The 54365-nt window shown below is 57.6% G+C and carries 60 protein-coding genes (1 of these 60 running past the window's edge); 26 read left to right on the forward strand and 34 right to left on the reverse strand.

The window, feature by feature from the left end:
* Positions 1–464, forward strand: a 464-nt coding sequence (locus ACR0L4_RS17430; RefSeq protein WP_480514373.1) for an IS3 family transposase, incomplete at its 5' end; no start/stop codon positions are given.
* A 94-nt stretch (positions 465–558) separates the two neighbouring features.
* On the opposite strand, the gene ACR0L4_RS17435 is transcribed toward ACR0L4_RS17430, so the two are convergent.
* Complete coding sequence (locus ACR0L4_RS17435) at positions 559–1182, reverse strand: hypothetical protein (RefSeq protein WP_480514374.1); 624 nt, start codon at positions 1180–1182, stop codon at positions 559–561.
* 158 nt (positions 1183–1340) lie between these two features.
* Positions 1341–3173, reverse strand: coding sequence for a dihydroxy-acid dehydratase (ilvD, locus tag ACR0L4_RS17440; RefSeq protein ID WP_480514375.1), 1833 nt, complete (start codon positions 3171–3173; stop codon positions 1341–1343).
* Between the two features lie 107 nt (positions 3174–3280).
* Here ilvD and ACR0L4_RS17445 point away from each other — a divergent pair, with 107 nt between their 5' ends.
* The 4 genes from ACR0L4_RS17445 to ACR0L4_RS17460 are packed head-to-tail and all read left to right on the forward strand — an operon-like array spanning position 3281 to position 6227.
* Positions 3281–3841, forward strand: coding sequence for an XRE family transcriptional regulator (locus tag ACR0L4_RS17445; protein ID WP_170753962.1), 561 nt, complete (start codon positions 3281–3283; stop codon positions 3839–3841).
* A 7-nt stretch (positions 3842–3848) separates the two neighbouring features.
* Positions 3849–4130, forward strand: coding sequence for a CBU_0592 family membrane protein (locus tag ACR0L4_RS17450; RefSeq protein WP_480514376.1), 282 nt, complete (start codon positions 3849–3851; stop codon positions 4128–4130).
* Between the two features lie 58 nt (positions 4131–4188).
* On the forward strand, positions 4189–5043 hold the full coding sequence (sseA, locus tag ACR0L4_RS17455) for a 3-mercaptopyruvate sulfurtransferase (protein WP_480514377.1): 855 nt from the start codon (positions 4189–4191) through the stop codon (positions 5041–5043).
* The gene (locus ACR0L4_RS17460; RefSeq protein ID WP_480514378.1) at positions 5043–6227 is read left to right on the forward strand and encodes an amino acid aminotransferase; all 1185 of its coding nucleotides are present in this window, start codon (positions 5043–5045) and stop codon (positions 6225–6227) included. The genes sseA and ACR0L4_RS17460 overlap by 1 nt, the downstream gene beginning before the upstream one ends.
* Before the next feature lie 67 nt (positions 6228–6294).
* Here ACR0L4_RS17460 and ACR0L4_RS17465 read toward each other — a convergent pair whose 3' ends face one another.
* Together ACR0L4_RS17465 and ACR0L4_RS17470 are read right to left on the reverse strand one after the other, a co-directional pair.
* Positions 6295–7608 (reverse strand): ammonium transporter, encoded by a 1314-nt coding sequence (locus ACR0L4_RS17465; RefSeq protein ID WP_480514379.1) that lies wholly within the window; start codon positions 7606–7608, stop codon positions 6295–6297.
* 35 nt (positions 7609–7643) lie between these two features.
* Positions 7644–7982: a P-II family nitrogen regulator gene (locus tag ACR0L4_RS17470; RefSeq protein ID WP_170753937.1), complete on the reverse strand. Its 339-nt coding sequence runs from the start codon at positions 7980–7982 to the stop codon at positions 7644–7646.
* 258 nt (positions 7983–8240) lie between these two features.
* On the opposite strand from ACR0L4_RS17470, the gene ACR0L4_RS17475 reads away from it, so the two are divergent.
* Positions 8241–10427 carry a transglycosylase domain-containing protein gene (locus ACR0L4_RS17475; protein WP_480514380.1) on the forward strand — a complete coding sequence of 729 codons (2187 nt, stop codon included), beginning with the start codon at positions 8241–8243 and terminating at the stop codon, positions 10425–10427.
* A 56-nt stretch (positions 10428–10483) separates the two neighbouring features.
* On the opposite strand, the gene leuB is transcribed toward ACR0L4_RS17475, so the two are convergent.
* A complete protein-coding gene (gene leuB, locus ACR0L4_RS17480) occupies positions 10484–11587 on the reverse strand; it encodes a 3-isopropylmalate dehydrogenase (protein ID WP_480514381.1) in 1104 nt (367 codons plus the stop codon).
* Positions 11588–11678: 91 nt separating this feature from the next.
* Here leuB and ACR0L4_RS17485 point away from each other — a divergent pair, with 91 nt between their 5' ends.
* Positions 11679–12206 (forward strand): redoxin domain-containing protein, encoded by a 528-nt coding sequence (locus ACR0L4_RS17485; protein WP_480514382.1) that lies wholly within the window; start codon positions 11679–11681, stop codon positions 12204–12206.
* On the opposite strand, the gene ACR0L4_RS17490 is transcribed toward ACR0L4_RS17485, so the two are convergent.
* Positions 12188–13096 carry a LysR family transcriptional regulator gene (locus ACR0L4_RS17490; protein WP_480514383.1) on the reverse strand — a complete coding sequence of 303 codons (909 nt, stop codon included), beginning with the start codon at positions 13094–13096 and terminating at the stop codon, positions 12188–12190. The two genes, ACR0L4_RS17485 and ACR0L4_RS17490, sit on opposite strands and share 19 nt — an antisense overlap.
* A gap of 84 nt (positions 13097–13180) precedes the next feature.
* Between ACR0L4_RS17490 and ACR0L4_RS17495 the strand changes: the two genes are divergently transcribed.
* Entirely contained in the window at positions 13181–14104 is a 924-nt protein-coding gene (locus ACR0L4_RS17495) for a Rossmann-fold NAD(P)-binding domain-containing protein (protein WP_480514384.1), read from the forward strand.
* On the opposite strand, the gene ACR0L4_RS17500 is transcribed toward ACR0L4_RS17495, so the two are convergent.
* The 6 genes from ACR0L4_RS17500 to ACR0L4_RS17525 form a co-directional block, all read right to left on the reverse strand.
* The gene (locus ACR0L4_RS17500) at positions 14068–15096 is read right to left on the reverse strand and encodes an endonuclease/exonuclease/phosphatase family protein (protein WP_480514385.1); all 1029 of its coding nucleotides are present in this window, start codon (positions 15094–15096) and stop codon (positions 14068–14070) included. The genes ACR0L4_RS17495 and ACR0L4_RS17500 overlap by 37 nt on opposite strands.
* Entirely contained in the window at positions 15093–15923 is an 831-nt protein-coding gene (locus ACR0L4_RS17505; RefSeq protein ID WP_170753923.1) for a hypothetical protein, read from the reverse strand. The genes ACR0L4_RS17500 and ACR0L4_RS17505 overlap by 4 nt, the downstream gene beginning before the upstream one ends.
* A gap of 334 nt (positions 15924–16257) precedes the next feature.
* Positions 16258–16863, reverse strand: coding sequence for a 3-isopropylmalate dehydratase small subunit (leuD, locus tag ACR0L4_RS17510; protein ID WP_480514386.1), 606 nt, complete (start codon positions 16861–16863; stop codon positions 16258–16260).
* A gap of 42 nt (positions 16864–16905) precedes the next feature.
* Complete coding sequence (locus ACR0L4_RS17515; RefSeq protein ID WP_480514387.1) at positions 16906–17460, reverse strand: HdeD family acid-resistance protein; 555 nt, start codon at positions 17458–17460, stop codon at positions 16906–16908.
* Between the two features lie 37 nt (positions 17461–17497).
* Positions 17498–18901 (reverse strand): 3-isopropylmalate dehydratase large subunit, encoded by a 1404-nt coding sequence (gene leuC, locus ACR0L4_RS17520; protein ID WP_480514388.1) that lies wholly within the window; start codon positions 18899–18901, stop codon positions 17498–17500.
* A 44-nt stretch (positions 18902–18945) separates the two neighbouring features.
* The gene (locus ACR0L4_RS17525) at positions 18946–19053 is read right to left on the reverse strand and encodes an isopropylmalate isomerase (RefSeq protein ID WP_170753913.1); all 108 of its coding nucleotides are present in this window, start codon (positions 19051–19053) and stop codon (positions 18946–18948) included.
* Positions 19054–19281: 228 nt separating this feature from the next.
* Between ACR0L4_RS17525 and rsfS the strand changes: the two genes are divergently transcribed.
* Genes rsfS through ACR0L4_RS17540 form a run of 3 tightly spaced genes read left to right on the forward strand, consistent with a single transcriptional unit; the run spans position 19282 to position 20646 of the window.
* Complete coding sequence (rsfS, locus tag ACR0L4_RS17530; protein WP_170753960.1) at positions 19282–19644, forward strand: ribosome silencing factor; 363 nt, start codon at positions 19282–19284, stop codon at positions 19642–19644.
* A gap of 44 nt (positions 19645–19688) precedes the next feature.
* Entirely contained in the window at positions 19689–20159 is a 471-nt protein-coding gene (gene rlmH, locus ACR0L4_RS17535; RefSeq protein ID WP_170753911.1) for a 23S rRNA (pseudouridine(1915)-N(3))-methyltransferase RlmH, read from the forward strand.
* Between the two features lies 1 nt (position 20160).
* Positions 20161–20646, forward strand: coding sequence for a flavodoxin family protein (locus tag ACR0L4_RS17540; RefSeq protein ID WP_480514389.1), 486 nt, complete (start codon positions 20161–20163; stop codon positions 20644–20646).
* A 3-nt stretch (positions 20647–20649) separates the two neighbouring features.
* Here ACR0L4_RS17540 and ACR0L4_RS17545 read toward each other — a convergent pair whose 3' ends face one another.
* A complete protein-coding gene (locus ACR0L4_RS17545) occupies positions 20650–20997 on the reverse strand; it encodes a hypothetical protein (protein ID WP_480514390.1) in 348 nt (115 codons plus the stop codon).
* A gap of 35 nt (positions 20998–21032) precedes the next feature.
* A complete protein-coding gene (locus ACR0L4_RS17550; RefSeq protein ID WP_170753903.1) occupies positions 21033–21743 on the reverse strand; it encodes a DUF599 domain-containing protein in 711 nt (236 codons plus the stop codon).
* 81 nt (positions 21744–21824) lie between these two features.
* Between ACR0L4_RS17550 and ACR0L4_RS17555 the strand changes: the two genes are divergently transcribed.
* The 8 genes from ACR0L4_RS17555 to ACR0L4_RS17590 all read left to right on the forward strand — a co-directional run bounded on the left by ACR0L4_RS17555 (position 21825) and on the right by ACR0L4_RS17590 (position 31573).
* Complete coding sequence (locus ACR0L4_RS17555; protein WP_480514391.1) at positions 21825–23273, forward strand: FAD-linked oxidase C-terminal domain-containing protein; 1449 nt, start codon at positions 21825–21827, stop codon at positions 23271–23273.
* 61 nt (positions 23274–23334) lie between these two features.
* Positions 23335–24435 carry an FAD-binding protein gene (locus ACR0L4_RS17560; protein ID WP_480514392.1) on the forward strand — a complete coding sequence of 367 codons (1101 nt, stop codon included), beginning with the start codon at positions 23335–23337 and terminating at the stop codon, positions 24433–24435.
* Positions 24436–24439: 4 nt separating this feature from the next.
* Complete coding sequence (glcF, locus tag ACR0L4_RS17565) at positions 24440–25762, forward strand: glycolate oxidase subunit GlcF (RefSeq protein ID WP_480514393.1); 1323 nt, start codon at positions 24440–24442, stop codon at positions 25760–25762.
* Between the two features lie 118 nt (positions 25763–25880).
* Positions 25881–26672 carry a trypsin-like serine peptidase gene (locus tag ACR0L4_RS17570; protein ID WP_480514394.1) on the forward strand — a complete coding sequence of 264 codons (792 nt, stop codon included), beginning with the start codon at positions 25881–25883 and terminating at the stop codon, positions 26670–26672.
* Positions 26669–27484: a trypsin-like serine peptidase gene (locus ACR0L4_RS17575; protein WP_480514395.1), complete on the forward strand. Its 816-nt coding sequence runs from the start codon at positions 26669–26671 to the stop codon at positions 27482–27484. The genes ACR0L4_RS17570 and ACR0L4_RS17575 overlap by 4 nt, the downstream gene beginning before the upstream one ends.
* Before the next feature lie 126 nt (positions 27485–27610).
* The gene (locus ACR0L4_RS17580) at positions 27611–28078 is read left to right on the forward strand and encodes an Hsp20 family protein (protein WP_480514396.1); all 468 of its coding nucleotides are present in this window, start codon (positions 27611–27613) and stop codon (positions 28076–28078) included.
* A 205-nt stretch (positions 28079–28283) separates the two neighbouring features.
* Entirely contained in the window at positions 28284–29327 is a 1044-nt protein-coding gene (locus ACR0L4_RS17585) for a glycosyltransferase family 2 protein (protein WP_480514397.1), read from the forward strand.
* On the forward strand, positions 29327–31573 hold the full coding sequence (locus ACR0L4_RS17590; protein ID WP_480514398.1) for a glycosyltransferase family 2 protein: 2247 nt from the start codon (positions 29327–29329) through the stop codon (positions 31571–31573). The genes ACR0L4_RS17585 and ACR0L4_RS17590 overlap by 1 nt, the downstream gene beginning before the upstream one ends.
* A gap of 90 nt (positions 31574–31663) precedes the next feature.
* Here ACR0L4_RS17590 and dxs read toward each other — a convergent pair whose 3' ends face one another.
* From dxs to ACR0L4_RS17620, 6 genes are all read right to left on the reverse strand, one after another.
* The gene (dxs, locus tag ACR0L4_RS17595; RefSeq protein ID WP_480514399.1) at positions 31664–33592 is read right to left on the reverse strand and encodes a 1-deoxy-D-xylulose-5-phosphate synthase; all 1929 of its coding nucleotides are present in this window, start codon (positions 33590–33592) and stop codon (positions 31664–31666) included.
* 16 nt (positions 33593–33608) lie between these two features.
* Complete coding sequence (locus tag ACR0L4_RS17600; protein WP_480514400.1) at positions 33609–34475, reverse strand: polyprenyl synthetase family protein; 867 nt, start codon at positions 34473–34475, stop codon at positions 33609–33611.
* Positions 34475–34717: an exodeoxyribonuclease VII small subunit gene (locus ACR0L4_RS17605; RefSeq protein ID WP_170753879.1), complete on the reverse strand. Its 243-nt coding sequence runs from the start codon at positions 34715–34717 to the stop codon at positions 34475–34477. The genes ACR0L4_RS17600 and ACR0L4_RS17605 overlap by 1 nt, the downstream gene beginning before the upstream one ends.
* The gene (locus tag ACR0L4_RS17610) at positions 34714–35640 is read right to left on the reverse strand and encodes a histone deacetylase family protein (RefSeq protein ID WP_480514401.1); all 927 of its coding nucleotides are present in this window, start codon (positions 35638–35640) and stop codon (positions 34714–34716) included. The genes ACR0L4_RS17605 and ACR0L4_RS17610 overlap by 4 nt, the downstream gene beginning before the upstream one ends.
* Before the next feature lie 70 nt (positions 35641–35710).
* Entirely contained in the window at positions 35711–36412 is a 702-nt protein-coding gene (locus tag ACR0L4_RS17615; RefSeq protein WP_170753875.1) for a response regulator, read from the reverse strand.
* Entirely contained in the window at positions 36409–36921 is a 513-nt protein-coding gene (locus ACR0L4_RS17620) for a MarR family transcriptional regulator (RefSeq protein WP_170753873.1), read from the reverse strand. Before ACR0L4_RS17620 ends, ACR0L4_RS17615 begins: the two co-directional genes overlap by 4 nt.
* Before the next feature lie 159 nt (positions 36922–37080).
* Between ACR0L4_RS17620 and ACR0L4_RS17625 the strand changes: the two genes are divergently transcribed.
* The gene (locus ACR0L4_RS17625) at positions 37081–37947 is read left to right on the forward strand and encodes a branched-chain amino acid aminotransferase (RefSeq protein ID WP_480514402.1); all 867 of its coding nucleotides are present in this window, start codon (positions 37081–37083) and stop codon (positions 37945–37947) included.
* 465 nt (positions 37948–38412) lie between these two features.
* On the opposite strand, the gene ACR0L4_RS17630 is transcribed toward ACR0L4_RS17625, so the two are convergent.
* The 4 genes from ACR0L4_RS17630 to ACR0L4_RS17645 all read right to left on the reverse strand — a co-directional run bounded on the left by ACR0L4_RS17630 (position 38413) and on the right by ACR0L4_RS17645 (position 42271).
* Positions 38413–38793: a hypothetical protein gene (locus ACR0L4_RS17630; RefSeq protein ID WP_170337130.1), complete on the reverse strand. Its 381-nt coding sequence runs from the start codon at positions 38791–38793 to the stop codon at positions 38413–38415.
* A 114-nt stretch (positions 38794–38907) separates the two neighbouring features.
* Positions 38908–40086, reverse strand: a complete 1179-nt coding sequence (locus tag ACR0L4_RS17635; RefSeq protein WP_170709672.1) for a carbohydrate porin — start codon at positions 40084–40086, stop codon at positions 38908–38910.
* Positions 40083–40847, reverse strand: coding sequence for a DUF3299 domain-containing protein (locus tag ACR0L4_RS17640; RefSeq protein WP_170798132.1), 765 nt, complete (start codon positions 40845–40847; stop codon positions 40083–40085). Before ACR0L4_RS17640 ends, ACR0L4_RS17635 begins: the two co-directional genes overlap by 4 nt.
* Before the next feature lie 26 nt (positions 40848–40873).
* Positions 40874–42271 (reverse strand): amidohydrolase family protein, encoded by a 1398-nt coding sequence (locus tag ACR0L4_RS17645; RefSeq protein ID WP_170337131.1) that lies wholly within the window; start codon positions 42269–42271, stop codon positions 40874–40876.
* Between the two features lie 132 nt (positions 42272–42403).
* Between ACR0L4_RS17645 and ACR0L4_RS17650 the strand changes: the two genes are divergently transcribed.
* Both ACR0L4_RS17650 and ACR0L4_RS17655 read left to right on the forward strand, forming a co-directional pair.
* Positions 42404–43411, forward strand: a complete 1008-nt coding sequence (locus tag ACR0L4_RS17650; RefSeq protein WP_170357373.1) for a helix-turn-helix domain-containing protein — start codon at positions 42404–42406, stop codon at positions 43409–43411.
* A 642-nt stretch (positions 43412–44053) separates the two neighbouring features.
* Positions 44054–44815 carry an SDR family NAD(P)-dependent oxidoreductase gene (locus ACR0L4_RS17655; protein WP_480514403.1) on the forward strand — a complete coding sequence of 254 codons (762 nt, stop codon included), beginning with the start codon at positions 44054–44056 and terminating at the stop codon, positions 44813–44815.
* Positions 44816–44833: 18 nt separating this feature from the next.
* Here the strand turns inward: ACR0L4_RS17655 and ACR0L4_RS17660 are convergent, their stop codons facing one another.
* Complete coding sequence (locus ACR0L4_RS17660; RefSeq protein WP_393933220.1) at positions 44834–45184, reverse strand: winged helix-turn-helix transcriptional regulator; 351 nt, start codon at positions 45182–45184, stop codon at positions 44834–44836.
* A gap of 99 nt (positions 45185–45283) precedes the next feature.
* Between ACR0L4_RS17660 and ACR0L4_RS17665 the strand changes: the two genes are divergently transcribed.
* Positions 45284–45748, forward strand: coding sequence for a hypothetical protein (locus ACR0L4_RS17665; protein WP_480514404.1), 465 nt, complete (start codon positions 45284–45286; stop codon positions 45746–45748).
* A 49-nt stretch (positions 45749–45797) separates the two neighbouring features.
* On the opposite strand, the gene ACR0L4_RS17670 is transcribed toward ACR0L4_RS17665, so the two are convergent.
* Positions 45798–46301, reverse strand: coding sequence for an Lrp/AsnC family transcriptional regulator (locus tag ACR0L4_RS17670; RefSeq protein ID WP_480514405.1), 504 nt, complete (start codon positions 46299–46301; stop codon positions 45798–45800).
* 119 nt (positions 46302–46420) lie between these two features.
* Here ACR0L4_RS17670 and ACR0L4_RS17675 point away from each other — a divergent pair, with 119 nt between their 5' ends.
* Complete coding sequence (locus ACR0L4_RS17675) at positions 46421–47299, forward strand: EamA family transporter (RefSeq protein ID WP_480514406.1); 879 nt, start codon at positions 46421–46423, stop codon at positions 47297–47299.
* Positions 47300–47444: 145 nt separating this feature from the next.
* On the opposite strand, the gene ACR0L4_RS17680 is transcribed toward ACR0L4_RS17675, so the two are convergent.
* From ACR0L4_RS17680 to ACR0L4_RS17700, 5 genes are all read right to left on the reverse strand, one after another.
* The gene (locus ACR0L4_RS17680; protein ID WP_480514407.1) at positions 47445–48161 is read right to left on the reverse strand and encodes an N-acyl homoserine lactonase family protein; all 717 of its coding nucleotides are present in this window, start codon (positions 48159–48161) and stop codon (positions 47445–47447) included.
* Positions 48162–48340: 179 nt separating this feature from the next.
* Entirely contained in the window at positions 48341–48781 is a 441-nt protein-coding gene (locus tag ACR0L4_RS17685; protein ID WP_480514408.1) for a DUF1330 domain-containing protein, read from the reverse strand.
* 131 nt (positions 48782–48912) lie between these two features.
* Positions 48913–49365, reverse strand: a complete 453-nt coding sequence (locus tag ACR0L4_RS17690) for an SRPBCC family protein (RefSeq protein WP_480514409.1) — start codon at positions 49363–49365, stop codon at positions 48913–48915.
* Between the two features lie 12 nt (positions 49366–49377).
* Complete coding sequence (locus ACR0L4_RS17695) at positions 49378–50082, reverse strand: glutathione S-transferase family protein (protein WP_480514410.1); 705 nt, start codon at positions 50080–50082, stop codon at positions 49378–49380.
* The gene (locus ACR0L4_RS17700; protein ID WP_480514411.1) at positions 50079–50828 is read right to left on the reverse strand and encodes an SDR family oxidoreductase; all 750 of its coding nucleotides are present in this window, start codon (positions 50826–50828) and stop codon (positions 50079–50081) included. Before ACR0L4_RS17700 ends, ACR0L4_RS17695 begins: the two co-directional genes overlap by 4 nt.
* A 217-nt stretch (positions 50829–51045) precedes the next feature.
* Here ACR0L4_RS17700 and ACR0L4_RS17705 point away from each other — a divergent pair, with 217 nt between their 5' ends.
* Both ACR0L4_RS17705 and ACR0L4_RS17710 read left to right on the forward strand, forming a co-directional pair.
* On the forward strand, positions 51046–51723 hold the full coding sequence (locus ACR0L4_RS17705) for a glutathione S-transferase family protein (RefSeq protein WP_480514412.1): 678 nt from the start codon (positions 51046–51048) through the stop codon (positions 51721–51723).
* Positions 51724–51745: 22 nt separating this feature from the next.
* Positions 51746–52378 carry a VOC family protein gene (locus ACR0L4_RS17710; RefSeq protein ID WP_480514413.1) on the forward strand — a complete coding sequence of 211 codons (633 nt, stop codon included), beginning with the start codon at positions 51746–51748 and terminating at the stop codon, positions 52376–52378.
* A 75-nt stretch (positions 52379–52453) separates the two neighbouring features.
* On the opposite strand, the gene ACR0L4_RS17715 is transcribed toward ACR0L4_RS17710, so the two are convergent.
* The 3 genes from ACR0L4_RS17715 to ACR0L4_RS17725 form a co-directional block, all read right to left on the reverse strand.
* The gene (locus tag ACR0L4_RS17715) at positions 52454–53200 is read right to left on the reverse strand and encodes an SDR family NAD(P)-dependent oxidoreductase (RefSeq protein WP_480514414.1); all 747 of its coding nucleotides are present in this window, start codon (positions 53198–53200) and stop codon (positions 52454–52456) included.
* A 33-nt stretch (positions 53201–53233) separates the two neighbouring features.
* Positions 53234–53767, reverse strand: coding sequence for a carboxymuconolactone decarboxylase family protein (locus ACR0L4_RS17720; RefSeq protein ID WP_480514415.1), 534 nt, complete (start codon positions 53765–53767; stop codon positions 53234–53236).
* 130 nt (positions 53768–53897) lie between these two features.
* A protein-coding gene (locus ACR0L4_RS17725) for a sugar O-acetyltransferase (RefSeq protein ID WP_480514416.1) crosses the window boundary here: on the reverse strand, positions 53898–54365 show its 3' portion. 96 nt of this gene lie beyond the right edge of the window; only the last 468 of its 564 coding nucleotides appear in the window; its start codon lies off the right edge, out of view; the stop codon is at positions 53898–53900.

The raw sequence follows: 54365 nt of genomic DNA on the forward strand, positions 1-54365 counted from the left end.
CAAAGCAGGGCTGGCTCTACCTCGCGGTTGTAATGGATCTTTTCTCTCGCCGGATTGTGGGCTGGTCAATGAGCCAGCGGATGGGCCGGCATCTGGTGATTGGCGCCTTGCGCACGGCCATCGAGGCGCGCCGACCGGACGGACATCTCATTCATCACTCCGATCGCGGCGCCCAGTACACCAGTGACGATTTCCGAGAGGAACTCGTCCGGCATGGCATCGAATGCAGCATGAGTGCGGCTGCGAATTGCTATGACAACGCTGTCGTCGAAAGCTTCTTCGGCGTTCTCAAACGCGAACGCGTGAACCGTGTACGCTACCGTACCAGAGACGAGGCACGCGCCGATCTGTTCGAGTACATTGAGGTGTTCTACAATCGAAAACGTCGCCATGGGTATCTTGGCAACGTAAGCCCGGCTGACTTCGAGGAGCGGTCAGCCGGATCTTTTGAAACCGTCCACTGAAACGGGGCAAGACGACTTAGCTACCAATCTAGAGCACTTGGGTCTTTCACTAGTTGGTAAGGTATCCGGGCTGAAAGTATGCTTTTGCTGCGCTTCACCCATTCACCCAATCCAATGGCAAGTTTTCCATCACGCGGTTGTGAAAGTCCTTTCGAACAACAAACATCTCAGGGCTCGTTGTCCACATCTCTCCGAATACATGTGTCCCAACGTCCGCAGTTCGGCTACCATTTTTTATTCGAGTTACGGTAGACCATAGCGGACCATGTTCTAAATTGGTGAGAAATTCGTAACGAAAAAACTGGTGATTACCGATTGTTCCAGATTCAGTTGAAAGTAGTCTAACTCGGTCGGTTGGAACTTTGTATGCTGAAGACAAGTCACTAGCAAAACCTCTTGCAATTTCAATAAGGTTGCTCGAATTTCCGCCCCAAGTTCGCCCAGCAAAGACACCGGAATCCGCAAATGAATGTCCTCTTAGGTCAACGTCTATTGGTGCGAGTTCTTCTCTTTCCGTAAACAGATTTGCTTGCTCAATACAAACGTAGATATGAGGCATATCTCCGCATTCAACTTCACTCTCTTCAACTACGCCCCAGCGGCCATCGAAGAGCAGCGAGATTTGCATTCCGTCTTTTTCGAAGGAACCCACCACTGATTGCGCCGAAGCTGATGAAGCGTAAAACATCATCAAGAATAAATAGAGTAACTTGTACATTGCGGATTCCCACTATCTCGCTGCCTGCGCTGAACTGCATTGTATTGATACAGAACATTCCGCCAGAATTGTGTTAACCTTGAACGCTTTTGTCCGCACAACAGAAAAAAAACAGCCCACCGGATGGGTGGACCGTTTTTTGTTGAGCGGTTTCTAACTCAAACCTGACGCACGGCCCCTTTGGCTGCGCTGGTGGTCAGCTTGGCATAGGCCTTCAAAGCAGTAGAAACCTTGCGCTTGCGTGGCTTCGCCGGTTCCCACCCTTTTTCGTCCTGCTCTGCCCGCCGTACAGCAAGTTCCTCATCCGACACGGCCAGATGGATCGAGCGGTTGGGGATGTCGATCTCAATCGTGTCGCCCTGACGCACCAGGCCGATGACACCGCCCTCGGCCGCCTCGGGTGAGACGTGGCCGATGGACAGGCCGGACGTACCGCCCGAGAACCGCCCATCGGTCAGCAGCGCACAGGCTTTGCCAAGACCTTTGGATTTCAGATACGAGGTCGGATACAGCATCTCCTGCATCCCCGGCCCACCACGCGGGCCCTCGTAGCGGATGACCACAACGTCGCCTTCCTTTACCTTGCCGGTCAGGATGTCGCTGACGGCTTGATCCTGGCTTTCGCAGACATAGGCCGAGCCGGTGAAGGTCAGGCTACTGGCATCCACGCCCGCCGTTTTCACGATGCACCCGTCGCGCGCGATATTGCCGAACAGAACCGCCAGACCACCATCCTGACTGAACGCATGTTCCTTGGACCGGATCACACCGCCTTTGCGGTCGGTGTCCAGTTCCTTGTACCGGTTCGACTGGCTGAAGGCCTGTGTGGTGCGCACGCCACCGGGGGCTGCCTTGAACAGCTCTTGTGCCGAAGGGTTGTTGGCAACCTTGATGTCCCAATTGGCAATCGCTTCACCCATGGTTGGCGTATGAACGGTGCTGCAATGTTCGTGGAACAGACCGGCGCGGCTGAGTTCACCCAGAATCGAGAAGATACCACCGGCGCGGTGCACGTCTTCCATATGCACATTCTCGGTATTGGGCGCGACTTTGCAAAGGCAGGGCACCTTGCGGCTAAGCCGATCCATATCGGACATGGTGAAATCGACCCCACCCTCACTGGCAATCGCCAGCAAATGCAGAACCGTGTTTGTCGACCCGCCCATGGCGATATCCAGGCTCATCGCGTTTTCAAACGCATCAAAGGTTGCGATCTCACGCGGCAGGAAACCTGTCTCGTCCAGCTCATAGTGGCGCTTGGTGATTTCGACAATCCGGCGACCGGCCTCAAGGAACAGGTTCTTGCGATCCGCATGCGTGGCCAGGGTCGAGCCATTGCCCGGCAGCGCCAGACCCAGCGCCTCGGCCAGGCAGTTCATCGAGTTTGCGGTGAACATGCCCGAGCATGACCCGCAGGTCGGGCAGGCGTTTTCCTCGATATGCTGAACCTGTTCATCGGTGAAGCGGTCATCCGCGGCGGCGACCATTGCGTCCACCAGATCGATCTTTTTGGCGTCCAGATCGGCGATGTCGATCTTGCCCGCCTCCATCGGTCCGCCCGAGACAAAGATCGCCGGGACGTTCAGCCGCATCGCGGCCATCAGCATACCCGGTGTGATCTTGTCGCAGTTCGAGATACACACCATCGCATCGGCGCAATGGGCGTTGACCATGTATTCGACCGAATCCGCGATCACCTCGCGCGAGGGCAGCGAATACAGCATCCCGTCATGGCCCATGGCGATACCGTCATCCACCGCGATGGTGTTGAATTCCTTGGCGACGCCGCCTGCGGCCTCAACTTCACGCGCGACCATCTGGCCCAGATCCTTCAGGTGGACATGGCCCGGCACGAATTGCGTGAACGAGTTGACGATGGCGATGATCGGCTTGCCGAAATCGTCATCCTGCATCCCGGTCGCGCGCCACAGGCCACGGGCACCGGCCATATTGCGGCCATGGGTAGAGGTTCTGGATCGGTACAATGGCATGATGCTGTTTCCCTTTTGTCTCGGGTTGTATAACGTCGAGATTGTGCGTTATAGCGCACGTACCACATGTGCGCTATAACGCACAAGAGGATTCGAAAGACGGGATTATGGCACCGGACGAGATCACGCTGAAACTACGCGAAGTCAGGACAGCCTCGGGGCTGAGCCTGTCCAAAGCGGCCGAGTTGACCGGTGTCAGCAAAGCCATGCTTGGTCAGATTGAGCGCGGCGAATCGAGCCCGACCATTGCCACACTTTGGAAAATCGCCAAAGGGTTTCGCCTGCCGCTCAGCGCTTTGATTGGCTCGGCGGCGCTGCGTGACCCGGCAAATTCAGGGGTGTTTCAGACAGTTACCTTTCCTGGCAGCATCGAGGTCAAAATCGTCTTTCCCTTTGATCCCGCACTGGGCGCCGAGACGTTTCATGTCCAGCTTGCCCCGAACCAGAGCCATGAATCGCCGCCTCACGCGGTTGGCGTCACGGAAGAGGTGTTTGTTCTCAGCGGCGCGCTTGAGATCCTGCGCAATGGGGACTGGGTGCCGCTGCACGCCGGTCAGGGTCTGCGCTTTGCGGCGGATCATCCACATGGATATCGCGCAGGGTCCGATGGCGCGCAGTTCCTGAATATGCACCACTACGCGCACATGGCCGCGCCTACGGAGATTTGAGCGTCGCATGTCCGAACTGATTGATACCCTGACCTGGGCAGATGCCATCGGCTCCTTGGGTGCGCTGGCCGTGGTTGCCGCCTATTTTGCCACCCAGATGCGATTGATGAATTCAGACGATCTGGCCTTTCCGGTTGTCAACCTGATCGGCTCGATCCTAATCGTCTATTCCCTGCTGCAGAATTTCAATCTGGCCTCGATGTTGATCGAAAGCTTCTGGATCTTCATCAGTCTGATCGGCATTGGGCAGTTTTTCCGCTTGCGCAACCGGTCCAAGGGGTCGGAATAGCTTGAACCCCCACTCTGCCGCGTATAGGGAAATCCGTGCGCGCATAGGAGAGGCATTGATGCTGGACGACCCTAAAACCCTCGTCTCAACCGAATGGCTGGCCGATCACCTCAAGGACCCGGATCTGCGGATTCTGGATGGCTCATGGTACCTGCCGCAACACGGGCGGGACGCAAAGGCCGAGTATGATGCGGCGCATATTCCCGGCGCCCGTTTCTTTGATATTGATGAGATATCCGATCACCGATCTGACCTGCCGCACATGGCTCCGCCGGCGGAAAAGTTCATGTCGCGCATGCGGGCAATGGGCGTGGGAGATGGGCATCAGGTTGTTGTCTATGACGGATCGGGCCTGTCCTCGGCTGCGCGTGTCTGGTGGCTGTTCCGTCTGATGGGGCAGGAAAGTATTGCCGTTTTGGATGGCGGATTGCCGAAATGGCAGGCCGAAGGGCGCGAGATCGAGGATCTGCCCCCCGTGATCCGCGACCGTCACATGACCGTGCGGGTTCAGAACCACCTTGTGCGCGATGTCACGCAGGTCTCTGCCGCCGCCAAGCTGGGCGATCACGAGGTCATCGACGCACGCGCGGCGGGTCGGTTTGTGGGCACGGACCCTGAGCCGCGTGAGGGCCTGCGGTCCGGTCACATCCCCGGATCGCGCAGCGTGCCCTTTGGCAGCTTGCTGAACAAGAACCACACCATGAAATCGCCCGATGAGTGCCGTGCTGTGTTCGAAGCTGCCGGAGTCGATCTGTCCAAGCCCGCCATCACCTCATGCGGGTCGGGCGTGACCGCTGCGATTCTCAGCCTTGCGCTTGAACGCATGGGCAAGAAAGACCACGCGCTTTATGACGGCTCCTGGGCTGAATGGGGTGCCTTCCCGACCCTGCCCGTCGCAACCGGAGAGACCTGATGTTCGAAAACCTCAAACCGCAGCCCGCCGACAAGATTCTGGCGCTGATGCAGATGTACCGCGAAGACCCGCGCGATCAAAAGATCGACCTGGGTGTTGGCGTCTACAAGAATGCCGAAGGTGTTACCCCGGTGATGTGCGCGGTCAAGGCCGCCGAAAAGCGCATTCTGGAAGAGCAGGAGAGCAAGGCCTATACCGGTCTGGCCGGTGATCCCGCCTATGCCGATGCGATGATCGACCTGATCCTGGGCACTTCGGTTCCGCGCGCCAACATTGCCGCCGTTGCGACCCCGGGTGGCACCGGTGCTTGCCGTCAGGCGTTCGAGATGATCCGCATGGCCAACCCGTCGGCCCGCGTGTTCGTGTCGAACCCGACATGGCCGAACCACCTGTCGATCCTGAACTATCTGGGAATGGAAACGGTCGCCTATCGCTATTTCGACGGCGAGACCCGTGGCGTCGATTTCGACGGCATGATCGAAGACCTGAAAACCGCCAAGGCAGGCGACGTGGTTCTGCTGCATGGCTGCTGCCACAACCCCACCGGCGCAAACCTGAACATGGTGCAATGGCAGGAGGTCGTGAACCTGATCAACGAGCTTGGCCTCGTGGCGATGATCGACATTGCCTATCAGGGTTTTGGCGACGGTCTTGAGGAAGACGCACAAGCGACCCGTCTGGTGGCCTCTTCCGTCAAGCGCTGCCTGATCGCGGCGTCCTGCTCGAAGAACTTCGGCGTCTATCGTGAGCGCACCGGCCTGCTGATGGCGATCAGCGATGATGCTGGCCAAACCGCGCTGAACCAGAGCACGCTGGCCTTCCTGAACCGCCAGAACTATTCCTTCCCGCCGGATCACGGGGCAAGGGTCGTGACGACGATCCTGACCGACCCGGAACTTCGCGCGGACTGGCAAGCCGAGTTGGAAGAGGTTCGCCTGTCGATGTTGGACCTGCGTCAGCAACTGGCCGACGAGTTGCAGCGCCACAGCGGCTCAGATCGTTTCGGGTTTATCGCCCAGCACCGCGGTATGTTCTCGCGCCTCGGCGCCGCCCCGGACCTGGTCGAGCAACTGCGCAACGATCACGGCATCTACATGGTCGGCGACAGCCGTCTGAATATCGCTGGTTTGAATGCCACAACGGTTCCAATTCTGGCCAAGGCGATTGTCGACGTCGGCGTCTAACAAGCACAATCCAAAACAAGAAAACCCGGGCGCGGACGCCCGGGTTTTTTGTTGGCAAGATCAAAGTTTAGCCTTTGGAAAACTCAGGGTAAGCTTCCATACCCAGTTCCGCCATGTCCAGACCGTTGATCTCGTCTTCTTCGCTGACGCGGATGCCGAGGGTCGCTTTCAGGATGGACCACAGGATCAGCGCTCCGACGAAAGTGAAGACACCGTAGGCAATGATACCGGTCAGCTGGGTGACCAGGCTGGCCTCACCGTAGAAGATCACGGCGATGGTGCCCCAGATGCCTGCGAACAGGTGAACCGGGATGGCACCGACGACGTCGTCGATCTTGAACTTGTCCAGCATGGGAACCGCGAAGACCACGATGATACCGCCAACAGCACCAATCCACAGGGCGCCGAACAGGGTCGGGGCCAGAGGCTCGGCAGTGATCGAGACCAGACCGGCCAGCGCACCGTTCAGAACCATGGTCAGGTCAGGCTTTTTGTACAGAACCTGTGTCATGATCAGGGCAGCAACAGCGCCCGCCGCAGCGGCCATGTTGGTGTTGGCGAAGATGCGCGACACGTCGGTGACGTCACCCACGGTGCCCATTGCCAGTTGCGAGCCGCCATTGAAGCCGAACCAACCCAGCCACAGGATGAAGGTACCCAGTGTTGCCAGCGCCAGGTTCGAACCGGGCATCGGGTGAACTTTACCGTCCTTGTACTTGCCGATCCTCGGGCCCAGGATCAGACAGCCCGCCAGAGCCGCCCAGCCACCGACCGAATGCACAACAGTCGAGCCAGCGAAATCCGAGAAACCAGCCTCGGACAACCAGCCGCCGCCCCACTGCCAGGAGCCCGAGATCGGGTACAGGATTCCGGTCAGCACGACGACGAAGATCAGGAAGGGCCACAGCTTGATCCGCTCGGCCACGGCACCCGACACGATGGACGCAGTTGCAGCCACAAAGACCAACTGGAAGAAGAAGTCCGAACCGATCGAGGCATAGTCCAAAGCAGCCTCGGCAGGGTCAACACCAACAGGATCAAGCACGGTCGGACCGCCAATGGCAAAGAAACCATTGAAGTCGCCCGGATACATCGTGTTGAAGCCAACCAGCCAGTACATGATCGCGGCAATGGAAAACAGCGCGATGTTCTTGGTCATCTGCATGGCCACGTTCTTGGACCGCACCAGACCGCCTTCCAGCATGGCAAAGCCTGCCGCCATGAAGAAGACCAGGAAGCCTGCCATCAGGAACAGCAGGGTGGTAAAGATGTACTGGGTGTGCAGCGCGGCTTCGCCTTCGGCGGCGGCCTCTTGCGCCAGACCCATCTGCGGCAGCACGACAAGCGCAGCAGCAGGGATGAGAGATTTCATCAGGTTCATTGTCAGTCCTCGGATTGAGTGTGAGTGTCGGCGCCTTACAGCGCGTCCTCGTTGGTTTCCCCGGTCCGCACGCGCATGGCCTGCTCGACATCGAGGACGAAAATCTTGCCGTCGCCGATCTTGCCGGTTTTGGCTGTGGTGGTGATGGTCTCAACGATCTGGTCGGCCATCGTGGCAGGTACCACGATTTCCAGTTTGATCTTGGGCACGAAGTTCACGGCGTATTCCGCGCCGCGGTAAATTTCCGTGTGACCGGATTGCGAGCCGAAGCCCTTGATTTCGGTCACCATCATGCCGCGCACGCCAGCCTGGGTCAGTGCTTCGCGCACTTCCTCGAGCTTGAACGGCTTGATTGTCGCAATGATCAGTTTCACGTCTTTCCCCTCTGCTTCCCCGGTCGGACCGGTTTGTTTGCACCCGCAGAAAAAAGCGTGATCAGGGGCGGTAAGAAACGGTTTCGGGGCGGAAAACTGTCTGAAAATGTCGCAAAGTTGCACATTTTTTGCACACAACACACCATTCGTCTAAAATTTAGGCGGTTGTGAGAGGGAAAATTCCGGAAAATCGGACCTCTACATAGTCAGGCCGCCGGGGTATGGTGGGCCAAAAGTATAACCGGGCAGAGTTTGAGCATGACTGAGTCCAAGCGCCGCAAACCGACTTTGGTCGCGGATAAACGGTATTCGTCGAAGGGACGTAAACCTTCGGCGACCAAGCGGGCTGCGAAACCGGCGGGCCGGAAATCCACCGCTCGAAAAACGACCACACGCAAGACGGCGCGCAAGAAGACCCGCAAACGCGCGGGCGGCAGTGGCGGGGGAATATTCCGCCGTCTGTTCCGCTGGATCTGGCGGCTGGTCTGGGGCGTGACCTGGCGTGTCGGGGCCGTTGTGGCAATGCTGATCGCGCTGGCGGTTGGCGTGGTCTATACCTCTCTGCCTGATGTCGATGCTTTGCTGGATGGTCGCGCGCGCGGGTCGGTAACGATGCTGGACCGCGATGGCAAGGTCTATGCTTGGCGCGGGGATCAGTTCGGCGGGGTGATCACCGCCGATACCGTCTCGCCCCACCTCAAGAACGCGGTGGTCGCAACCGAGGACAAGCGATTCTATCGCCATTTCGGCGTCAGCCCACGCGGCGTGGCCAGCGCGGTGCGGATCAACCTGAGCGAGGGTCGCGGTCCCTTGTCGGGCCATGGGGGCTCGACCATCACGCAGCAGACGGCCAAGCTGCTGTGTCTGGGCGTACCTTACGATCCCAGCGAATGGGAATCCGAGGCCGCCTATGAGGCGGATTGCCGTCAGGGCTCGCTGTGGCGCAAGGGCAAAGAGGCGGTCTATGCGCTGGCGATGGAGGTCAAATACTCCAAGAACGAAATCCTGACGATCTACCTGAACCGTGCCTTCCTGGGTGCCGGTGCGCGCGGGTTCGAGGCCGCAAGCCAGCGCTATTTCGGCAAATCAGCGGCCGAGGTGTCGCCGGCCGAGGCGGCGATGCTGGCCGGTCTTCTGGTAGCTCCGACGCGCTATGCGCCAACCAACAACCTTCAGCGGTCGCAAGATCGTGCGCGACTTGTGGTTGGGCTGATGGAGGCGCAAGGGTACTTGAGCTCGGCGCAGGCCAGTGAAGCCCGCAGCCGTCCCGCCAAACTGTCCGAGGCCGCCGCAGCACGGGCGGGCGGATACTTTGCCGATTGGGTCATGGCCAGCGGGCCGGAGTTCTTCACACGCAACACCACCGAGGATGTGGTGATCCGTACCACGCTGGATCAGCGCATTCAGAAATCGGCAGAAGAGGCCCTGCAATTCATCTTTCAGGAAAAAGTGCGGGAAGGATCCAAGGCACAGGCAGCGATTGTTGTCATGTCTGCCGACGGGGCGGTCCGCGCTATGGTCGGCGGGCGCAAAACCCGCGTGTCGGGCGCGTTCAACCGTGCCACGCAGGCGCTGCGGCAGACCGGGTCCTCGTTCAAACCCTTCGTCTATGCCACCGCCCTGGAACTTGGCTATTCCCCCTATGACACGGTGATGGATGAACCTTACTGTATAAACATCCCCGGTTCGGGCCAGTGGTGCCCCAAGAACTACACCAACAAATACTACGGACGCGTCTCGCTGGCAGATGCGCTGAAAGATTCGCTGAACATTCCCGCCGTCAAGGTGGCCGAGGTGGCTGGGCTTGAGAATGTCCGGACCGTCGCCACCGGGTTCGGGATCGCCAGCGATCTGGCGCAAGGCCCGGCGCTGGCACTGGGCGCTTCGGAAAGCACCCTGATCGAGATGACCGGGGCCTATGCGGGCATCCTGAACGGAGGGTCGTCCGTGGAACCCTATGGCCTGACCGAGTTGAAACTGCTGGGCGATGAGACACCGGTCATGGTGACGACCACAGGGATCGGCGAACGGGTGATCAATGACAATGCCGCCAGACAACTGACGTGGATGATGGAGCGTGTGGTCTCACAAGGAACAGGGGGTCGCGCCAAGCTGCCCGGGTGGCAGGTGGCGGGAAAGACCGGGACGACACAGGCGGCGCGGGACGCGTGGTTTATCGGATTTACGGCAGACTACGTGGCTGGTGTGTGGATGGGCTATGACGACAACACGCCACTGTCGGGCGTAACAGGAGGCGGACTGCCCGCAGAGATTTGGAAAGAAACCATGGTGCGCGTCACGGAAGGCATGACGCCGACCCCGCTACCGATGGTTGTTCCCGATCCGCCGGTTCAGGTTGCCCAGCCGCAACCCCGCCGCAAGCAAGGTGGTGGCTTTGAACGCGCGATCAACAACCTGATCCGCGACATTTTCGGCGGCAATTGAGGTCAAGAAAAAGGCGGCGCACTGGGCACCGCCTTTTTGCAATTCAGCAAGATGACTCAGACGCTGGCGTCCAGAGCCGCGACAATTGCATCGCCCATTTCCGAGGTCGACACCGGCTGCACGCCTTCATCCGCCAGCAGATCGCCCGTACGGACGCCATCGGCCAGAACCTTTTCGATTGCGGCTTCCAGGCGGTCTGCTTCATCGCCCTGATCAAAGCTGTAGCGCAACGCCATGGCGAAACTGAGGATACAGGCAATCGGGTTGGCCTTGCCTTCACCGGCAATGTCCGGGGCCGAGCCATGCACGGGCTCGTACATGGCCTTTGGGCGACCATTCGCCATCGGTGCCCCCAGAGAGGCCGAGGGCAACATGCCCAGCGAGCCGGTCAGCATGGCCGCGCAATCCGACAGGATGTCACCGAACAGGTTGTCGGTGATGATCACGTCGAACTGTTTGGGTGCGCGCACCAGCTGCATTGCGCCGTTGTCGGCATACATATGCGACAGCTCGACTTCGGGATAGTCCTTGGCCACGCGTTCCACAACTTCGCGCCACAGGATACCCGATTCCATCACATTGGCCTTCTCCATCGAGCAGACCTTCTTGTTGCGGCGCATCGCCAGTTCAAAAGCCGAACGCGCGGCGCGTTCGATCTCGGATTCGGTGTAGCGCTGGGTGTTGATGCCAACGCGCTCGTTGCCTTCCCCGAAGATACCGCGCGGCTCACCGAAATAGACGCCCGAGGTCAGCTCGCGCACGATCATGATGTCGAGACCGGCAACGATGTCTTTCTTCAGCGACGAGAAATCGGCCAGCGCATCAAAACACTGCGCGGGGCGCAGATTCGAATACAGGTCCATTTCCTTGCGCAGACGCAGCAGGCCGCGTTCGGGTTTCAGGCTGAAATCCAGATCGTCATATTTGGGGCCGCCCACCGCGCCCAGCAGAACCGCGTCCGCCTCTTGCGCCTTGGCCATTGTTTCGTCCGACAGCGGCTTACCATGGGCGTCATAGGCTGCACCGCCGACCAGATCCTCGCTCACGTCAAAGTGAAGGCCGCGATTGTCGCTAAACCAGCCGATGATCTTGCGCACTTCGGCCATGACTTCGGGGCCAATTCCGTCTCCGGGCAGGATGAGGAGCGAGGGGTTGGACATGAAGGATCTCCTTGCGTTTCACAGCTCAGGCCCTAGCGTCTGAGCCGCATCGGGTCAATGAGACGATCCGGCAGAATCGCGAGGAAAACACATGTTGATACCGGGAAACCCCGTCCCAGGGCTGAAAATCGAAACAGTGGCTCATGGAACCTTCGATCTGGAGACCGACAAAGGTGAAAACGGTACCTTGATGATTCAGTACCGGGGTCTGCACTGCCCGATCTGCATCAAGCAGATGGCCACCGTCGAGGCGGCGCTGGACGACTTCGCAGCACTGGGTGTCGAAGTCATCATGTTGAGCACCGACACGGCGGACCGCGCCGCTGAAACGGTCGCGAAATCCGGCACCTCGCGTCTGCGTGTGGGTCACAGCCTGCCGCTGGCCGCGGCGCGGAACGATTGGAAACTGCTGATCTCGAAAGGCCGCGCCGGCACAGCCGAGGCCCCGTTCTTTGCCGAACCCGGTCATTTTTACATTGCGCCGGATCGGACCCTGTTCTTTGCCTGGCAGCAGTCGACGCCGTTTGCGCGCCCATCGGTCGCTGACATGCATGGCGGCATCAAATACGCATTGGACAACGGCTACCCGCCGCGCGGCACTTACACCGGTGCGCTTTGAAGGCCGGGTTTTAGACCTTGAACCAACAAATCCCAGACCCGGCGAATGCGCGGGGTCTGATGCATCGCCTGTGGCGCGGCCAGCCAGACCGGAAGCGCCAGAACCTCTACATCGGGCAGCAAGATTTCGACATCAGGATCAGCCTCGGCCACCTGAACCTGAGAGAACCCGATCCCGCAACCTGCGCGGACCAACTGCCAATAGGCGCTTTGCAGATCGCACCTTGTGGCAAAGCTGTCCTTGCTGGCGGGCCACCCCCGAGACCGCATCTTGGTGATGATCTGTTCGTTGGCGTCAAAGCCGACCAGATCGTGCTCGAACACTTCGTCGGCAGTCTTCGGCCATCCTGCGCGGTCCAGATAAGAGCGCGCCGCGCAAAAACACAGCTGCACATCCCCAAGATACCGTGAGATCAGGTCCACCTGCTCAGGGCGGTACATGCGCACTGCAATATCAGCCTCGCGGTACAAAAGATTCTCGGTAGTGTCCGTTGCCACCAACTCCAGTTGAATGGCCGGTTCATGCCTTCGGATTTGCGCCAGAATTGGCGGCAGCAAATGGTGCGAGGCAAAAACGGACGCCGTGATACGCACCGTGCCCTCCAATTGTTGCGACTGACCTGCAGCCATCATGCTTATGGCATTCATGGCCGCATGCATCTCTTGGGCCATGGGCAGCAGTTGATTGCCCACATCGCTTGGTGTCAGTCCGCGCGCGTGACGTTCAAACAACGACAGGCCCAGTTCGGACTCCAGCGTCTGAATCTGACGGCCCAGGGTGGGTTGGCTGCGGCCCAGCTGTCGGGCTGCAGCTGAAAGCGATCCGGTTTCTGCCACTGCCAGAAACGTCTGGATCAGGGACCAATCGGCATGAGTCAGGGCTTTGTCCATTCAAAAATGAATACACGATCTACGATTCTCGACAATTCCCTGAATCATTCTTTCAGGTAGACTCAACCCTGACAGGAGGGCCCCATGCCAAAGACCGTTCTAGTTCTAGGAGCATCAGGCCGATTTGGCCGCAATGCCGCGCTGGCCTTTGGGATGGCAGGGTGGGTCGTGCGCAACTTTGACCGCACATGCGATACGCTGGAACAGGCCGCGCAGGGTGCCGACATCATCGTCAACGCCTGGAATCCGCCTTACCCCGATTGGGCCGGTATGCTGCCCGGGCTGCACCAGCGGGTGATCGACGTCGCCGCACAGACCCAAGCCACAGTGATCGTGCCAGGCAATGTCTACGTGTTTGGCCCCGATGCGCCACCCCCTTGGCATGGCGGCACCCCGCATCGGGCTCGGAATCCTCTGGGGCAGATCAGGATAGAGATGGAGGAAGCCTATCGCCGCTCAAACGTGCGCACCATCATTCTACGCGCCGGAGATTTCATTGATACATGCGCGTCCGGCAACTGGTTCGATCAGGTCATGATCAAGAACCTTGCAAAAGGGCGGCTGGTTTACCCCGGCAACCCGGACATCCCTCATGCGTGGGCCTATCTGCCCGATCTGACCCAAACTGCGGTCATGTTGGCCGAGCTTCGCCACGATCTACCTCGGTTCTGCGATGTGCCCTTTTCCGGATACACACTGACCGGCGCCGAGATCGCCCAGTCGCTGTCACGGGTGACGGGACGTGAGGTTTCGGTGTCCCTGATGCAATGGTGGCCCTTGAAACTGGCCCGTCCTTTCTGGCGGCTTGCACCGCATCTACTTGAAATGCGGTATCTGTGGGATCTGCCACACGAGTTGGATGGCCGTTTTCTGGCTGAACTGGTAGAGGCCGTCCCGCAAACCGATCTGGATCAGGCGCTTCGTACCGCAATTCCACAACGGCTGATGAATGACACGCACCATCATGATCGCTATGGAAGCGAGACATCCACCCAAACCAACCGATGACGGCTGGCACGTCTGGCGGCGTCTCGCATTGCGTCATCTTGGTCCGGCCAAAAAAGGCCTGCCTCGACGACATGCAAGTCTGCCGACGGCAGAACATAGTCCACCCGCAATTCACCGACGGCCTTCCAGTCCACGGTGGACATCTGACCCGAAGGTGATTTGGGCTGCGGATCCTGCAAACGCGTGTCCGAAAGAAGGGCGACAATCGCTTCGGTCCGCCCGTCACTGTGTGACGGGTCAAGATTGGCATCCCCGGCAATCACAAAAGGCGCCTTTGGGGCAGGGCCAAGCGCTCCGTCCAACAACACGGACCAGAACCGGATTTCATCGGCATTCCGCAACCCGTTCCGATCTTCGCGCCCGTCAAACACCGGTGGGGTGGCATGGAAGGTCATCAGGTTCAGGCGACCGACAGGCGTATCGATGGGAACAACCCAATGGCCGGTTGACGAGAGCCTCTGTACGTTTTGCGCCTGCTCGGACGGAAAAGGTACACCATCAGAGATCGGCAAATCGGCCCCCGGAAGGTCGCGCCAGAACAGATCCGAGAAATCCTGCGTCTCGGCATGCAAAATCGCATACCGAGACAGGACAGCCAGACCACCATGCCCGGTGAACAATCCCCAACCCTGTGAATCGCCCGGACCCTGCGTGCGCCCATCCCCGTCCAAATCCAGCCCGCTATCGATACCCGTGTTGGGTTGCACCGCGAACTGGTGAGGATAGTCCAGACCAGCTTCTCTGAGAAGCTGCGCCAGCGCCGTCAAGGCCAGCCCTTCCCTATCCCAGTCGATACCTTGCAGAGCTACGATATCGGGGCGAGCCGAAACCAAAACGTCCACAACGGCCTGTACCTGCGCTTCACGTTTTTGGATGTCGCGCAGCAGCAGACCGGGGCCTTTCCTGCTGAGTTCAGTGTTGTAGCTGGCAATGCGCACCACATCGGCCTGCGCTACGTATGGCAGCAACAGCAGGATCAGGGCGCGGATCATGCAGCCTGAGCGGTCTCGTTTGTGGAATAGGCGCGGCGTTTTTCAACGATCAACCCTGCAATCCGCAGCGTCGCCATGCCACGCATGATCATGCTGGCAGGCAGGAAAGCCCAGGCGCACATGGTCCAGATCAGGGTCTGGGGATTTCCGAGTGAAATCGGCACCGAAAAATTGGTCAGAAGCTTGATCACGGCAGGAATCAGGAAGGGCAACAGGATACCGATACAGATGTTCAGACGTCCGTCGCGCTGCAGGCGGGTGACCACGTCCCCCCCTTTTGTGGGATCAAACAGGGGCAGGTTCGTCCAGACATTGAACGCGCCATTTCCGGTGGGCCAGCCACGCAGCTTCACGGCATAGGCAAAGCTGGCGATCGTCACAAGTGCAGCAACATAGGCCACGCTTGCCGTGATGCGCACCAGCTCGATCAAGGGTTGGCCAGCGCCAGAGGGCAACATCAGTACGATCAGCCGGACCGGAGAATAAGGAAAGTCGGCCAAATTCGCGATCGCGACGCCCATTGTGTAAGAAAAACGGGTCATCTCGGTCGGAGCGTAGGCGTCTTTGCAAACCAGGGTCAGAAAGGTGACCATCGACATCAAACCCACAAACCGCAGCCGGTTCACCGGGGGCGCATCGCGGAATTCGATAAAGCTGGGAAAGGCAGAGTTGTATTCGGCAAATGTCAGTATGAACGCGAGAATCGCGATAAAGACCACAATCTCGGTCCCGTTCGTCGATGATACTGGCAGGTACAACGCAGGTGTCAGCACCATGACGGCGACCAAAATCCCACGTATCGCCGCCCCTGTCGTGCGTGCAATCACTATCCGAACCCTTTCAAACCGGAATCAGCCGATTCTGTGCCGACTTCATTCCAACTTGTGCCCGCCGCCTGTTGTTTTTTTTGACGGATACCTCTGTCGCCCCAAGATGGACGACAAGCGGTATTTCGCTCAAGCCGAGGTGCAGATAACACGTGATTTCGGGCAAAATGATGGCGCAACTGGTGCGGGATTGCATCATTTTGAACGCAAATCCGACGTGTATCTCAATATGAGACCTACATGTTGTGGATAACTACGAATCAACCCCAAGAATGCGAACGGGGCCGCACATGCGACCCCGTAAGGTTGAGTGTCAACAGATTCGTCCCCAGAATCATACCCAGGGGCGGGCCTGGCTGGCGTGATCTTCGAATTTGTCGATGTGGTGATCTTTCTCCATGGTCAGACCGATATCGTCCAGACCATTCAGCAGACAGTGTTTGCGGTGCGCATCCACCTCAAACTCGATCACAACGCCGTCGGATGTGGTGATCTGCTGATCTTCCAGATGCACGGTCATGCGGGCGTTTTCGCCCTTGTGCGCATCTTCCATCAAAACCACGTGATGCTCTTCCGCAACCACGATCGGCAGGATGCCGTTCTTGAAGCAATTGTTGAAGAAGATGTCGGCAAAACTGGTCGAGATCACAACCTTGATACCGAAATCCTTGATCGCCCACGGCGCGTGTTCGCGCGAAGAGCCGCAGCCAAAATTGTCGCCAGCCACCAGAATCTCGGTGTTGCGATAGGCGGGTTTGTTCAGAACAAAGTCTTCGTTCTCACCGCCATGGTCGTGATAGCGCATCTCGTCAAACAGAACGACGCCAAGGCCGGACCGTTTGATGGTCTTCAGGTGCACTTTCGGAATGATCATATCGGTGTCGATATTGATCAATGGCATTGGGGCGGCCACCCCGTGGACTTTGTCAAACTTTTCCATATTTACACTCCTGCGGGAGAGGGCCGCGCCCGCGCCCCGCGTTTAAGCTTCTTTCGCTTTTGTTGTTTCATCCTTGGGTGCATTCTTTACGAAGAACGCCATGAAGATCAGGCCGAACCCGTTGAACAGCATCTCGATGCCCAGCAGGATCCCCAACAGGCTCAGCAATGCCGCCGGATCTGCCGCTGCATAAGACCAGATGATACCGGCCAGTATGATCGACAAGATGCCCGAGATCAGCGTGGGCCAGAAAAACTGAGTTCCTTTCATCTGGAACGACAGGATGACCCGCGCGATGCCGCCTGCCATGAACAGGATCAGCATCACCGTCGCCAGCGTCAGCGTGCCCTGCAGCGGGTGATCCAGAAAGGACCAGCCCAGGAACAGCATCACAGCACCCATGATGAGCGACAGGATCTTGTTGCCGGTGCCTTCAACCGTGAAACCGCCGACGACCTGCAACGCACCCGCTATCAGCAGCAACACACCGGTCACCACAGTTACGGCAACAGACGCCACAACCGGCGCACCCAGCACAAAGATGCCGAACGCGATCGACAGAAGCCCCAGCAGAAGCCATTTGATCCAGTCACTCATGTGTTCAATCCCTCAAATATCTAGATATGAGGGCAGCTTACATCAACTCGCGGACGTCTGTCAGCCGTCCTGTGATTGCCGCTGCGGCAGCCATTGCGGGGCTCAGCAGGTGGGTGCGTCCACCGCGTCCCTGACGACCTTCGAAGTTGCGGTTCGAAGTTGCGGCACAGCGCTCGCCCGGTTGCAACTGATCGGGGTTCATCGCCAGACACATGGAACATCCCGCCAGACGCCATTCGAAACCGGCCTCTTTGAAGATGTCCGCCAGACCTTCTTCTTCGGCCTGTGCGCGCACCAGTCCCGAACCGGGCACGACCATCGCGCGCATCCCGTCCTTGACCTTTTTGCCTTTCAGAATCGCGGCCGCAGCACGCAGGTCTTCGATACGGCCATTGGTGCAAGAGCCGATGAAGACGGTGTCGATTTCCACTTCGCTGAGTTTCTGACCGGCTTCCAGCCCCATATATTCGATCGAACGGCGGGCCGCGTCGACCTTACCGCCTTCGAAATCTTCGGGGTTGGGCACGGTTGCGGTGATCGGCAGCACGTCTTCGGGGCTGGTGCCCCATGTCACGACTGGCGCGATGTCTTCACCGCGCAGGGTGATGACCTTGTCGAAATGCGCGTCGTCGTCGGTGAACAGGGTTTTCCACCAATCCATCGCTGCCTCCCACTGCGCACCTTTTGGCGCATGGGGCCGACCTTTGACATATTCAAACGTGGTTTCGTCCGGCGCGATCAGGCCAGCACGCGCGCCGCCTTCGATGGCCATGTTGCAGACGGTCATACGGCCTTCCATCGACAGATCGCGGATCGCTTCACCGCAATATTCGATGACATAACCGGTGCCGCCAGCGGTGCCGGTCTCACCAATCACGGCCAGCGTGATATCCTTGGCGGTCACGCCCGGCTGCAGCTTGCCGGTGATCTCGACCTTCATGTTCTTGGATTTCTTCTGGATCAGGGTCTGGGTGGCCAGAACATGCTCGACCTCGGACGTACCGATGCCGTGGGCCAACGCGCCAAAGGCGCCATGCGTGGCGGTGTGGCTGTCACCGCATACAACGGTCATTCCGGGCAGGGTCCAGCCCTGTTCGGGGCCAACGATGTGCACGATGCCCTGACGGACGTCATTCACCGGATAATAGTGAATGCCGAAATCCTTGGCGTTTTTGTCCAGTGCTTCGACCTGAATGCGCGATTCCGGGTTTTCGATGCCGTTCACCCGGTCCGGCGTGGTGGGCACGTTGTGATCCGGCACCGCGATGGTCTTTTCCGGCGCGCGCACCTTGCGGCCTGCCATGCGCAGGCCTTCGAACGCCTGCGGGCTGGTCACTTCGTGGACCAGATGGCGGTCGATATACAGCAGGCAGGTGCCATCATCGGCTTCGTGCGCGACATGGGCATCCCAGATCTTGTCATAGAGTGTTTTGGGGGACATCGGTCCTCTCCCGTATTAGTATGAGAATTGGCTGGCGAGTTGGCTTAGGCCGCAGATAGGCGGGCCTGAACCGTGCGGGCGGCCCCAAAGAACCGCTCACGCAGGCGCGCACGGTCTTGCAGGTCGATATTCGGGGCCGTAATAGGTCTCATGACGCGTCAGATATAGATACTGACTGAGTCTATCAAGGTCCCTTGCACCATCGCAGATGCCGTTCGGGCACAATGCTGCGAGGGTTGTGGGGTCTTCATTGAAATGTCACAGGGTGCTTGTTACCTTCTATATATCCCGGCGCCGGGGATTTGCGGCGCGCAGCAAAGGAGGACTATGTCCTGTCTCTACATACCCAGGCGGGTTTACCCGCCGAAGACGGGGCCAAAATGATGGCCCACTCTCAGTCAATCAGCGACAAGCTGCTTGCGCGCATCCTTTCCTCACTTTCCGATGACAAGGCCGAAGACGTTGTGCAGATCAACCTGCAGGGCAAGTCCTCGGTTGCGGATCACATGGTGATTGCCTCGGGTCGGTCGACCCGTCAAGTTTCGGCCATGGCGGAAAAGCTGACGGATCGCATCAAGCAGGAATTCGGTTTCACCTCGAAGGTCGAAGGCAAAGATGCCGGCGACTGGGTGCTGATCGATACGGGCGATGTCGTTGTCCATATCTTCCGCCCCGAAGTGCGCGAATTCTATCAGCTGGAAAAGATGTGGCTGCCTGCGGGCGGCAGCGCCTCAGCCAACTGAGGCGCCATCCCGGCCTGCATTAACGGGCCGGAGGCGAGAGAAATATGCGGATCAGCATAGTTGCGGTCGGGCGATTGCGCGCCGGACCCGAGAAGACCCTGCTTGACGACTACCTGACCCGGTTCGACCGCACCGGTCGCGCGCTGGGCCTTGGGCCCGCGCGGGTGATCGAGATTGAGGACAAGAAAAACGCAGGGATGGCTGCCGAAGCTGGGTTGCTGCGCAAAGCGCTGCCCAAAGGGGCTGTGATCTGTACGCTGGATGAGCGCGGACGGCTGATGTCCTCACCCGATTTCGCCAAAAAGCTGGGCAATTGGCGCGACGCAGGCCGGCAGGATCTGGCGCTGATCATCGGCGGAGCAGACGGAATAGATCCCTCACTCCGCGCCGAGGCGGATTTTTCCATCTCCTTCGGGTCAATGGTGTGGCCCCACATGCTGGTCCGTGTGATGCTGGCTGAGCAACTTTATCGGGCCGCGACCATTCTGTCGGGCGGCCCCTATCACCGGGTCTGAGATGGCGCAGCTTTTGATCGTCTACCATTCACGCACCGGCGGCGCCCGGCAGATGGCCGAAGCCGCAGCTGGGGCCGGAGGTGACGACGCAGAAATTGTGTTGAAAACAGCAGACCTCGCTGGGCCTGACGATCTGCTGCGCGCCGACGGCTACATCTTTTGCGCGCCCGAGAATCTGGCGGCGATTTCCGGCCTTATGAAAGAGTTCTTCGATCGCAGCTACTATCCCGTTTTGGGCAAGATCGAAGGCCGAGCCTATTCTCAGATGGTCTGCGCCGGGTCTGACGGAGAAAACGCCGCGCGCCAGATTGCCCGCATTGCAACGGGCTGGCGGCTGAAAGAGGTGCAGCCGCCCCTGATCCTGTGTACCCATGCGCAAACGCCCGAGGCCATTCTGGCCGAAAAGACCATCCCAGACGATCAGCTGGACAAATGTCGCGACATTGGGGCCGCGATGGCCGCCGGGTTAAGTCTGGGGGTGTTCTGAACCTCAGTTCAGGTCGATCACGGTGGTGTCATCGCTCCACCCACCCACATTGTCGCGCGCCTGAATTTGCACCTGCGACAGGCCCGCAGGGATCACCACGCCGCTCAAGGACCGGGTGAAGGGCTGTTCGTCAACGTGGGGATGATGCAGCACGCGCATTCCCAGCTTGTTTCCGTCCATATCCAGAACACGCCAGCCATCGGCGTAGTCATCCCAGCCCGTATCGGGATGCCTAATGGTGACATCAAAGCGCCATGTGTCACCGCTTTGGCTGACCGCAACTTTCTCAATTGTCGGTGGATCGGCAAAGGCAGGGGCGGCAAGAACGGAAGCAAGAATCAGATAACGCATAAGCAAACCCTACAATGTTGCACGACCCTAAGGGATCACGTCTTGGTGTCAGAGGGCAATGTCACAAGAACCGAGCGGGAATGTGAGGCGAACTCGCGCCGGTAGAGCACGCCGAACGTGATGCCCGTGCCGAGGATCAGCGCGACAGGTCCCAGGAACCAAGCCAAAGAGGCCAACGCAAAATAGGTGGCGCGCAGTGCGCGGTTGAAGCTGCGCGCGGCGGTCACGCAAATCTCGGCGGCTTGTGCGGCGCGCGGATAGGCTTGCGGGTCTTCCGGGTCATTCGGAACAGCCGCCATCAGCACCGCGCAATACCCAAACAGACGGTGCGCCCAGACGTATTTCAGAAAGGCGTTGGCCAGGAACAGGATCACGACCAGTATCTTGATCTCCCACACCAGCGCGGGGGCGCTGCCGATGGCCAGATCACTGGCAACGCCAGCCAACTGCTCGGTATTGCCCAGCAGGGCAAGCCCACCGCCAATGGCGATCATCGTGGTCGAGGCGAAGAACGTACTGCCCTGCCGCATCGCCGCCACGACCTGCGCGTCGAACATGCGCGGCTGACGGGTCACCATCTCGTGCATCCAGCCGCGGCGGAAGCCGTCCATCATCATCGCAACGGATTGCCGTTCGGGGGACGGGTTCTCGATCCTCCAGCCAATCCCCTGCCAAGCCCCGACGAGCAGCAGGATGGCGACATAGTCCAGCGTGGAAAACATGAGTGCGCGATCAATCCAGGTCATGGCGCGACAGTAGGGTCAGATCATTGAACTTGCCAGATGAAGAAATTGGTAATATTATTTTACCAAATCGGAGGATCAGCCATGGACATGCCCCAGCCAAATCCCGATGTGCTTGCGCGCAAGCAAGCCGTTTTGGCGCGATTGCTACAGGTTTTGCCTGAGGGTGCTGTGATTCACGACCCATCTGAAACGCGAGCCTATGAATGTGACGCACTGACGGCCTATCGCTGCCCGCCCATGCTGGCGGTCCTGCCATCAACGACGCAAGAGGTCTCGGACGTGCTGCGCATTTGCCACGAAGAAAATGTGCCGGTTGTTCCACGCGGCTCGGGCACGTCGTTGGCAGGCGGGGCGCTGCCAACGGCGGATTGCGTGATCCTGGGTGTGGCACGCATGAATGATGTGTTGGAGACCGACTATGACAACCGCTTTGTCCGCGTTCAAACCGGTCGCACCAATCTCAGCGTAACCGGCGCGGTTGAAGAGAAAGATTTCTTCTACGCCCCCGACCCCTCATCCCAACTGGCCTGCGCAATTGCGGGCAATATCGCGATGAACTCGGGTGGGGCGCATTGTCTGAAATATGGGGTGACCACGAATAATCTGCTGGGTGTGACCATGGTCATGATGGATGGCAGCGTGGTTGAGATCGGCGGCGCACACCTGGACTCCGGCGGTCTGGACCTGTTGGGTTTAATCTGCGGGTCCGAGGGGCAGCTGGGCGTTGTGACCGAGGCAACCCTGCGCATCCTGCGCAAACCCGAAGGCGCGCGGCCCGTTCTGATGGGGTTTGATGACAACGAGGTCGCTGGCCAATGTGTCTCGGACATCATCAAGTCGGGCATCTTGCCGGTTGCGATCGAATTCATGGATACGCTGTGCATCAAAGCCTGCGAGAACTTTGCGCATGCGGGCTATCCCGATTGTACGGCTTTGCTGATTGTCGAGGTCGAAGGCTCGGAGGCCGAGATCGACTATCAACTGTCGAAGATCGTTGAGATTGCCAAACGACATAACCCGGTTGAGCTGCGCGAAAGCCAGTCGGCTGAGGAAAGCGCAAAGATCTGGCTGGGCCGGAAATCGGCTTTCGGCGCGATGGGGCAGATGAACGACTACATGTGTCTGGATGGGACGATTCCTGTCTCGGCTCTACCGCAGGTTCTGCGCCGGATCGGTGAATTGAGCCAAGACTACGGTCTGCCTGTTGGGAACGTCTTCCATGCGGGTGATGGAAACATGCACCCGCTGATCCTGTTTGACGCCAACAAGCCGGGCGATCTGGAGAAATGCGAAGCGTTTGGGGCGGATATCCTCAAACTCTGCGTTGATGTTGGCGGCTGCCTGACCGGCGAACATGGCGTTGGCATCGAAAAGCGGGATCTGATGTCGCATCAATACACAACTGCCGATCTTGAGGCACAGATGGCGGTGAAGGATGTGTTCGATCCACGGTGGCTGCTGAATCCGGCCAAGGTGTTTCCCTTGGATGTGTCCGAAACCCGTCGCGTGACGCGGATCGCGGCGGAATAGGGCGTGCTTCCGCTGCGCTGCGCGCGTTCCCCCCGAAGAGATTTCAGAAAAGACAAATGTCATGAAACCTAAGACAGAGATGGAACTGGCCGAGACGGTGGCCGGGCTGCAGGAACCGGTGCGCCTTGAAGGTGGCGGCACGCGCGGTATTGCGGGCACAGAGCCGGTACTGAGCACCGCGGGGCTGAGTGGCATATCGCTTTATGAACCGGGCGCTTTGACATTGGTGGCACAAGCGGGAACGCCGCTCTCCGAGGTCGAGGCCGCCTTGGAGGCCGAAGGCCAGAATCTGGCGTTCGAACCTGCGGACTACCGAGCGATATTGGGGACATCCGGAGAACCGACGATTGGCGGTGCGGTTGCCGCCAATATCTCGGGGCCGCGACGGGTACAGGCCGGGGCGTGTCGGGATTTTCTGCTGGGCGTGCGTTATGTCGACGGGCAGGGACAGGTCATCAAGAACGGCGGTCGGGTGATGAAAAACGTCACCGGCTATGATCTGGTCAAACTGATGGCCGGGTCATGGGGCACTTTGGGCGCACTGACCGAGGTGTCGCTGAAAGTTCTTCCAAAGCCCGAAGCCTCGGCGAGTCTGGGTGTCCCGGTCCCGAATGTTTCAGTGGCTGTTCAGGTTTTGTCAGCGGCGCTGAAATCTCCCTTCGAGGTTAGTGGTGCCGCATATGATCCCGCATCGGGTCAAGCATTGCTGCGCATTGAAGGGTTTGAGGCCTCGGTCGCATACAGGCTGGGCCGGTTGCAGTCCGAACTTGCAGATTTCGGAGGGGTCGAACGGATAGAAGAGTCGGAGAACACGTGGCGCAATATCCGGGATGTCCGCCCGTTTGCGGATGACAGCGGCGACGTCTGGCGCATTTCGATCAAACCGGGCGACGCGCCTGAGATTTCGGCGCGACTGGAAGCCAACAAGTTGGTGCTGGACTGGGGTGGTGGTTTGCTTTGGGCGCTGGTCGATGAAGGGTCCGACATCCGCGCGCGATTGGGAGATTTTTCAGGCCATGCAACCCTTGTACGGGCCACGTCGGAAACAGTTCAGGCCCTGGGCCGGTTTCAGCCGGAACTCGCGCCGGTCGCGGCTTTGACACACGGATTGCGACAGAGGTTCGACCCGAAAGGCCTCTTTAACCCGGGCTTGATGGGGTAGGCAGATGCAGACGACTTTTACCGAAAAACAGCTGCAGGACCCTTCGATCCAGCGCTCGAACGAAATCCTGCGCAGTTGTGTTCATTGCGGCTTTTGCACTGCCACATGTCCGACTTATCAAGTGCTGGGCGACGAACTCGACAGCCCAAGGGGCCGCATCTACCTGATCAAGGATATGCTGGAAAACGAGCGTGTACCGGATGAAAAAACGGTCAAACATATCGACCGTTGCCTGTCCTGTCTGGCGTGCATGACCACCTGCCCGTCGGGTGTGCACTACATGCATCTGGTTGATCATGCGCGGGAATACATCGAGAACAACTACAGACGCCCACTGTCGGATCGGGTGCTGCGCTGGGTTCTGGCACGGATACTCCCCTATCCGATGCGGTTTCGCTGGGCTCTGATCGGGGCCAAGTTGGGACGCCCGTTCCGGTTCATGATGCCGGATGCCCGGCTGCGGGCCATGCTGGACATGGCGCCGAAACATATCCCGCCAGTCAGCCGCAACGACGATCCACAGAGCTTTGCGCCCAAGACCACACGCAAGAAGCGCGTCGCGTTGATGACGGGTTGTGCGCAAAAGGCTCTGAACACCGACATCAACGATGCCACAATCCGTCTGCTGACCCGTTTGGGCTGCGAGGTTGTGGTCGCCCAAGGCGCCGGATGTTGCGGAGCGCTGACCCATCACATGGGCAAAAGCCGCGAAAGCCATTCCGCAGCGGCAGCCAATATCCGGGCCTGGACACGTGAGATGGACGGGGACGGGCTGGATGCCATCGTCATCAATACCTCGGGCTGTGGCACCACGGTCAAAGACTACGGGCACATGTTCCGAAATGACGCGCTGGCGCAGGATGCGGCGCGTGTCTCGGGCCTTGCGATGGATATCAGCGAGATATTGATGCAGCTGGACCTGCCTGACCAGCCGGACCAGAAGCTGACTGTCGCCTATCATGCCGCCTGTTCGCTGCAGCATGGGCAACAGATCAAGACCTACCCGAAAGACCTGCTGAAACGCGCGGGCTTCAAGGTTGTAGAGCCTGCAGACAGCCATCTGTGCTGCGGCAGTGCGGGAACGTACAACCTGATGCAGCCCGAGATCTCGGGCCAACTCAAACAGCGCAAGGTCAAAACGCTTGAGGCAAAGCAGCCCGATCTTATCGCCGCCGGGAACATCGGTTGCATGATGCAGATCGGCTCGGGCACGGATATTCCCATTGTACATACCGTCGAGCTGCTGGATTGGGTCACCGGAGGACCCCAACCGCGTGCCCTGACCCAAACCCCCGCTGCGGTCCCGTCCGTTCCGCTCCTGCGCTAAATCAAGCTGGTGCGTCGCGGCATCACTTGAACGGGAATATCCGGCACGTCTGCACTGCCCTATTTTTGCCCAACGCAACCCGTAGAACAGTTCATCGGAAGGAATGCCGGAGAACCGCGTGCGGAACTGGATCATGGCCATCGCGCTGAGTGTGCTGCCTATGGCGGCCTTGGCGCAGGATACCGGGCTGAAAAGCCTGGACACGTCTGATTCCGGGCGTGACTGGATGGCCGTGGGGCGGTTGGACATTGATGGCACCGGGTTTTGTACTGGTGCGCTGATTTCGCCGACTCTGGTTCTGACAGCGGCGCACTGCCTGTTCGAAAAACATACGCAAAAGCGCATCGATCCGTCACGAATCGAATTTCTGGCCGGTTGGCGGCGTGGGCGGGCTTCGGCATATCGTGCCGCCCGGCAGGCCGTAGTTCATCCGAAATACACCTATTCCGGCAGGGCGACGAGCGCCCGGGTACAATATGATCTGGCGTTGATCGAACTGTGGCAGCCCGTGCGCAATACCACTGTCATCCCGTTTGAAACCGGCAGCCGACCGGATCGCGGAGAGCAAGTGGGCGTGGTTTCCTATGCCCATGACCGGGCCGAGGCCCCTTCTCTGCAACAGGTCTGTTCGGTCATGACCGGGTATCGGGACGTTATGGTAATGTCCTGTGATGTCGATTTCGGTGCTTCGGGTGCGCCGATCTTTTCATTGGCCGGCGAACGCCCCCGCATCGTATCCGTGGTTTCGGCCAAGGCCGAGCTGGATGGGCAGAACGTGGCCTTGGGCACCGCGCTTGAAGACTCGCTTCAGTTGCTGCAGTCGGAATTGTCCAATGGGAACGGGTTCGGGCTGTCCTCGACCTCAAACGGATCCGGCAAAAACGTCGGAGCGAGATTCATCCGGCCATGATCAAAGGGGGTGTCCGGCTGGTTCTATGTCTTGCACTGTTTGCAACTGCTGCGCAGGCACAAAGCGACAAACGCAAGCTGACGGACCGAAACGACCTTTATGGCTGGGAGGCGATCGGCCGTCTGGATGTCGGAACGCGGTCCTTTTGCACAGGCACTCTGATTGCCCAGGATATGGTGCTGACAGCGGCCCATTGCGCCTTGGACAAACGCACCGGAAAACCGTATGAGCCGGGCGAAGTGACCTTTCGCGCAGGGCTTAGCAACGGGTCCGCACTGGCCGAGCGAAAGGTGGTACAGATCGCCGCCCACCCGGGCTATGGCGCCAACGATCCCTTGTCACCGCAAAGCATCCGCCAGGATGTCGCCCTGATGCGGCTGGAGACGGCGGTTCCCTATACCATTGCCGATCCGTTTGCCCTGTACAGCGGGCGTATTCTGAACAGCGAGATCAGCATCGCCTCGTACGGGCGTGGCCGATCCGAGGCCATCACGCGCGAACGGTCCTGCCGCATTCTGGAACGGCGGGACGGGCTGATCACCTTCGATTGCGACATCACGTTCGGATCCTCGGGGTCGGCCATTCTGGTCAAAAACGGCCCGCGTTGGCAGATTCTGTCGGTTGTATCGGCGGTTGGGATACATCAAGGCAGAAGGATCGGGTTCGGGATGGAACTGACTGGCGTGGTATCCCAGCTCAAGACCAGCATGCGGCGGGATGCGCCGCAGCCCAAGGCCTCGATCCGAAAATTGCAGGTGGGATCGGGCAAGTCCAGTTCGGGCGCAAAATTCATCAGCTCGGGCGGGGGTTGAACTTGGTCAAATCGTTACCCATGTGAACTGTATCGGATCGCCACAACGGGGTCCGATGCACATCACCGCCCGTCCGTTTCGGAGGGCTCCTTATCGTAAATCGCTCAAGAATGAGGATAACGACATATGCGTACTTTTGACTTTGCACCGCTGCACCGCGCCACCGTTGGTTTCGACCAGATCGCCGACATGATGGACCGGGTTCTGACCAATGACGTCGCTCAGCCCAGCTACCCCCCTTACAACATCGAAAAAACCGATGCCGACACCTACCGGATTTCCGTGGCCGTCGCCGGGTTTTCGGAAAACGACCTGTCTGTCGAAGTGAAGGAAAACTCACTTGTCGTGGCAGGCAAGAAAGCCGCCGAGGACAAAGATCGCAGCTATCTGCACCGTGGTATCGCCACCCGTGCATTTGAACGCCGCTTTGCCCTGGCCGACCATGTTCGCGTCACCGGCGCGAGCCACGAGAACGGCATGCTGAACATCGACCTGAAGCGCGAGGTGCCCGAGGCCCTGAAACCGCGCCGGATCGAGATCGCGTCCGGCAAGGCCATCGAAAAGGACGTGGTTGACGCCAAGGCAGTGAACTAACACGTCACAAAGTTGTGCGACAGTCGCCTCCTCCCTGACTGTCGCAACACCCGCCCCGCGTTCCTCCAGACGCGGGGCGTTGTTTTTGTCGCTTGGCCCTGGGGATCATCGATTTCCGGCCAAGCCTACCCAACCAAGTGGCTTTCCTGTTCCAATCTCATTATAAGAAAAACTAACCATAAAGAGCAGCAATCAGAGGTCACAAGTGACCATATTGGGCATCACATGTCAGAAGGATGATGGGCCGTTTCTGGTGGAATGGCTGGCGCATCACCTTGCTGCGGGTTTCGACAGATTACTGGTGTTCAGTCACGATTGTTCGGACGGTTCAGACGCGTTGTTGCGGGCGCTGGCGCAGGATGATCGGGTCGAGCATCTGCCGTTCGAGCCCAAAGGCAACAAGGCGGTGCAGTGGCAGGCCCTGAAACACGCGTCGGATCACCCGGCCTATGGTTCCGCTGATTGGGCACTGTTTTTCGACTGTGACGAGTTTCTGTGTCTGCCGGACTTGACCTTGCCAGACCTGATCACCCGGTTCGAAAACCTATCGGGTCAGTTCGACGCGCTTGCCCTTCCGTGGCGGTTCTTTGGCGCGGGTGGACAGGTTCACCGCAGCCCCGAAATGACACCCGAGCGCTTTACGATGGCCGCGCCCGAGGATCTGCATTTTCCCCTTGGGCACCTGTTCAAAACATTGCACCGTCCGGCCGCTTTTCAGCGGTTGGGCGTCCACCGACCCCGCAGCAAGCCCTCAAAACCCGGGCGCTGGCTCGGGCCGGACGGGGCCGCTCTGCCGGTGCGTTTTGCAGCCAACGATGGGGCGATTTCCCTTTATGGAATGCCTCAGGGCACACGGCAGGTCTGGCTGAACCACTACGCCCTGCGCTCACGCCAAGAGTTCATGGTCAAGCGCGCGCGCGGCTTGCCGAACCATATGGACCGTGAGATCGGGATGACCTATTGGGCCGAGCGCAACTGGAACTCTGTCGAAGACACGCGCATTCTGCGGATGATGGATCGTACACGCGCGGCCTACAAGACGCTGTTGGACCTGCCCGGTGTGACCGCGGCGCACGAGGCTTGCCTGAACTGGCATCGCGCAACCTATGAGGCGCTGCATCAGGATATTGAAGCCGTCCGGCTGGAGTTTCGTCTCGGGCTCGTAAGGGGCAGCACACCGCCAACTCCACAGGATGGTGCAGCGTTTGTCGCCCAACAGGTATCGCTTTTGTCGAAGGCCGCTGAGTGATGGCAGGCGTGATCGAACGGCAAATGGCAGGTCAGGATCTGGGTGTGGCTATCCTGCTAGACGCGGTCGTTCATACTGAAGATGCCGGTCGCATGGTCACCTTGTTTTTTGACCGAACAATTGAACCTGACGATGTCATCCCCGCAAACGGCGGTGTTCTGGACGTTGTTCATTCCGTGGGGGGCGCGAGTATTCTCAGATACGCTCTGCCGGATGCGGTACCACCCCGATTTAGCATCTGCGGAGAACCCCACGATCTGAGCTGCTCGCAGTCAGAATGGCCTTTGTTGGAAGGGCAAAACGTTTTGGCGGCCCAGCGCAACGGTGAAAGTGCCGAGGTTGTACTGGATTGGCTGGCCTACCACTTCAAGACGCAGGGCCTTGAAGCGGCGGTACTTATAGATCGCGCGCGACCGGGCATGGATACGGGTTTTGCGGCCGCTTTGCGGGCAGGATTGAAACAGCGCGCCTTGGCCTGTCAGGTCGTTTTGGTTCGCAGCAACGCCCCGCTCGGCAAACCTGATCTTCCCCCCGAATCTCATCCCTTTTGTGTGCCCGAAGCTCCGGGCAAAGATCGGATGAAGGTTCCTGCGCCCAGTCCCTGGGACAGCCCGCTTGGGGCACTTTCGGTCTACGAAATCCTGCGCGCACGGTTTCTGGCCCGGGCGCGGGCCGTCGCCAATATCGATGTGCATGATCTTATGGTTGAATCGGACTCTTCGGTGTTCGACGCCGCAGTTGCCGCAGAAACCGGGTTGATCACGCTGCACGGACGACATTGCTATCCGTGGCGGATACGCTCGGGCAAAACTCCCCATTTCAGAGACCATATCTGCGTTCAATTTGATGCGACGGGTGGTCGGCAACGGTGGTGCCTGGCTCCGGCCAAGACCCCGCCTGACGCGATCTGGCGTCTGGTTCGGGTCAGAAACGCTGAAACGGATCGCGCCAGGGCCATGGGGTTCTACCGCCACATGATGTTGCGGCACCCGGCCCAGGCAATCTCGAAAATCGCGCCTAAAACCTCACTGATCGAGCACGCGCCGCTTGTTCAGATGTCTGAAAAAATCTGGGACCACAGGCCAGAGCGCATGCCCAAACTTGAGATCGAGCAGAGGGGCAAAGGGCGTGGGCGTTGTGCGATTGCGACAACGATGAAGAACGAAGGCCCGTTTATTCTGGAATGGCTCGCCTATCACCGCGCCATAGGGTTCGACGACTTCCTCATCTACACCAATGATTGCAGCGATGGCACCGATGCAATGCTGGAGTTGTTGCAAAGAAAAGGTCTTGTCCAGCATCGTGACAACCCGTTCCGGCGGATGAACCTGCGTCCGCAACACGCAGCCCTGCAATCCGCCGAGGACGAGCAGATCGTCAAGGACGCGACATGGGTCGCCTGCATCGATGTGGACGAGTTTGTGAACATCAAATGCGGCGACGGAACACTGGATGCCTTGTTTGCGGCGGTGCCTGATGCAAACATGATTGCGATGACCTGGCGCTTGTTCGGCAATTCCGACCTCCACGCCTTTGACGATGGCTCGGTCATCGAACAGTTCACCCGATGCGCCCCGGAATACACCCGCAAACCGCATCAGGCCTGGGGCTTCAAGACCCTGTTCCGCAATATTGGCGTGTTCCGCAAGCTGGGGGTACACCGCCCCAAGGGCCTCAATCCGCAATTGTGGGAGCAGATCAACTGGGTCAACGGCTCGGGTGTGCCATTGCCTCGCACACTCTACCGCAACGGTTGGCGATCGACGGTCGATACCTACGGCTACGATCTGGTCCAGCTGAATCACTATGCGGTACGGTCGGCCGAGAGCTTTCTGGTCAAGCGGGATCGAGGTCGAGTGAACCATGTTGAGCGGGATCAGGGCCTCGCCTATTGGTTCCGCATGAACAACAACTGCGCCGAAGACGGTTCAATCACGCGCAGGATACCTGCCATGCGCGCCGAACTGGATCACTTGCTAGACGACCCCGAGATCGCAGCCGCGCACGCGCATTGCGTTGCCTGCCATCGCGCCAAAATCGAAGAACTGAAAGCCACACCGAACTATGCGGCTTTTTACACAGAGCTAACCGGCGCGCGGCTTGAGAAACTCGCCCGGCTGCATGGGCACTTCGGCGCAAATGTGTTCCTTCAAGGTCCCAAGGTGATCCCGGATGAGATTGTCGAGAAAGACCCGGACGCCGACTGGTTCTTTACCGTCGAACGCGACGGAGAAACCCAGCATTAGAGCCATATCACTGACCAGAGATCGCTTTTGGGGCCAAGTGCGCGCGTTTGTATTCCCAAACCAGATCCCAAAAGGAAAAGGCACAACGCCTCAGGCGCGTTTCTCGCCGATCGAGGCAACGCCGAGCACATCCAGAACTTTCGCTTCAATCTGGTCCGCATTCATGCCGGCCACAGCGTACATATCCGCCGGACTGGCCTGATCGATGAAGATGTCCGGCAACACCATCGAACGGTATTTCAGCCCACGGTCAAAGACACCCTCCTCCGCAAGCAATTGCGCGACGTGACTGCCAAAGCCCCCGATTGCACCTTCTTCGATGGTGATCAAAGCTTCGTGGTTCTCGGCCAGCTCCAGAATCAGATCGCGGTCGAGGGGCTTGGCAAAGCGGGCATCGGCGATTGTGGGCGTGATGCCCCGGGCCGATAGGGATTCGGCGGCCTTCTGCACCTCGGCCAGACGGGTGCCAAAAGACAGCAGCGCAACCCGCGCGCCTTTCTGGATCAGGCGCCCTTTGCCTATTTCCAGCGCCTCGCCTCGGTCCGGCAGGTCAACACCAACGCCTTCCCCGCGCGGATAGCGAAAGGCGATAGGACCCGCATCATGCGCCACGGCTGTGGCCACCATGTGCATCAGTTCGGCTTCGTCAGCTGCGGCCATGACGACCATTCCCGGCAGGTTCGACAGATAGGCGATATCAAAGGAACCCGCATGGGTCGCGCCGTCAGCACCGACAAGCCCGGCGCGGTCGATCGCAAAGCGGACCGGCAACCGCTGAATCGCGACATCATGCACGACCTGATCGTAGCCGCGCTGCAAAAAGGTCGAATACATTGCGCAGAACGGCTTCATCCCTCCTGCGGCCAGTGCCGCCGAGAAGGTTACGCCATGCTGTTCGGCAATGGCCACGTCGAAACAGCGCGACGGGTAGCGTTCCGCAAACAGGTTCAGCCCGGTGCCATCGGGCATCGCAGCGGTTACAGCGACGATCTTGTCATCCCGCGCGGCTTCATCCACCAACGTCTTGCCAAAGACCGAGGTATAGGATGGCGCGTTCGAAGGGGTCTTTTTCTGCTCGCCCGTCACCACATCGAACTTGGCCGTCGCGTGACCTTTGTCACGTGCCTGTTCGGCAGGCGCATAGCCTTTACCCTTCTTCGTCAAAACATGGATCAGGATCGGACCGGTCGCCCGCGCCTTGACCGTGCGCAAAACCGGAAGCAGTTGGTCCAGATCATGCCCGTCGATGGGACCGAGATAGGAAAAGCCAAGCTCTTCGAACAAAGTGCCGCCAACGGCCATACCCTTCAGCATCTCTTTGGCCCGCTTGGCCCCTTCGCGGAAGGGTTCCGGCAGCAACGAGACCGCGCCCTTGGCGGCTGCTTTCAGGTCATGGAACGGTTCTTCTGCATAGATACGGGACAGATAGTTGGACAGGGCGCCCACCGGAGGCGCGATGCTCATATCGTTGTCGTTCAGAATGACGATCAGCCGCTTGTTCAGATGGCCGGCGTTGTTCATCGCCTCAAAGGCCATGCCAGCGGACATCGAACCATCGCCGATCACCGCAATCGCGTCGCCCAGCCCTTCGGGCGTGACACCGCCCAGATCGCGGGCGACGGCAAAGCCCAGCGCGGCGCTGATCGAGGTTGAGCTGTGCGCCGCGCCAAACGGGTCATAGGGGCTTTCACTGCGTTTGGTGAACCCGCTCAGCCCGTCCTTCATGCGAAGCGTGCGAATACGGTCGCGGCGTTCGGTCAGGATTTTATGCGGATAGCATTGATGACCCACATCCCAGATGATCTTGTCCCGGGGTGTGTCGAACACGGCGTGCAGCGCAGTTGTCAATTCCACCACACCCAGACCGGCACCCAGATGCCCGCCCGTGACAGACACGGCCGAGATGGTCTCGGCCCGCAATTCCTGCGCCACCTGATGCAGTTGCGCATCTGAGAACTGCTTGAGATCCGCAGGGCGGTTCACAAGGTCCAAAAGGGGCGTTTTGGGGCGATCAGACATCTAACGTATTCCTGACTTAGCTGTCCCGGGCAATAACGAAGCGGGCGGCGTCCTTCAAGGTGTCCGCCCCTGGACCATAGCCATCCAAAGCAGCGCAGGCCCGATCCACCAGATCCTCGGCCCGTGCTTTTGCAGGTCCCAACCCAAGAAGCGAAACGAATGTGGCTTTACCCGCATCAGCATCCTTTTGCAGGCGCTTACCGGCTTTTTCGGCATCTCCTTCTACATCCAAGATGTCGTCGGCGATTTGAAAGGCAAGGCCAAGCGCTTGGGCGTATTGGCGCAGCGGGTCAGGATCGGCCTGGGCCAGTCGCGCGCCCGCACAGGCGGACCATTCGAACAAAGCTCCGGTCTTGGCACTCTGGAGGCGTGTGATGGCCTCAAGCGTCAAAGGGTCCGCTGCCGTTTCCGCCGCAATGTCCATTGCCTGCCCCATGACCATACCTTGCGCACCGCCAGCTTCGGCCAGTGTTAGAGCCAGATCAGCGCGGACATCAGCGTTTCCGACTTCCGCGCGACAGCACAGTTCGAAGGCCAATGTCTGCAACGCGTCTCCGGCCAAAACGGCTGTCCCTTCATCCCACTTTACATGGGTTGTAGGGCGGCCGCGGCGCAAATCGTCGTCGTCCATGCAGGGCAAATCGTCATGGACCAGCGAATAGGCATGCAGGGCTTCGATCGCCGTGGCGGGCCAAATCGCACGGGCCTCGTCCACGTCATGCAGGCGGGCGCTTTCGAGCACCAGAAACCCGCGCAAACGCTTACCACCTTCGGTGGCATAGGCCATGGCCTTCGTGACATCGAAATCGCCAAAACCGCTCAGAACCAGATCAAACTGCGCCTGAATACGCGCGACATCCTGCGCCAGCGTGTCGCGGAACATTACTGACCGTCGACAGGCGTTGTTCCGGTCGGTTGGCCACTTGCATCCAGTGTGATTGCAGCCACCTTTTCTTCGGCCCGTTTCAGCTCGTCTTCGCAGCGTTTTTTCAATGCGGCACCACGTTCGTACAGAGCAATCGACTGATCCAGCGCCACATCGCCGCGTTCCAGCTGACCAACTACGGCCTCAAGCTCTTTCATCGCCTGTTCAAACGTCATCTGTTCTACTGGGGTATCGGTCATCGTGCTGCCTTCATCAGTTCTTCCACATGGGCGCGTGTCGCTTCGGCCAACGCGTTCAGATCATACCCGCCTTCCAGAGTCGAGACGATACGGCCCTCACAAACCTCATCGGCGATCTTGCACAGCTCTGCCGTGATCCAGGCAAAATCGCCGGTGGACCAGTTGAGGTTGGCCAGCGGATCGTCCTGATGGGCGTCAAACCCGGCAGAGATAATGATCAACTCGGGCTTGAAGGCCCGCAAGCGGGGAAAGGCTTGCGTCTGATAAACAGCGCGCATGTCCGCGCCACCTGTACCAGAAGCAAGAGGTATGTTCAGAACCGTCTCATAAGCGCCGGTTTCGTCCGACCGACCCGAACCGGGCCACAAAGGCATCTGTTGGCTGGTGATCACAAGCGCGCGTTTTTCGTCCCACAGCAGGTCCTGTGTTCCATTTCCGTGGTGCACATCAAAATCCACGACGGCGACACGGCTCAACCCATGGTGATCCAGGGCGTGTTTCGCCGCTAGTGCCGCATTTCCAAACAGACAAAACCCCATCGCCTTGTCGGTTTCAGCATGATGCCCCGGGGGCCGAATGGCGCAGAATGCGTTCGGTGCCTCACCTCCCAAGACAAGGTCCACTGCGCGCACGACAGCACCGGCCGCCCGATACGCGGCATCAACAGATCCCGGCGACATGAACGTATCCCCATCGATTTGCTTAAACCCGTCCGCCGGCCGCGCAGCCCTGATGTCGCGGATGTAGTCTTCTGGATGAATACGCAACAAATCATCATCCGCCGCCAGTGGTGCCGTTTTGCGATCAAGGTCCAAAGGCTCCAGCGCATGAAGAATATGCTCCAACCGGGCCACCTGTTCCGGATGCCCGTCCGGCGTCACATGCCCCAAACAATCGGCATGGGTCAAAAGAGCAGTCTTCATCAAAATCCCTTCTTCATCTGGCCAAAAATATCCTCGCCGAAGGCAAAGAATCGCCGCGCAGCGGCCAATCTTAGTCCGGAGCCAGCATATACCCGGCCCCCCGGACAGTCTGAAGATATCGTGGCTGCTTCGGATCCTGTTCGATCTTGCGCCGCAGGCGGGTGATCTGCACATCCACCGCGCGCTCCTGGGCTTGCCCCTTGTCGCGTCCCAGATCCTCGACCAGCTTGGCCCGGCTGATCGGCTCGCCCGGCTGCGCCGAGAATATCTTCATCAACTGGCTTTCCGTTGCTGTCAGGCGCACCGGGTCTTCACCCTGCCACATCTCACCCCGCTCGATGTCATAACGGATCGGGCCCAGCGTTAGGAACTTTGCCGTTGCCTGCTCGGACGTCGTTTCCGGCATACGCCGCAGAATCGCGTTGATGCGTAAAAGCAGCTCTTTCGGCTCGAACGGTTTGGCCAGATAGTCGTCTGCCCCGGCCTCAAGCCCCGCGATCCGATGCTCGGTCTCTCCCCGCGCGGTCAGCAGCAGGATCGGTGTGGCATGGGTCTCGCGCAGTGCCCGTGTCAGGCTCACCCCGTCCTCGCCCGGCATCATTACGTCCATCACGATCATGTCGAAGTCCAGCCCCGACAGCACCCGACGCGCATGGGCCGCATCACGCGCAGCCGTCACCAGAAACCCGTTGCGCATCAAAAACTTCTTCAACAGATCGCGAATGCGCTCGTCATCATCGACGATCAGCAGATGGGCGTCCATATCGCTCATGAGGTCGTATCCCGCAACTTCGTATAGGCATGACGCATATCAGCATCCATCATCGCTTCAAGCACTTTGCGAAATCCGGTCACGGCCTCGGGTCCGGCGTCCTTATAGGCCGCCCGCATCCGGGCACGCTGAGCATCTGAAAGTTTGGCCTCAAGTGCGCGGCCTTTCTCGGTCAGGAAAAGATGCCGCTCTCGCTTGTCGGCGGTTCCGACCCGACTTTCGACCATGCCGTCCTCGATCAAGGTCCGAAGCACCCGGTTCAGAGACTGTTTTGTCACGCCCAGAATGGCCAGCAGATTGTTCACCGTCGTTCCCGGGGCCCGATTGACGAAGTGGATCGCCCGGTGATGTGCCCGGCCATAAGACATCTCCGACAGGATGCGATCGGGATCAGCCGTAAAGCCGCGATAGGCAAAGAACATGGCCTCAATCCCCTGTCGCAACTGCTCATCGGTTAGAAACAACAGGCTATCGCCCCCAAACAACGGGGCGGGACGGATTTCAGACATCGCATGCCTCACAGGTTACTCATCGCTCACTTTATGTCAGCCTTATTGACATTCCAAGGGTGGACAGGTATCGAATCGCAGTTTTTGCGCAATATTGTGTCCGAACCGGACTTAAATAGCGCAATAATTGCAAATTCAAGCCAGGGCTGGAGGTTTCGCATGGCGGGGTATGATGATCGTGACGGTGTCATCTGGATGGACGGGGAACTCGTTCCTTGGCGTGAAGCAAATGTGCATATTCTGACCCATGCGATGCACTATGCGTCATCCGTGTTCGAAGGTGAGCGAGCCTATAATGGCAAGATCTTCAAAAGTCGGGAACATTCCGAGCGACTGATCGCCTCGGCCGAGGCGCTGGACATGCCGATGCCCTATGATGTCGACCAGATCGAGGCCGCCAAGGAAGAGGCCCTGAAAGCCAGCGGGCTTCAGGATGCCTATGTCCGCGCGCTGGTCTGGCGCGGTTCGGGCGAGGATATGGGTGTGGCCTCTGCCAAGAACCCTGTGCGCATGGCCGTGGCGGTCTGGCCATGGGGCGCCTATTACGGCGACGCCAAGATGCAGGGCGCCAAGCTGGACATCGCGGAATGGAAGCGCCCCAGCCCGGAAACCATCCCGGTTCACGCCAAGGCGGCGGGCCTGTATATGATCTGCACCATCTCCAAGCATAAGGCCGAAGCCAAGGGATGCTCGGACGCGCTGTTCATGGACTGGCGCGGCTATGTCGCTGAGGCGACCGGGGCCAATGTGTTCTTTGTGAAAGACGGTGAGGTCCATACCCCGCTGGCCGATTGCTTTTTGAACGGCATCACCCGCCAGACCGTGATACAGATGCTGAAAGACAAAGGCATCACCGTGCATGAACGCCGCATCAAACCCGAAGAGATGGCCGATTTCGAACAATGCTGGCTAACCGGCACCGCCGCCGAGGTCACGCCGGTGGGCCAGATCGGCGACTATTCGTTCGAGGTCGGCGCCCTAACCCGCGAGATCGCGGAAGATTACGAAAAACTGGTCCGGGCATAGCCCCGCAATCAAATTGAAACCCCGCCTTGGCGGGGTTTGATGCTTTGGGCAACCGTCAAAAGCTGCGGTTAGGTAGGTGAGTGCGAATCTCACGTTCCAATGACCGAATTGAGCCCAAAATACAAAATGCTTCAACGCGCTTTAAGGTCAGCGATGCGCAGAAAGCAGACTTTGCAAAGTCCGGTTGACCACATTGTCCACCAAAGGCGACAGTTCTGCTTCGCGACTGGGCTATACATAGCCCTCAAAGCGTATTGTTTGCGGGACTTCAGTTGCACCGTTTTCCTGAGCGAGTAGGGCGCGTGCTGACGAAAAGGTAGCAAGCGCAAAAAGAACAAGAAGGGCCTTTATCATCGTAGCGCCTCGGATCCGGGTTTTGAACTTGGGCCGGGGTTCACAAATGATCGCCCCGGCCAGCGTCAGGGCAAACGAGGTAGTTCTTGCCCTGAAACATCGTACTTTCGCCTAATTTAGAAGATCACCGACGATGCCGACGGCATCGACCACGGTAGACAGGTCATTCGTAACTTCGAGGACTTCGTCATCGACCAGAATGTAGCGGTTTCCTTTGCCCGGCTCCCCAAGCTTCCATTTGGAAAGGTCCCCAATATCCTCGAACTCCAGGTCAGATGGGAGCTTGGCACCGCGCGTGTAGCGCTTGATCTGTCCAGGTGGTACAGCTTTTGGGCCTTTGCCGGGTTTGTCTTCTATCTGAATGCTGACATCACCGTTCTTGCCCCCCTTGTTCGGCTTTTTACCCTTGTTGTCTTTGGCATGGGCATCGCTGCCTCCAAGGATGAAAAACACAACTGCTAAGGCTGCAAGAATTCCGTATGCAATCTTCATAGATTGTTCCTTTGCTTCCCAACTTCATTCGACCGGCGTTGAAAATTCCGGCACGCGCTTGATCTCTCTTAGTTGCCCTTTGGCACACCCCTTAGTGACTGCCTTCACCCCGCATTAGAAAACGATCCGGGTTCTTAGACCGAACAGGGTAATCCGGTCCTGATCGGGATTTAGAAGCGGGTCGGAAATGAATTGTACCGATGGCGTGATCTGCAGTCCGGGTGAGATTGAAAAGCGGTAGAAAGCTTCAAGCGTGAACTGATCGCCATCTATGCCTCTTGCTTCGGCCCAGTTTAGGCCCAGACCGGCCAAATCGGTGTTGCGACCATAGTAACCGAGACCGGCAGAAATCGACCGTTCATAAAGCGCTGCGGTTCCCTTCGAGGCCCCTGCACGGAAGAACGGCATCCATTTATTGTCAACAAACCATGCGGCGGAAAACGCTGCGCCGTAATCTTCTGCTCGACTGCCATCGTCAGCCGCATCCGCATGCCAGAGGGTCAGATGGATATTGTCGAAGTAGATGCGATCAAAGCCTGACGTGTACCCAAGTTCGAGCGACTTGAAGAGATTGCCGTCGCTAAACACATCAAAGTTTGGATCGGACGGGTCGGCGTTTGCGTCTGATACGCTGGCAACGGCGTAGAGGTTCTCGCTCAGCTTTACCCCACCGGCAATACCAAGGCCTTGGTTGGGCGTGTTGATTGTCGGGTTGGTATTGAAAGACAGGTTTTGAAAACCACTGTAGGGGCTTACCAACCCGTAGATATCCACAAAGTCCGTTACATCAATCTGGCCGACTTGCAGCGCCCACGACCCATTCTCAGCCCTTTGGGTCCAGAACAAATTGGTCAGAAGCAAACCGTTGTCATTGAAGGCTGTTCCCGTGATTGAAAGGGCTCCGCCATCCAGCCCGAGAAATTGCGGAGCAACGTCAGTATAACTGTGCCTGTCTTCGATCTTGAATGTCAGAGACCCCCGTTCAGTTGCCTGCCAACTGCCGTAGAACCGCGCAATTCCGCTGGCTGCTTCGCCGGTTCCCAGATCAGCATCCGTGGTTTGGCCCAATGCCAGGTAGTCAATGTTGAACCGAAAACCACCCTCAGCCAGTCGGTCTTTCCGCTGAAACCAACCCGGTGCGATGTTGCGTGGAAAATCGGAACGATATTGCGGATCGGTGAGCCCGTCTCCGGGCGCAAGATCGGCTTCGACTGAAGATGGCCCGGATAGTCCCTGAGCCGACGCTGCGCCAGCAAATGCAAGGCTCAATGCGGCAACCAGAAGTCTTATCATTTTGACGCCTGTGCCCCACCGGTCTTGCGATTTCCTGCCGCGCGGATGCGATCAGCAGCACGCTGCTTCCATTCCAACCTGTCTGCCTCGGTTTCCAGAGTTTCGACACGTTCCGCCTCTAGCTGGAAAGTCGCATTCATAGGCATGAGGCCATCCACAACCATCATATTATGAACGGAAGGATCGATAGTCAGCGTGCCTGTCAGCCGAACGGGTTCGTGGAAATAGCTAGGCGCCCAGTCCCCGTTCAACCGCACACGGATCATCTGGTTAGGCGGAGGTGGAGGCATGTGGCTGCACATCCCTCTTTCTGGCACCAAATACGCCACAGGCCGGCCGTCCGGATCGCTCGGAGCAGGAATGGCAAAGCCCGCGAGTGTGATTGTTCGGCCGTCGAATTGCGGGTTTCCGCTCGTTCCAGCCTTTCTTCGACGTTCAGTCACAACCTCGCGCTGATCGAGTAACCAGTCGACGTCAATTCCGTCTGACACCAAGGCGTCTTCGGTCTCTGCTAAAAGCAATTGCCATTTCTGCCGTTCTTCGGCGCTGCCAACCTCCTGCTGCAACCTGCCGCGTATACGCACAACGAAAAGAACATCGTCGAACTGTTCAGGGCTGAGATCACGATAGGGGTCATCAAAGACCTGCGCAGACGGATCTAGCAGGTCTGCCCAGTCCAACGCGGTTCCAGGCGTCGCCGCAGCATCATAACCGCACAAAACCAACCCTGCGAATACTGCGGAGCAAAACCAATTTCGCATGAATGCTCTCCGGCTGCTTTATCTGGTCAATCCAGTGTGTTTTTGTAGATCACACCGTCCTTCATGATCAGGCGGATTGTTTCCGGGCTGTCCGGCCTCGGGTCCGCACCGAACCACTGATCGCCTGTTCCAACGACAGAGAAGTCTTCGAGGGGGTTGCCGTCTATCAGCAGGATGTCGGCATAGGCGCCTTCTTCGATCACACCCAGTTTGCCTTCCGGATAGGGGTTCATGAAATCACCGCTAAGTGCCGCGATCTCGCCACCTACCGAAGTTAGGGTTACCATCGACGCATAGGGGCCGAAGAAATGGTTATTCAGATGTTTCTCGTAGGCGATCTGGATGTTGCACGCTTCGACCGAGCCGACGCAATCGGTTTGGAAACCGCGCGGCGCCGGGCATTCCTTCATACTTGGAATGTAGGCTTCGAAGGTCGCCGAGGCCGATTTGGCCTTCCTCAAACTGTTGGGGTTGTTTTTCACGGAAGGAACATCAAGTAGGCCTGGATCAAATGCTGTGATGTTCGTCGTGATGTACGCTCCTTTTTCTTTCATCAAAGCAGAAATCTCGCAGTCAAAGTGAAATCCGTGTTCAATGGTTCTGACCCCTGCATTCAGGGCATTGATGATCGCTTCTTTGCGGTAGGAATGTGCCATGACATAGGTGCCGTACTCGTTGGCAACCTGAACAGCGGCCTCGATCTCTTCTTTCGAACCGGCGAGCAACTGCCATGGATCGAATGCCGAAATCACCCCACCTGATTGCATGAACTTCAATTGCGTGGCACCCATGCGCAGGTTGTTGCGGCCATACATGTAAATTTCGTCAACACCGTTGACCTGTTGGGCCATATTCAGAGTCCCAAAGTTGGTCACCCCACCCGGCGGAGATGTGAAGGATGCGAAATCGGCGTGACCACCACGTGTTCCGAGAAATGCCCCGGAAGGATAAAAGCGGGGGCCGACGATCTGGCCGGCGTCAATTGCGCGCCGCAGCCCGCCGCCAGCGCCCCCGGCATCGCGAACGGTCGTGAAGCCCTGCATCAGGTACATTTCGGCCATCCGGGTCCCGTGGATGGCGAAATCCTCCCAGGTCGAGTTGGTTTCCATCTCGGCAATCGATGGCCCCATGAGCATCAGGTGCGCGTGATTCTCTATAAAGCCCGGTGTCAGAGTGCGCCCACCGCCGTCGATAACCGTCGCGCTCGGCGCATCAATGGCATCGGTTGAGACGGACTTGATCAGATTGCCCTCGACCAGAACACTGGCATTTTCAATGCGTTGCTCATTCACACCGTCGAAGACATGCACGTTGGTAAACAGCGTTTGGGGTTCTTCTTGATCCTGAGCCTGCGCGGTCGCCGAAAAAGAAAGAACTGCCGCGACAATTGCCGTCGAGCAAAGAGACATTCGTAAGCCGGACATAAGTACTCCCTTCATATTCATGTTTTGCCAACTATAGTCTGGAATTCATTGGCTCGGTTGCCCCTTTTGAATTAGGATGTACGAATGTGACTGCAAAAATGGCCACTTCTTAAAGCTAATCCAACAAGGGTTATGAGCTTGCCTTTCAACTCCACCTCCCGAGAGCATAGCGAGGGCTTTGTTCGCCTCTCTTTAGCCGCTCCCTTTCTGCAATATCTCACCGAACGTAAGATCAATCCGCAACCAGCATTGGATCAGGTCGGCTTGAAAGCTGAACTGATGACTAACCCATCCGTGTTCGTTCACTCCGAGTTGGTTTACGGCTTGGTAAATGCTTTCTCAGAAGTATCAGGGGATCGATACCTAGGACTGAATGTAGGGGAAGCGTTTGACCTACAAGGATGGCCGCCCTTCGCTCAAGCCTTGCAATCTACAAAAACGCTGTTCGAGTTTTTTACCCGCTTTGTTGAGCTCGTGCCGCAGGAGTCCAATTCTGTGCGGCACAGCCTTGTCATTGAAGCAGACAAAGCGACTTATCGTATCGAGAGGCAACAGGAACCAACCGTCCCACCCATTCAGGTGACCGGTTTTGGTGCCGCAATCTATGTACGCCTATTGCAGACCGTCGTCGGAGAGTCCTGGGACTCTTCCCGTGTGCGATGGGAAAGCAGATACATCAATGGGCTGCCTATCGACTACAAAGGGATCGAGGTTGGCCTTGGGACTGATCCCGGAATGCAAATTAGTTTTCCTGTGGAATGGTTGTTTTTGCACCACGTCTCTGAGGGTTCTGCCAAGCCCATAGCATCACTTCGACAAGATGAAGAAGTAACCGTGGTGGCAGCTTTGCGATCTGTCTTACGCGACAAACTGGATGAAACCGATTTGGGACCAGAGATGGTGGCTGGAATGCTGGGAATACAACCGGAACGGTTTCTGAAAGCGCTTCAAAAACAAGGCACAACGCTACCGCGCGAAATCAAACGGCTGCGTATCGATGTCGCCAAGGAGCACCTCAAACAAAACCAGATGACAATTGCAGAGATCGGACTGATGCTCGGCTATTCTGACAAGTCCCATTTCACTCGCTTTTTCCGAGGTCAGACCGGAATGACACCGACCAAGTTCCGAAGCAAGTAAATGTGGTCGAGCCAAATGAACGCTTCGAAGATTAGGTCCTCGTGGGATCAGTTCGGAGAAGTTGTAGTGCGACGTTGAACAGGTTAGTCGACGACATGAATGGTTGGTTGCCACCGCCGATACAACCTCTGCAACTGGCCGTTTCGTTGTGTATTTCGGAGTTAGCAAAGCTTGGTTGCGAAGGTCCGCTTCGGGCTGCGTGCGGCCAATCATGCTAACAGCAGACAACGATGGCACCGAGCCCAATTCAGTCGTTTACAGCAGACAACATGATTTCCTGAACGTCGCGCATGTCCTAGTCAATGGCTTGGTGCAAAACTGAAAAGCGTGATTGTGAATGCCTGCTTCAGGCTGGGACCAGCCAATCATGCTTGCTGCGGAGAACGGCAACACTGAGCCCATTCTTCCTGATGATGCGGCGTCGACGAATGACGACTTTTCGGAAGTCGAGATGCGGCGGTTGGGCGTCCTTTAGACGGACCGGAATCCGAGCGCTTCAATAGTACTATTTTAGGTACTATACATGAAGTTTCTGCCTTCTTGTGAAAACATACCAATTGTCTAGTTTCCAGCGAGTCCGCGGGAAGAGATCACCCATGTGATCCGCCCGCTTCTCTCAAACTCGAAGGAAAGACACAGATCATGTTACTTGAAGGAAAAAACGCATTGGTGTTCGGAGCAGGCGGGTATCTGGGCAAGCACATTGCTGAAAGGTTCGAACTGGAAGGGGCAACCGTTTTCAGGTCTTCCACCAGCGCAATACCGGACCAGCCAACGCTGACTGCGATTGATGCGACGGATGAAGGCGCGGTTGACGCTTACATTGACGGAGTTGCCGGTGAAGCTGGATCAATCGACATTGTGGTGAACATGTCCGGTGTTGAGCCTGTGCTTTACAAGCACGGTAAGCCAGCAAACGAGGTGTCACTTGAGCAGTTCATGATGCCAATCGCCGTCGATACGGCGGCCCAATTCATCACGGCGAAATCCGCGTTTCGTCACATGTCGAAACAGGGGAACGGTGTGATTATCATGAACACATCGACTTTGGCCAAAGTCGGGTCTCCATGGTCACCGGCACTGACAGCCTCACATGCGGCAACCGAGGGATTGATGCGCTCATTATCCCATGAGTACGGCCCGGCAGGCGTCCGGGTACTCGGAGTCAGATCGGAAGCCATGCCGGATTCACCGACAATCGAGTATACATTCTCAACCATGGGCGCGAATATGGGGCTGAGTTTTGGCGAGATGAAGAATTTCATCGAGCAAAACAAAACGGCGCTCAAGAAACTTCCAGAAGCCAAAGACACAGCGGCTGTCTTTGCCTTCGCTGCATCGGATTTGGCGCAGTTCATGTCAGGGACGATGCTGAACAACTCAGCAGGTCACATTGTAGATTAACCCCTTTGGGCAGGCGGTTTATCCGTCTGCCTTGAGCCACCAGTTGTGCATGGCGTGAAACATCTCTTCCAAGTCCAAGGCCCGCTGCGTGGCCGTGTATTCGACTTTTGGCGGGACTTCCGCATAGACCTTTCGTGTAATCAGCCCATCACCCTCCAGCGCCCGCAACTGATTGGTAAGCATGGTCTGAGTGACCCCCGGGATCATACGTCTTAGCTCATTAAAACGTTTCGTGCCTTTGAAGATCAGGATTTGCAGAATGATGAGCTTCCACTTCCCGCCGATCAGCTTTGCAATATCCGGCATGGGACAGAGGTCGGCCAACTCAGGATGTTGCTCTAGAGCCTCAGCCTCAGACGTCGTGACCATGTCTCAACTCCTCCAATAGTATCATTTTAGATACTTTACTCGAAAAAACTGCCTTCTTGCAATAGGCTACCTAACCCGTATCTCTGGCCCAAAGCGGCCATGGTGGTTCGCGATCCACACACTGTTTGGAGATTTCAAATGACAAAACTACAAAAAATCGCATTCGTTGGTGCCTTCCTGATCACAGCCTGTATTGCGGTGTTTTGGCACGTTGTTCTGTTTGAACAACAGTTTCTTGGCTTGGGTGTTTATACCCGCATGGATGAGCCACTTTACTTCTATGGGATAACGGCGTGGGCCTTGGAAGCTCTCGCCCTCGTTCTCGTCTATTTCCATACAGACTGGCGGAATGGATCAATGTTTGATGCCCTGAAGGTGGCCTGGCTCATGGGGCTGTTTGCTGCGGCCTCATCTCTGTTTGGCGTGGCTGCGAAGGTCAGGATCGACGATTTGATCCTTTGGTTCTTGCTAACAGGTGGTTTCATCGTTCTACACACAACCCTTCTGGGTCTATGGTTGGGCTTTGTTTCAATCAGAGCGCGTGGCGAAGAGCAGCGGAACTGAAAGACTTTCCTCCCAAGTGCCCAACATACGCTACACTGCTCTTGGCAAGTTACAACTTGACCAGGCGTTCCTCGACAGGCGACGATTGAACGATCGATGAGTTCGTCGCCCCGAAGGGTACAATCCGATCAATCACCGCTTCCATTTCTGCCACATCGCGGACATGGGCCCGTGCGACGAAGCAATCCTCACCTGAGACGCGGTCACAGGCGATGATCTGAGGCGTTTCCTGAATCGCCTCGATCATATTCCTCATTTCGCCCGGCATCGGGCGCGCCCGGATCAGGATCGTGAGACCGTAACCAAGACGGGCCGGGTCGATCCGCGCGCCATAGCCAGTGATGATCCCGACATCTTCAAGCCGCCGGACACGATCTGCGACACTTGGTGCGGACAGGCCCACGCGACGGGATAATTCAGCACGGGGAGTGCGCGAGTCCGCGCAGAGCTCACGCAGGATCGCGGCGTCTATTGAGTCAAGTCCGGTTTCATCAGATCGAAGGTTTTTAGGGTGTATTTCCTTTTTTTCGGCCTTTGATTGTGTTTCAGACATACTTGATCTCCATATCATTTCGTCACCATACCTTGCATCATGCATACATGACAAATCAAACCCCCGCAAACCTCACCCCCAGAACCATGTCGCGCATTTCCGAGGCCGTTCCTCCACATGTGTGGTTCGGTGTCTCTGCCGTTTTCCACTATCTCGGCCCGGCTTTCGCGGTTCTGCTCTTCCCGGTGGTAGGTGTGCTTGGCGTTGCTTGGTTCCGCATTGCGTCGGCCGCTCTTGTCTTCGCGCCAATCACAAAGCCCTGGCGCACGTTCAAGAAGTCCAACAACCGCGAACGCATCCTGCTCCTGGCTCTCGGAGGCTGTTTAGCCGTGATGAACAGTTCATTCTATCTCGCACTTGATCGGCTTCCGATTGCAGTGGTCGCGGCTATCGAATTCGTGGGCACCATCGGAATTGCGCTGTGGGGGCTGCGGACGGGGCGCAATTATCTTGCCTTTGTTGTCGCCATCATTGGTGTAGCGCTCTTAATTGACGTGCGATCCCTTGTTGCTGCGGACGAGGCTGCGCTCACATCCGACCTGGTGGGCTTGTTCTGGGCGGTTCTGAATGGTTCGCTGTTCGTCCTTTACATCATCCTCGGTCACAAGATCTCTGAGGGCGGCGCCTCCGGTGGTGTGGAGCGCCTCGGCGCAGCGATGACGGCGGCATTCATCTTCGTCATGCCAATCGGGTTCTTGCAGGCGCTTGAGGCCTTCGGCGCACCTTTTCTTGTGCTGGCCGGGATCGGTGTCGGCATCTGTTCTTCGGTGATTCCCTATGTCTGCGATCAACTCGCTATGTCCCGCCTGCCACGCGCCAGTTTCGCCTTCCTCCTGGCTTTGCTACCCGCAACGGCAACAATTATCGGCGTCATTGTCCTTCGCCAGATTCCAAACACCATCGACGTGATTGGCGTGGTGCTTGTAATGATCGGGGTGGCCGTTCACAAACCCGCCCCGATACCGGTTCCGACGGCTCAGACAAGCGATGCCGGCTAACCGGCCTTTTCCACAAACCTGCTGTGCGACGAACTGCCAACGAAGACGCAAGATGCGGGCGGAGCTACAAATCGATATCTCTGGGGGAATGCCCGGCTTTGTATTCCTAGTTCTGCAACGCTGCGTCCGATGCGTGTGTATCTCTCTATTGGTAAAATGCAGGGGCCTGACGCAACCCTGCCCATTGTTCGCTATCATGCCCATAAACGACCAGCGCAGCACCTTCGCGTGAGGCGACATCTGCAATCTTCTGAGTGCTGGCTCGAATGCGCTTTTCGTCGTCCATGTCCGTTACAAACATCTCGCGGGTCTTAGCATCAGCCATTGAGCTGTGCATGATGGCATCCGCCGCGAGTATGACCGTCCCGGTTTCCGGCAGACGAACAAGGACAGACTGGTGGCCTGGGACATGCCCACTCGTCTCTAACAGTTCTATCCCAGGGACGAGTTCAACGTCCCCATCGACCATTCGGTAGCGAAGCGAGGGATGGTCCCAAATGTCACGATTGGCCGCAAAGCGTTCGTGACCGTCCTTGGCAAGTTCATACTGTTCACGCTGAACAATTAGCTCGGCGTTGGTGAATAGATCATGGTTTCCGGAGTGGTCGTCATCCAAATGCGTGCATATGAGGTAGTCAATATCTGAGGGCTCCAATCCGATAGACGCGAGGCGGGCGATGATCGTCTCTTCCGGCCCAATCCTGACTGTCATTCCTGGTGGGTTCTGCGGGTCATTGACGAATGATCGCGGAAACCCCGTATCGACGAGGACGTTGATCCCGTCCTCCATCTGAATCAGATAGCCCGCAACGGGTACATCACCGGGCTGTATAGTTCCGAGTTTCAGTAGATATAACCGCATTCGCCCGATCCTTTTTGTTATTCCGTCCTATCACTTCATCAACGCAACTAAGTGACTGTTAAAGCAGTAGTGTGTGGTCGTTAAAGCCGTTCTGTTTCTCACTGCGCTGGTACATGCTGCCGATCAGAGGACATCTAGAACTGGTCGCAGTTCTCAACATTCAGCGGGAGATCACTATCTCAGGTTCCGGCGATAATCACTTTTTGCGCAGCACAGGCGGCGGTGCGGTGCTGAAACGCCTCGTGGTAGGCCCTGTCCTGATAAAGATCGAGGAAAGCCTGCTGATTTGGGTAAGCTCCGATGGCAACAAGATCCCAATCTTCGTCCGCACCGATCAGGGATGCCTCAAAAGGGGAGACGAGCAGGAATTTTCCGCCCACACGCTCCATCGTTGGAATGCTGACCGCCGCATATTTGTCGAAAGCTTCGTTGCCGGAAATACTTGCATCTTCCCCTGCATAACTCGCCGTCTCGCGAAACTTGAAAAAGTTGATCAAGGTGACACCCTCTTCCGGCGCACGCTCCAATATCCGCGCCCATTGCTCCGGTCTAGGTGCGGCGCCATCAGAGCCATCGCCATACCATGTGACCAGTTCATTCTTAACGGCATCGGTTTTCATCTATCGGTTCCTTTGTTGATGGATCAGAAGGGTTCGGACCAATTACCGCTGCCAGTCGGTCGAGCTCCTGTTCCCAAAACTCTTGTTGGTTCGTATTCGGCACTGAAACTGTCGTGCCACCTTCGTCGCCTTCACACATGTGGCTTGCCCGTTCCGGTATCGAGATAGGCCTTAAGACTATCGACAAAAAACATGTCCCAACCCGCCTCGCAGATGTCGAAGCACAAAAGATCAGGGTTCAAGCCATCATGAACGAAGTGAATTTCGGTCCCGTCTTCGGTTTCCCTGATGTCCCAGATCGCCCGTGTGCCGAGCCATTCGGTTTCGATTTCCTTGGGCTTTCCCTCATGGATGTGTAGCGCCTCGACGCATTCCAGTTCGATGCGATGTGGGTCCAGAGATATGGCTTTGAAGGTCCAATATCCATTCCGTTCGCTGAAGCCGAACTTGGCGACATCGCCAAGATTTTGGAACGTCCCGGCCTCGCTGGTCCACCATTGCGTGTACCCAGTTGTTAGCGCGGCATAGACGTCAGCACGCGTTGCCGTGGTCTGAATGGTTCTCTTGTAGCTGTTTTGTGACATGAAGTTTCCCTTTCAATTTGAAGCTGACCAGTGAGGCGGCACGGTTGCTGCGTAGTCCGGCAAGGCTGCAATGCGGTTACGCCATCGGGCGAGGTTTGGAAATTCCTGGTCAAAGTTATCGAAGCCCAAGGCCGACATGGAGGCTGGCTTGGTTTCAATCGCACGCATGATCCGCCCGATTTCAGGGAAAGCGACGGCATCAGCGGCACTTGGGGTTTCTCCGCACAATAACGCGCTGTCCGAAAGATCGCGCTCCAATTCCGCCAATTCGATCTTGAGCAAGTCGCTTGCCAGTTCGAGGCCCGGTGCATCTTCCTTTGGCGCTTTCGGGGCTCCATCTGGGCCGCCAAAAACCGGGAATACGACATGACTCGTAGATTTCAGTAGATAATCGCTGTACCTGGTCGCACAGATCCAAACAGCGGATATCTCCTTCTCGGTTTTCCCAAAGAGGGGGTGTTCGGGAAACTGCTCATCGAGCCAGCCAAGGATTGACAAGGATTCCCGCCGAAAAACGCCGTCATACTCCAGAACGGGTACTTTCCCATGTGGGTTGATCTGCAGGAAAGCATCTTGCTTGTGCTCTTTTTCCGATCCGCTGAGGTAAACCACCTTGTAGTCGAGCCCCTTGAAGGCGAGCCCAAGCAGTACGCGCCAGCCCATCGGTGAGCCGCTGATATTGTAAACGGTGATGGTCATTTCGTTACCTTCGGTCAAAGGCTGCTCCATCCGCCATCCAGCGTCATGATCTCGCCGGTCATGAAGGAGGAGTCGTCGGACGCCAGAAACAGCACCGCTTTCGCGACTTCCTCGGCCTGACCAATGCGTCCCATAGGTATGGTTGTTGTAAGTTGTTCCATCAGCCCTTGCAGCTCTTCATCACTCATGCCCAGTTTGCCCATGCTCGGTGTCTCAATCGGTCCCGGCGCGACGGCGTTAACGCGGATGCCCTTGGGCAAGAGTTCGGCAGCGAAAACGCGGGTGAGCGACACGAGAGCGCCCTTGGTCGCTGAATATGCGCTTGTCGTCGGTACCCCCAGTCCCGCGAGGTTGGACGCATTAATGACCACTGTTGCGCCACCAGAGAGTATGGGAATGAGTTTCTGAAGCGTGAAAAACGGACCTTTGAGGTTTGTCCGATAGAGAAGATCGAATTGATCCTCAGTGACGGCCTCAATGGGGGCTGGCAGTGTGACACCGGCATTTAGGAACACGGTATCAAGCGACCCAAAATCATCCGCCAGCGCGGCAACAATGTTTTCGACCTGTGCCAAGTCAGCCTGGTCACACTGCAGAGCTAATACGTCACCATCCAACGCTTCACTAGCGTGACTAAGCCGTGCTGGGTTCTGTCCAGTGATCGCCAGCCGTGCGCCGTTAGAAATAAAACGCTGTGCGGTCGCGAATCCAATACCAGTCGTGCCGCCAGTGATCAGGGCAGTTTTGTTTTCCAGTTTGCTCATTTGGTGCTTCCTGTTCGGTCATTTATTGCTGTGTTGAGACTGATTTAGGGGTGCCGGTATTCTGTGGCAAGAAGGCAGAGTTTCCGGCTATAGTATGCTTTTTGATACTGTTCGGTTGGCGCGGGGTAAGTATGAATTTGCGTACTCGCTTCGGAATTTCTGCCTTCTTGCATAGGCAGACCCGCTCGTTAGGTCTCTTCTAGAAAAGGAGACTCAGATGACACTCACCCTGACGACAATCAGCGGTTCGCCGCGCGGATGGCGCGTCCTGCTTGGCCTTGCCTTCAAAGGTCTGACCGTTGAGATCAACGAACTCAAACTATCCAAGAACGAGCATAAGGCGGAGCCGTTCATATCGCTCAATCCGCGCGGAACGGTGCCGGTGCTGGAAAGCGATGGCATTGTTATCCGGGACTCGATGGCAATCTTGGCCTGGTTGGATCGAAAGTTTCCACAAAAGCCATTGTTTGGTTCGACCGATGTGGAAGCCGCCGAGATTTGGCAGGCGACCATGGAATCCCGCCAATACTTGCGACAGGCAACGGCCGATTTCCTCACACCGATTTTCTTTCAAGGTGCGTCGTTAGATGACAAAGGCACGCCGAAGTGGGAAACGCTTGTGGCAGCGTCAGATGCAATGCAGAGTGAGATGCGGTTTCTTGATACCAAGCTCAGCGACGGACGCGACTTCCTTGTCGGCGACAATCCGTCCGCCGCCGATGCGGTATCCTGGACGGAAATCAGACTTGTGCAACGGGCGTCGGAAACTAAACCGGACTTGTTGGCCGAGCTGGGTTTCGCGGAGCTTGCAAACACACTTGACCGTCTCGAAGCATGGAAGCAGCGTGTTTTTGAACGCCCCGGCGTCGAGGCAACGATGCCCGGTCACTGGTAATACCATTCTTAGGATCTCCCCAATGCAACTACCCAATTCCGAGCTTGTGTTCGATCACATAGCAGTCGTCGCACGCTCACTTGAAGAAGGCGCGAGCTACATCGGTGACAAGTTGGGAATTGAGATGCCGCCCGGTGGCTCACATCCAATAATGGGGACGCACAACCTGCTTTTGTCATTGGGGGCCGAGTGTTTCCTGGAAGTCATTGCCATTGATCCCAAAGCAACGGCCCCCGATCGTCCACGCTGGTTCGGTCTCGATGGATTCAACGCTGATCCGCGTATCGGCGCGTGGATACTTGGGGCCAGCAATATCCGCAGATCTTTAGACGGCATGCAGGAAACAGCTGGCTCCATCATCGAAATGACGCGCGGCGATCTGACTTGGCTGATGTCGGTGCGCGAGGACGGAGCGGTGCCACTCTCAGGTGCATTTCCCAAAGTGCTTCAATGGCCCAAAGGGCCACATGTGGCTTCTAAGATGGGGCAGCGGGGGTGTAGCTTCACATCACTGACGGTTGAGAGCCCGAACGCTGACGATATCAACACTTGGCTGGACGGAAAGCTGGATGACCCACGCATCAAGATTGGCTACGGTGAAACTCGCCTGACGGCAGTGATTGAAACGCCGTCAGGCCCAAAAGTGCTAAGCTAGTCTCGTGAAGGCGTTTGAGCCGCTCCTAACATCATCGGTTGTTGTTGGCTCGCCCGCAACGGGGCGGGCGCCGAGTTAGCTGAACGCCTCGATACCTTTGCCAGTGATGGTGTAGCTGTTGGACTGCAAAGCCTCGGGTCGACCCAAGAGCTCGACCACATGATCTGCGATGCCTTTGGCGGTAAGCGCGTTGTCCCATTGCGACCAGAATTGATCCAGTGGTTTTCCAACCGCTGCCGCATAGGCAGTCGCTGCCGCCAAACCCTTCTCCGTTCCCTGCACCAATTGCTTTGGGATAATTGACAAACACCGCAAGCCCAAGTCGAGATTGTCGGCCTCGCGCTGTGCATATTCGGTAAGGAAGTGCTGCATCCGTTTTGCACCGGCGTAGCCGCCTGACAGGCGTGATCCGCTTAAACCAGCCCCGCTCGAAAAACTGACAATTGTACCTCCCGAGGGCATAGGCTGGTTCAGCGCTGCGGACATGAAGCCGTGCGCAATCTTCATGTCTGTGTTCCAGGCCGCGCTGAACTCGTCCCATGCCTGAGTTTGAAACGGCACCATGCGGGGCGTTGCGCCGGCGCTGAGAACCAATAGATCAGGACGCAATGCGGCAAGCAGATCATCCGCCACGCCGTTTTCCGAAGCATCCTTTGTGATGGTGTGGATGCTCGGGGCCTTCTCCCTCAGACGCTTCAGATCGTTTTCGGATCGCGCAACGACATGTGTTTTTGTGCCTTGGCCAGACAGGGCAAGGGCCATCTCTAGGCCCACCCCTTTGCTGCCGCCAATGATCAGTGCCGTGTCATATGTTCTATTCATTTCTTGGTCCTTTTCTAGCTGATTGTTGGCGTCTCATTGAGAGGGAGGGACGTAGCCGAACGCGGCGAGCATTTCGGAATCCCGGTTGAAAATCTCCGCGTTGCCCTTAATGCCGTGACCATCAACCAGCCTGTTGAAGAAACTGAACAGGCATACAATTGCGATGACATCTTTCAACACTTCTTCCGAATGCCCTGCAGCCAAAACGGCCTGCCGGTCGGCCTCCACGACTTTGGAAGGCGAAACTGTCAATTTACGTGCAAACGCAAAGATGGATTTTTGCTCATCTTCAATGCTGGCCAGGTCATCGCTGAACAACAGATTTGCAAGAATCGACGGATCGACTCCAAATCGTTTTGCGACATCCGCATGTACGCCTTGACAGAACGCACACTCATTCAAACCAGAGACATAAGCGGCCAGTAGTTCTCGTGTCTTGTGGGGCAAATTCCTGTCGCTGCGCATGGCATCTTGTGCAAATGCCAGAATCGGAGCGTAGCGGTCAGGGTCTGAAAAGAGGATGTCGCCGATGCTGGAATCGGCTCCAAGGTTCGCAAATACTGTCATGATCTTATCCTAAGTGTGTGACGGAAAGGGACTGATGATCCCCAATGTCGAAAACACCTAAGTGCATGCATAACTATTTGAAAGAAGGACAACTTTTCTAACTTAGTATCTACTTCGATACTCAGTTCGCCTAGTCATACCGTTTGCGCTCAATGGGTCGGGCAGGATTTCCAACGACAACCTGTCCGGGATTGACATCTCTGGTAACAACACTGCCTGCGCCGACTACTGCGCCTTCGCCAATTGTAACGCCGGCAAGGATGATCGCGCCGCCGCCGATCCAAACCCGCTTGCCAATATGAACAGGACGGGCGATCTCCAACCCATTGACGCTGCGCTTGATCGGGTCCTGATGATGTTCGGCACAGTAGATTTGGACATTGGGGCCGAGTTGGCACTGGTCTTCGATCGTGACCGTCGCGCAATCCAATATCGTGCAGCCCGCATTCAGAAACACCTGATTGCCTAGCCGAATATTGATCCCGTACGCACAGTGGAATGGAGCCTCAATGATGGCCGATCCCGCGCTGATGAGGTTGCGCAGCTTCGAACCAATCGCGCCGCGATCTTCTGGAGCGAGGAAATTGTGCTCATGCAC

It is taken from the genome of Ruegeria sp. AB5 (genome assembly GCF_056542645.1).

What these genes read in the sequence shown, in the direction of transcription:
- ACR0L4_RS17640 (WP_170798132.1), bottom strand. Translation starts at nt 40,847, where the DNA reads ATGCGAAATTGGTTTTGCTCCGCAGTATTCGCAGGGTTGGTTTTGTGC.
- ACR0L4_RS17700 (WP_480514411.1), bottom strand. Translation starts at nt 50,828, where the DNA reads ATGAGCAAACTGGAAAACAAAACTGCCCTGATCACTGGCGGCACGACT.
- ACR0L4_RS17600 (WP_480514400.1), bottom strand. Translation starts at nt 34,475, where the DNA reads ATGTTCCGCGACACGCTGGCGCAGGATGTCGCGCGTATTCAGGCGCAG.
- ACR0L4_RS17720 (WP_480514415.1), bottom strand. Translation starts at nt 53,767, where the DNA reads ATGACAGTATTTGCGAACCTTGGAGCCGATTCCAGCATCGGCGACATC.
- ACR0L4_RS17590 (WP_480514398.1), top strand. Translation starts at nt 29,327, where the DNA reads ATGGCAGGCGTGATCGAACGGCAAATGGCAGGTCAGGATCTGGGTGTG.
- ACR0L4_RS17475 (WP_480514380.1), top strand. Translation starts at nt 8,241, where the DNA reads ATGACTGAGTCCAAGCGCCGCAAACCGACTTTGGTCGCGGATAAACGG.
- rsfS (WP_170753960.1), top strand. Translation starts at nt 19,282, where the DNA reads ATGATGGCCCACTCTCAGTCAATCAGCGACAAGCTGCTTGCGCGCATC.
- ACR0L4_RS17555 (WP_480514391.1), top strand. Translation starts at nt 21,825, where the DNA reads ATGGACATGCCCCAGCCAAATCCCGATGTGCTTGCGCGCAAGCAAGCC.
- leuB (WP_480514381.1), bottom strand. Translation starts at nt 11,587, where the DNA reads ATGTCCAACCCCTCGCTCCTCATCCTGCCCGGAGACGGAATTGGCCCC.
- ACR0L4_RS17545 (WP_480514390.1), bottom strand. Translation starts at nt 20,997, where the DNA reads ATGCGTTATCTGATTCTTGCTTCCGTTCTTGCCGCCCCTGCCTTTGCC.
- ACR0L4_RS17580 (WP_480514396.1), top strand. Translation starts at nt 27,611, where the DNA reads ATGCGTACTTTTGACTTTGCACCGCTGCACCGCGCCACCGTTGGTTTC.
- ACR0L4_RS17615 (WP_170753875.1), bottom strand. Translation starts at nt 36,412, where the DNA reads ATGAGCGATATGGACGCCCATCTGCTGATCGTCGATGATGACGAGCGC.
- ACR0L4_RS17705 (WP_480514412.1), top strand. Translation starts at nt 51,046, where the DNA reads ATGACACTCACCCTGACGACAATCAGCGGTTCGCCGCGCGGATGGCGC.
- ACR0L4_RS17525 (WP_170753913.1), bottom strand. Translation starts at nt 19,053, where the DNA reads ATGAGACCTATTACGGCCCCGAATATCGACCTGCAAGACCGTGCGCGC.
- ACR0L4_RS17665 (WP_480514404.1), top strand. Translation starts at nt 45,284, where the DNA reads ATGGTGGTTCGCGATCCACACACTGTTTGGAGATTTCAAATGACAAAA.
- ACR0L4_RS17465 (WP_480514379.1), bottom strand. Translation starts at nt 7,608, where the DNA reads ATGAACCTGATGAAATCTCTCATCCCTGCTGCTGCGCTTGTCGTGCTG.
- ilvD (WP_480514375.1), bottom strand. Translation starts at nt 3,173, where the DNA reads ATGCCATTGTACCGATCCAGAACCTCTACCCATGGCCGCAATATGGCC.
- ACR0L4_RS17680 (WP_480514407.1), bottom strand. Translation starts at nt 48,161, where the DNA reads ATGCGGTTATATCTACTGAAACTCGGAACTATACAGCCCGGTGATGTA.
- ACR0L4_RS17485 (WP_480514382.1), top strand. Translation starts at nt 11,679, where the DNA reads ATGTTGATACCGGGAAACCCCGTCCCAGGGCTGAAAATCGAAACAGTG.
- glcF (WP_480514393.1), top strand. Translation starts at nt 24,440, where the DNA reads ATGCAGACGACTTTTACCGAAAAACAGCTGCAGGACCCTTCGATCCAG.
- ACR0L4_RS17445 (WP_170753962.1), top strand. Translation starts at nt 3,281, where the DNA reads ATGGCACCGGACGAGATCACGCTGAAACTACGCGAAGTCAGGACAGCC.
- ACR0L4_RS17650 (WP_170357373.1), top strand. Translation starts at nt 42,404, where the DNA reads ATGAGCTTGCCTTTCAACTCCACCTCCCGAGAGCATAGCGAGGGCTTT.
- ACR0L4_RS17655 (WP_480514403.1), top strand. Translation starts at nt 44,054, where the DNA reads ATGTTACTTGAAGGAAAAAACGCATTGGTGTTCGGAGCAGGCGGGTAT.
- ACR0L4_RS17670 (WP_480514405.1), bottom strand. Translation starts at nt 46,301, where the DNA reads ATGTCTGAAACACAATCAAAGGCCGAAAAAAAGGAAATACACCCTAAA.
- ACR0L4_RS17500 (WP_480514385.1), bottom strand. Translation starts at nt 15,096, where the DNA reads ATGATCCGCGCCCTGATCCTGCTGTTGCTGCCATACGTAGCGCAGGCC.
- ACR0L4_RS17610 (WP_480514401.1), bottom strand. Translation starts at nt 35,640, where the DNA reads ATGAAGACTGCTCTTTTGACCCATGCCGATTGTTTGGGGCATGTGACG.
- ACR0L4_RS17635 (WP_170709672.1), bottom strand. Translation starts at nt 40,086, where the DNA reads ATGATAAGACTTCTGGTTGCCGCATTGAGCCTTGCATTTGCTGGCGCA.
- ACR0L4_RS17620 (WP_170753873.1), bottom strand. Translation starts at nt 36,921, where the DNA reads ATGTCTGAAATCCGTCCCGCCCCGTTGTTTGGGGGCGATAGCCTGTTG.
- ACR0L4_RS17605 (WP_170753879.1), bottom strand. Translation starts at nt 34,717, where the DNA reads ATGACCGATACCCCAGTAGAACAGATGACGTTTGAACAGGCGATGAAA.
- ACR0L4_RS17690 (WP_480514409.1), bottom strand. Translation starts at nt 49,365, where the DNA reads ATGTCACAAAACAGCTACAAGAGAACCATTCAGACCACGGCAACGCGT.
- ACR0L4_RS17435 (WP_480514374.1), bottom strand. Translation starts at nt 1,182, where the DNA reads ATGTACAAGTTACTCTATTTATTCTTGATGATGTTTTACGCTTCATCA.
- ACR0L4_RS17495 (WP_480514384.1), top strand. Translation starts at nt 13,181, where the DNA reads ATGCCAAAGACCGTTCTAGTTCTAGGAGCATCAGGCCGATTTGGCCGC.
- ACR0L4_RS17625 (WP_480514402.1), top strand. Translation starts at nt 37,081, where the DNA reads ATGGCGGGGTATGATGATCGTGACGGTGTCATCTGGATGGACGGGGAA.
- ACR0L4_RS17630 (WP_170337130.1), bottom strand. Translation starts at nt 38,793, where the DNA reads ATGAAGATTGCATACGGAATTCTTGCAGCCTTAGCAGTTGTGTTTTTC.
- ACR0L4_RS17685 (WP_480514408.1), bottom strand. Translation starts at nt 48,781, where the DNA reads ATGAAAACCGATGCCGTTAAGAATGAACTGGTCACATGGTATGGCGAT.
- ACR0L4_RS17645 (WP_170337131.1), bottom strand. Translation starts at nt 42,271, where the DNA reads ATGTCCGGCTTACGAATGTCTCTTTGCTCGACGGCAATTGTCGCGGCA.
- leuD (WP_480514386.1), bottom strand. Translation starts at nt 16,863, where the DNA reads ATGGAAAAGTTTGACAAAGTCCACGGGGTGGCCGCCCCAATGCCATTG.
- leuC (WP_480514388.1), bottom strand. Translation starts at nt 18,901, where the DNA reads ATGTCCCCCAAAACACTCTATGACAAGATCTGGGATGCCCATGTCGCG.
- ACR0L4_RS17550 (WP_170753903.1), bottom strand. Translation starts at nt 21,743, where the DNA reads ATGACCTGGATTGATCGCGCACTCATGTTTTCCACGCTGGACTATGTC.
- dxs (WP_480514399.1), bottom strand. Translation starts at nt 33,592, where the DNA reads ATGTCTGATCGCCCCAAAACGCCCCTTTTGGACCTTGTGAACCGCCCT.
- ACR0L4_RS17540 (WP_480514389.1), top strand. Translation starts at nt 20,161, where the DNA reads ATGGCGCAGCTTTTGATCGTCTACCATTCACGCACCGGCGGCGCCCGG.
- sseA (WP_480514377.1), top strand. Translation starts at nt 4,189, where the DNA reads ATGCTGGACGACCCTAAAACCCTCGTCTCAACCGAATGGCTGGCCGAT.
- ACR0L4_RS17710 (WP_480514413.1), top strand. Translation starts at nt 51,746, where the DNA reads ATGCAACTACCCAATTCCGAGCTTGTGTTCGATCACATAGCAGTCGTC.
- ACR0L4_RS17515 (WP_480514387.1), bottom strand. Translation starts at nt 17,460, where the DNA reads ATGAGTGACTGGATCAAATGGCTTCTGCTGGGGCTTCTGTCGATCGCG.
- ACR0L4_RS17660 (WP_393933220.1), bottom strand. Translation starts at nt 45,184, where the DNA reads ATGGTCACGACGTCTGAGGCTGAGGCTCTAGAGCAACATCCTGAGTTG.
- ACR0L4_RS17575 (WP_480514395.1), top strand. Translation starts at nt 26,669, where the DNA reads ATGATCAAAGGGGGTGTCCGGCTGGTTCTATGTCTTGCACTGTTTGCA.
- ACR0L4_RS17490 (WP_480514383.1), bottom strand. Translation starts at nt 13,096, where the DNA reads ATGGACAAAGCCCTGACTCATGCCGATTGGTCCCTGATCCAGACGTTT.
- ACR0L4_RS17460 (WP_480514378.1), top strand. Translation starts at nt 5,043, where the DNA reads ATGTTCGAAAACCTCAAACCGCAGCCCGCCGACAAGATTCTGGCGCTG.
- ACR0L4_RS17560 (WP_480514392.1), top strand. Translation starts at nt 23,335, where the DNA reads ATGAAACCTAAGACAGAGATGGAACTGGCCGAGACGGTGGCCGGGCTG.
- rlmH (WP_170753911.1), top strand. Translation starts at nt 19,689, where the DNA reads ATGCGGATCAGCATAGTTGCGGTCGGGCGATTGCGCGCCGGACCCGAG.
- ACR0L4_RS17715 (WP_480514414.1), bottom strand. Translation starts at nt 53,200, where the DNA reads ATGAATAGAACATATGACACGGCACTGATCATTGGCGGCAGCAAAGGG.
- ACR0L4_RS17450 (WP_480514376.1), top strand. Translation starts at nt 3,849, where the DNA reads ATGTCCGAACTGATTGATACCCTGACCTGGGCAGATGCCATCGGCTCC.